Genomic DNA, 57671 nt, shown 5'->3' with positions numbered 1-57671 from the left:
CTTCGTATTTGCCGTCCCAGTTTTTAATTGGTGTACCGTCCGAATATTGATATGGTTCATCTTTTAATTGATGGTACGTCGACCATTTCAAATATTCAATGGCAGGACCATAGTCAACAATTGGTTTAATTGTCGAACCAGGCTGTTTTCGTGTATCCGTTGCATAGTTAAATCCGAACGTGACACCTTCTTCTTTTTTCCGACCGCCGCCAAGCGCGCGAATTTCTCCTGTTTTCGTATCTAAAACCGCAATGCCAGCTTGGAAATCGGCCTTGTTTGTGCGAATGACTTCGTCAGAATTGAGCAACTCCTCAACATACGACTGGGCGTTCGGATCTAACGTTGTATAAATGTGCAATCCAGCCGTAAACACATCAAGCCCTGTTTTTTCGGTTACTTCATCGATCACTTGGTCAATAAAAGAGTCATACGGAATATCGCTTTGTTGTTTATTTTCTGTTAATAGCGATTGTACAGGCACTTTTTTTGCTTCTTCTGCTTCTTCTTTCGAAATAAACCCATGTTTCGCCATTAGCGATAGCACCGTATTGCGACGTTTTTCTGCCGCTTCTGGATGCGTAAACGGGTTATAATTGTTCGGGCTTTGCGGAATGCCAGCGAGCAATGCCGCTTCTGGTAGCGTCAATTGCGATAAATCGCTTTTCCCAAAGTACGTTTCTGCCGCTTTTGCAACACCATATGAGCGGCTCGAGTAATAAATTTTGTTTAAATACATTTCTAAAATTTCTTGCTTCGAGTATTTTTTCTCTAATTGAATGGCAAGCCATAATTCTTGTACTTTTCGTTTTATCGTTTTTTCAGGTGTTAAAAAAGAAAGTTTTACGACTTGTTGTGTAATTGTACTTCCACCTTCAGCACCAAATCCTTCACGAATGTTCGCTAACACTGCACCGAAAAAGCGCACAACATCAAACCCGTGATGTTCATAAAAGCGGGCGTCTTCTGTTGCAAGCACCGCTTCCTCGAGCACTTTTGGAATATCGTTATACGATATATAAATGCGCTTTTGTTGACCAAGCTCTACTACTTTTTGCCCATTTCCATCGTAAATGATCGAAGCTAAAGGATCGCGCAACAACGTCTCATCGAGCGGTGGAGCGTCTTTAATCATCCAAGCAAACGCCGCCACACCGGAGAACATCCCGATCGTCATAATAAGCAACATGATAAGCACAATTTTTTTCATAATCGATCGCCCTCGTTTCCGCGGACGTTGTTTTTTTTGTTCTGCCTGTTTTCGTTCTGTTCGTGAACGATAATTCGCCATATCGTTCCTCCTGTTCTAAAAATATAGTTTGTCCACAATATGAATATAATCGATTCGTGGGTGATAGCCAAGCGGAATGAGATGGCCGCGCCGTTCGACTTCCGCTTTTGTAATCGATTTACGACCACCTTGTTGCTTTCGCTCCCAATATTCAAGGAGGTGATGTGCGTCCAATAAATATGTTTCGTCAAACGTCGTAAAACGCAAAATCACGAAGCAAATGGCTCCATGCGTTAACACTTGTTTTATATGTTCAATTTGGTGTTCGTGAAAGTTTTGAAGCGGAAATGATGTGCGATTCCGTGTTTCTTTCGCTTCAAAATCGATATATTTCCCACGATATATGCCGTTATAGTCTGTCGTGGACGGTTGTTTAAAGTACGCTTCTTTAATGACAGCAGCGCTCCGTTTCGGATAATCGACACGCACAATTTGCACAGGTGTCGGTTTTTTATGAATGACAGCAATACCTTGAGCTAAGTAATACGTGTTTGTTTCATTTAAGTCAGCCTCAAGTGTCATCCCGCGGTTCCCGTACGTATCAGGAGTACAAGCGCGCAACGTCTGTTCATTTTCTTTTTTTTCATACGTCCGCCCATTCGGATATTTAAACATATCATCCCCCCCTTGAATGTTCAACATTATACCATATGTTTCGTCCGTTCGTCATTTTCGTGAAAATTAGAAAAAGCGAGCATATTTGCTCGCTTCTTTTCCTTATGTAGAAGGACGATCCGGGCCTTCTAGCTTTTTGTCGCCGAAGCCTGTCGTTTCTTCTTGCTTCGGTTTTTGCTTTTTCTTTTGTTCTTTTTTCGCCATCGCCATGCCTCCTTTCGCTTTTTTATTTTGACCGCTCATGTCAAAAACATGCGCATCGATTTGTCGAATTTTGTACACACAACACTTTGTTTGCCGAATTTCTTCTAGTTTTGTCAAGTGAGAAGGGAAGAGGTAGTGGATGGAGAATGTGTATGGCAAAGGGCGAAAGGGGAGTTGGAGGATGGAACATATTCAAATGCAACTACAACAGTTGTTTGATGAAATTGAACAGTTAGAAAATAAATTAAAAGAGCGTACGGCAGAACAAATGGCTACACATTACGATATGCAACAAGATCGTTTACAACATATCGAACGCCAACTCGACAACATCGAACAGCAAATTGAAAAAAAAGAAACGTATACGTTCGCTCCGGCAATATAAAAAAGGTGGCCAATGGTGCCACCTTTATTCTTTCACGCGTTCAATTGTAACTGGACGATGCGTTTCGCTTCCTACCGTGTCAATGGCATAGTCGACGACTTCACGCTGTTTTGATGTTGCTGGTTGGCCATGTTTTGGCTTCTCGCTTTCATGTCCTTTTTTCTTATGGTGAAAATGAACACCACGACCCATATTTATCGGCCTCCTTTTCCATGCTATCGTCTCACGAACACTTGCGCAAGGAAGCCCCTGCCTTAAGGCACGGGGAGGAATTGCGCCTTACGCAATGTTCATTCCCTCCCTTCGATATGTGTATCCGTCGAATCGCTGAATGACTTGGACATATCTATAATTTATTCCTTGTGCGATACGCTTTCCGTCCTTACCTTTAATATCGAAACTTCCAGTCTTTCTACATGCGACTTCGCCAAACCAAACGCCTTGATATTTCCCTCTTGGGACAACAGCCTTAACCATGTCCCCTGTTTGAAAACCAAAGAAGAACTTTTGTCTTGCCAAAAATCCTCTTGGAAAGCCATACTTATCAAGATTTGTACGAGAGCGACTTCCGCGTCCTTTTGCCTTGATAAATAATGCTTCTTTTGTTTTGAAATGCAATTGGAGTGGCGTGCTTTCGCCTACACAACAAGCATCAAAATAGTGAATTTTCGGTAGTCCTAATCGTATTCGATTCATTTTCGTTCGTGCGCCTGTTCCACACTCTACTTCGCATCCGCTTTGTTTTAACACTTCATACACTTTCCATCGAGTGGCATTCACTACACTTGCGTCTTTTAGCGTTTTTTTGACCATTTCTTGAATATGTGGATACCCGAATTCTTCTGCTGTCTTACTTCCTTTGCGCTGATTACAGTCATGACAGGCAAGACATAGGTTATCCACTCGGTCTGTTCCACCTCTCGATTTTGGAATGATATGCTCCACTTCAAGTGGAACATTTTCTTTTCCGCAATAACAACACTTCCGCCCAAACTTTTCAAGCAAATACTCCCGTACTTCATATCCTTGTAGCGTACCTTGTTGATACTCTACACCATTGATTTCAGGATTTCGCATGAGTTGCGTGTCAAACTTTGCGTTCTCGTACGATATATGCTCAATCGGACATATCTTCCTTAAACGCTCCACCCATGTTTGAATATTTTGCACACGACTCTCTAACGATGGTGGCAACCACCCGTCTTTTCTCCTACGATTAAGAAAACGTGGTTTTCTGTATCGAGTTTTTCGCTTTCTTCTTGCACGACGAAACGCCCGTCTTTTGTCTAATCGCTCTTTGATGTCTGTGCGATGGTCAAGTTGTGCAAGCCACAACACTTCTTCTCCTCGCACAATCGCAAGTCCTGTGTGTTTACTTCCGTAATCGATTTTGAGCCGATACGGTGTTTTCGGTCGAAAATTATCGACAATTTCTTTTAAAATAATCGTAAATGGATAGCGTTTGTAGATCGCTGCTTTTCCTTGCTTTAATAACTTTCTTGCGACCGCCTCATGACAAGGGGCGAGTGGACGCTTATTTGTATCTAATACAAAAACCATAGGGTTCTCCCCTTTCCTCTGCATAAAGCAGGTCATATTCTCCTCGACCATGTTATAGATGCTTGTTATGTGCAAGACACTAGCGCTACCCACCACGCTTGTTTAACCTTGCACGACAGAGGAACGGGCTGGAGAAGCACCCGAACGTGTCATGACATCTATAACGTAGGCTCTGTTTCAAGCCTTGGTCTGGTCAACATGGGGCTTACAAGCCCATGACTTTAGTCATTGGGTTGTTGACTTAGCATGGCACAAGAGGGGATAAATCATTCAATGCTTCCCGAATATTGCACGACTCGTTCGTCATCGGGTTTGTATGCCCCAAGCGCCTCTAAATCGCGTACAAGATGACGATACATGCCAAGCGGCAATTCGTTGCGCAAATAAAGTTGGCGCGCAAAGTCAAGCAGTTCGTTTGCATCGATCGGTTCATATTGTTTCATTGCGATAAATTTGTTTTTTAATTCAACAATTGTCATAATTATGCCCTCCCCCTTTTACACTTATCATAACATAAAAAAAGACGACATGTTAAATTCAAAAAATTGAGAATTCCGACATCGATTGACATGATTAGTCACGAACCATTTTACTTCAAGCGAATACGATGTAATGAAAGGAGATGAAAACATATGTATCAATCGTGGCCTACGATGCAAATGCCACATATTCCACCAGTGAACTATTATCCATACTATTCTCAACCGGTGTTGTTTCCAGCTCAGCCAGTCGTTCCGCCTGTTGTACCATCGATGTCTCCATTCGCTCCGCCAGCGGCTTCTCCTTTTGTACCGCCGATGTCTCCATTCATTCCTGCCCCGAAACCGCCAAGCTTGCTTGAGCAGTTTAAAACAAAAGAGGGAACGTATGATATCACAAAAATGATGAATACGATGGGGCAGGCGGTGCAAGTGATGAACCAGATGAGCGGTCTTGTAAAAGGATTAACGCAAACGTTTAAATTGTAACGTTTGCGTTTTTTCGTGCATTTATTCGATTGGAATAAATGTTTTTCGTTGCGGAAGACGAATGATCAGTTTGCCGTCTTGAAATGATGCTTGAGTGTCTGATTCACTCACAGGATAAGGAAGAAAAATCGATTTTGTCGCCCGTTCATATACGTTTGTTCGTAATATATGCAGGAAAAAAGTAAATCGTGCGCGAAACTTTTTATAGGTGATGGGCGTAAATATGTAAAAGAGATGAGAAAGGAAGAGAGTGTATGCAAAGAAAACGAGGGAAAAATGAACGACCAAATGTGGAAAAAATCGTCAACAAATATAAAGAAAAAGGAATGAATATTAGCCTATGTAAACCACGTTCAGCCATCAAATGGCTTTTTGTGCAAAACAGTTGCCTTTTTCCGCACATATGATACAATGAAATTAAAGTTCATACATGTCAAGAGACGAAGAGAGACCATACATGCATAATAAGCGAAACTTATTGTGCTTGTCTTGGTCTCTTTTTGTTTTACAAGGGGGAATGATGATGTTTTCGGCAAAAAGACGACTGCAAATGATAGAAGAAATGAGCCAAACGACGTACGATGTGCTGATTATTGGCGGGGGAATTACCGGCTGTGGCATTGCGCTCGATGCAGCGACGCGCGGCATGAAAACAGCATTGATTGAGATGCAAGATTTCGCCGCTGGAACATCGAGCCGTTCAACGAAGCTCGTTCATGGAGGATTACGTTATTTAAAACAGTTTGAAGTGAAAATGGTTGCAGAAGTCGGGAAAGAGCGAGCCATCGTATATGAAAACGGTCCGCATGTGACGACGCCGGAATGGATGTTATTGCCGATTCATCGCGGCGGCACGTTCGGGAAATGGAGCACGTCGATTGGATTATGGGTGTACGATCATTTAGCACGCGTTAAAAAAGAAGAGCGGCGAACGATGTTATCGGCGCATGAAACGTTACAAAAAGAACCATTAATTAAACAAGATGGACTGCTCGGTGGTGGGTATTATGTTGAGTATCGCACAGATGATGCACGTTTGACGATTGAAGTTATTAAAAAAGCAGTAGAATGCGGGGCGCATGCTGTCAACTACGTGAAGGCGGAGTCGTTTTTGTACGATAAAAACGGGCGCATCCATGGCGTGATGTGTCGCGAGCAAACGACAGGAAAAACATTTACGATCTATGCGAAAAAAATAGTGAATGCAGCAGGTCCATGGGTCGATGTACTGCGTGAAAAAGACGGCTCAAATGTCGGAAAAAAATTGCGTTTAACAAAAGGCGTACACATCGTCATCGACCAAGCACATTTTCCGCTTAAGCAAGCGGTATATTTTGATACGCCTGACGGTCGGATGGTATTTGCGATTCCGCGTGAAGGAAAAACGTACGTGGGAACAACAGATACGTTTTACGAAGGAGACCGCGCTCATCCGAAAATGACGCGTGAAGATCGCGACTATTTATTACGTGCCATTCATTACATGTTTCCGTCCGTTCGTTTGACGGAACAACAAATTGAATCAAGCTGGGCTGGAATTCGTCCGCTCATTTATGAAGAAGGGAAAGATCCGTCTGAAATTTCCCGCAAAGACGAAGTTTGGCAATCCCCGTCTGGTCTCATTACGATTGCGGGAGGAAAGTTAACTGGCTATCGCAAAATGGCGGAAACGGTTGTTGACCTTATTGCTAAACAGTTAGATGGGGCGTATCCGCCTTGCCGAACGAAACATTTACCAATTTCTGGTGGAGACGTCGGTGGTGCGAGCCGGTGGCATACGTTTCTATCCGAAAAAGTAGCTGAAGGGCTTGCTTACGGGTTTACAGAAAAAGAAGCAAAACAGCTCGTGCAGCGATACGGTACGAATGTTGATCGTTTATTTGCATTAGCTCGTACGTATGATCCTAATAACGTATCGCTACCGCTGGATTGGTATGTGATGTGCATCTATGCGCTCGAACACGAAATGACCGTTACGCCGCTTGACTTTTTCATTCGTCGCACAGGGGCCCTCTTTTTTGACATCGCTGCGGTTCGCCAGCTAAAAGAAGCCGTCATTGCACTTATGCAGTCATATTTTCATTGGACAGAAGAAGAACGAAACCGATATGAACAACAAGTAAACATGGCGCTTCATGATGCCGTCATTCCTTGTGATGAAGCGTAACGTTAGGCGGGGGATCCCGCCTTTTCTATTTCTTCCAACCTTTCTATAATGCGTCGTTTACGATAAAACATTGCACCTGCTTCAGCAATGTCGTGAATCATCGTTTGATTTGTCCATGCTCCAAATAACATTCCTACAATCGGAACGGATTGAAACAACTTTTTCCAACCGTACTGGTCGCGAAACGCCCAAACGATTTCGCGCCATCCTTGTAATTGTGACATCGTTTGTCGTTCATTTTTTGCTGTCCATTCATTTAATATCGCTTGCTTGCCAACGACGTCAGCAAGCGCAAATTGTAAACATTTGACGATAAACAATCGTTCTTCTTTCTCATGTGGATCAAATCCGTATACGATCGCAATTTCTTGCAACGTTTTTAAAGCGGTGCCTAAAACGACAGCAATATCGAGAAGCAACGTAAACGCTCCACCCAATCCTGTCGTTGCCCCTTGATACATCGCAAACGTTTTACGTTTCGCAATTAATGTTTCACACGCTTCATTCATCCGTTGTAAAGGAATCGAACGAACAGCGTGTAGCGTTGGCACTCCATAAAACGTTGATAAAACGGCTTCTTTATTTACTAAATATTGTCCGCCTGTTTGAATATATTGGCCAAGCTCATCAAGCAATTGCGCCATTTTTTTATGTATCCACGCCGGGGTCAATCGATCAAGTAAAGCAAAAGGCAAACGGCTTATTTTTTCCCAAAACCAAATGCGCTTTTGTTCTTTTTCCCATTGTTCAATAAGATGAAGTTGCTCGATTAAAAACGATTTGTCATCCATTTCTTTCACCCCATGCATACATACGTGTGAACCGCATAAAAGTTTCAAAAAAACACCGGCGATCGTGCCGGTGTCAATGAAATTGTACGTCAATTCGTTTTTTCTCATCAGCCTGCGCTTTCGGGATACGAATTTCAAGTACACCATTTTTATATGATGCTTGAACATGTTCATGTGCGGCAGGGGAGGGAAGAGGAATGGTACGATGAAACCGCCCATAAAACCGCTCTTGCCGATGCATATGTTCATCGTGTACGTCGTGTTGTCTGCGCACGTGTCCGCTAATCGATAACGTTTGATGATCGATATGAATATCGACGTCTTCTTTTCGCTCTAGCCCCGGAATGTCGCACGTCACAATCATTTCTTTTTCATTTTCATGCACATCGACGCGAGGCATACGAAACACACCATCTACGTGCGAAAAAAGGGAAGGAAAGCTAGAAAACATACGTTCTACATCTCGTCGCATCACATCTAATGAACGAAACGGATCCATCGAAAAACCTCCTCGTATTATATTCGCTACATATTTTGTGCAAATGACGAGATGTTATACAAAAAAACTTGCCTTAGCGGGAAGGCAAGTTTTCAAGCTGTTGTACGTATAAACGGACGAGTTCGTATTGTTGTTTCGCATCGAGCGATGATGACGCAATGCGCTTGAGCGCCAATGAAAATTTTTCGTAAGGCGATTTTCTCAAACGAGGATGTGTCATTTCATCTAATAAATCGCGGCGAATCGCATCGTATAGGACAGTTTCTGCATTGTTTTCTGTGGCAGGCAACGAACGGTGTGACCATAATGATCGATATGCTTCTAATAGCTCCATGAAAACCCTCCTCAGTCAATACGTTTAATCGTTTCTGCCATTTGCAAAAACGGATCTAACCCATCAGCTTGCTGAACGAAAATGGTGAGTCGCATCGGCGTTCCGCTCTTTACAACAAATACATACACTTCTCCATCTGTAATGGCACTTTTATATACGTCCGCTCCGTTTAAAAGCGTTCCTTTTGTCCACGTTACTTTTTCGACTGTGCCGTCTTTACTGCTTGCCTTTACGTACTGTTCTGCTTGTTCCTCGATTAACGACCAGTCCGCACCATCATCAATAAGTTCTACTGTCATCGATGCTTTTTCTTCGTCGAGAAAAATCATATCTTTGCCCGGTTCGACCGCTTCGGCTTGATAACCGTTTAAAATGTTTGCTTGAAACGGCTGATTGCTACTTTTGTATGTGAAAAATGATTCGTTCGGTTGTTCACTCGTTTCCGTTTCGGTTCGTTGAATCGTTTTCGCCATCGTCATAAACGTATCAAGCCAATTATCTTCTTTTTTCGTAAACACCGTTAAAAACATCGGTGCATCTTCTGTTACGCCAATAATATATACGACACTATTATCGACAGATGCTTCGTATACAATAGCATCTTCAAACGGCAATGTCCCTTCAAACGGAGTAGCTTCCTCAGAGACAGCCATAGCCCGTTCTTTTGCGTACGTTTCCATTTGCTCTTTCGCCTCTTTTGGCAAAAGTTCAATGCGCATCCATTGCTCTTGCTCACTTTCATGCATGACGACATCTTTTCCTGGCTCTTCTGCCTCTAAACTAAACTTCGGTAATAATGAAATCGTAAACGGTTGATTTGTACTTTCAACAGGTGTCAATTCAAGCGGTGCCGGTGCTTGTTTTTTTTGCTCTTTATTTTCAATAGGCTGTTTTGCTGGCGCAGTTGTTTGTTCGTTGCAAGCGGAAAGCAATGTAACAGCCGCAACGATGCTAATAAGTAACTTCGACCGTTGTTTCATATTTGTCGCTCCTCGTATAGTATGTTTAGAAAGATTTTTAAATCGAATTTCCAGTTGGATATGCTCCTTGACAATCGCATATGTGTAAGTGATTTGCCCACGGGGGAGGGGCGCGCCCCTCCCCCGTGGATGGCACTACATCGGGGTTGGACTTTTCGCGATGTTCTTGGATAATGGTCTTAGGATCATCGGGGACACTCTTCTCTCTCCTGTAGCTTTGACTACTTAGAAAGTCTGTCTCCCCGGCTCCTGTTCGGACTTCTAACCCGCAGGCTGTTCCCGTTGGTTTCCCATGCTGGAAGGAGCAGCTTCCAGGCAGCCCATGGCCCAACGTGAGTTCTCATATGCGAGGGTGACTGGTCAACAGGCGCGGTCCGGGGGCATCCCGAAGAGTCCCAACCCCACGATCCTACTACGATTGGAGGTGATCTCATGAAACTCTACGTCGGGATTGACGTGAGCTCAACGGACTTATACACGTGTATCATGGATCAAGAAGGAAACACGTGCGCCCAATTCAAGGTGGACAATCATCTCCTTGGCGCGACCTTCCTTCGCGATCAAATCCTCCTGTGGGCCAACAAGCTCCAACCATCCGAAATTCTCATCGGGATGGAAGCCACTTCGGTCTACAGCTGGCATCCAGCGATGTTTTTCCACCAACAGGAGGAGCTGAAGTCTTGGAATGTCAAGGTGTTTACCATCAATCCAAAGCTCATTCGCAAATTTAAAGAAGCGTACACTGACTTGGATAAAACGGACGGCATCGATGCGTGGATCATCGCCGATCGGCTTCGCTTTGGCCGTTTGAAAGTGACAGCTGTCATGCAAGAACAGTTTATCGCCCTTCAACGGCTCACGCGCATGCGCTATCATCTCGTCCATCAGCTGACTCGGGAAAAGCAGTACTTCCTCCAACACTTGTTTTACAAGTGCAGTTCCTTTACCCAAGAGGTGGACAGCTCCGTGTTCGGACATGCCATCTTAGAGCTTCTTCTCGAGTCGTTTAGCTTAGACGAAATCAGTCAGATGGACGTGCAACAGCTCGCTGACTTCTTGCGCCAAAAAGGACGCAATCGCTTTGCCGATCCGGAATGCATCGCCAAGTCCATTCAAAAGGCGGCTCGTTCGTCGTATCGGCTTTCCAAATGTGTCGAGGATTCCATCGACTTGCTTTTAGGGCTATCGATTCAATCCATCCGTAGCCTTCAAGCGCAAATTAAAGAGCTAGATAAAGCGATTACTCGCCATTTGGAAGGCATCCCAAATACGTTACAAACGATTCCCGGCATTGGTCCGGTCTACGCCGCTGGCATCTTAGCCGAAATTGGACAAATCGAGCGCTTTGACAACCAAGCCGCCTTAGCAAAGTATGCAGGTTTGACTTGGTCTAAGCACCAGTCCGGTCGGTTCCAAGCCGAGGAGACTTCCCTCATTCGTTCCGGCAATCGCTATCTCCGTTACTACCTAGTGGAGGCTGCCAACTCGGTACAACGGCATGATGCGTCGTTTCGCACCTATTACCGGAAGAAGTATGAGGAAGTACCAAAGCACCAACACAAACGAGCCCTCGTCCTCACCGCTCGAAAACTCGTGCGTGTGATCGATGCGCTGCTACGCAACGGTCAAATCTACACGCCAAGAAAGGGGGAAGATCGATAGGGGTATCGATCTAACTGATTTTGCATTAAAACCCAGTTAATGACATAAGACAAGACTGGGCTTCTTAAGTATTGCCTTTTTTCGGGTCATCGGACAATCGAATTTCCAATTTCGATGATTTTTCACCTTGACATATTACCGCAGGACTTTAATTGTTTTTACTTTTATTGTCGTATAGTTTTACGTTTCATGCAAGTATTCCTTTTTATACACGACCGTTCGATTTCGTCCTTGTTGTTTCGCTTCATTTGTTGCAAGCTATGCGAACGAAAAAAATGTTGCGGACAAACGCCGCAACATTTTTAAATCGAAATGACCCATTCACCGTTTCGCATAATCGGTTCGCGCACACCGTCTTTTGTAACCCCATCGACGTTTAATTCATGCGAACCGATCATAAAATCTTCATGCACTAAACTATCGTTCGCGCCACGTGCAAGCAACTCCTCTGTGCGCATATTCGTTCCGCCTTCAATATTTGTTGGATATGCTTTGCCAAGCGCTAAATGCGAGGCAGCATTTTCATCAAATAACGTATTATAAAAAACAAGATTCGATTGAGAAATCGGGGAGCGATGCGGGACGAGCGCAATTTCTCCTAGTCGGCGTGCGCCTTCGTCTGTATCAAGCAAATGTTTCAATGTATCGTAACCGACTTCTGCTGTAAAATCAACGACTTTTCCATCTTTAAATGTAAGCGTAAAGCCATCAATAATATTTCCACCGTAGTTAAGCGGTTTTGTATTGCGCACAACGCCGTTCGTTCCATCTTTATGTGGCATTGTAAACACTTCTTCTGTCGGCATATTTGGGTTAAATACGATGCCGTCTGTACTTTTTGCAGCACCACCAGCCCAAATATGTCCATCTGGAAGCTCCACCGTTAAATTTGTTCCTGGCCCGTCATAAATGAGCTGTTTATATTGCTTATTGTTTAAATAATCGACAATGCGCGCTAATTTTTCGTTATGCGTTTTCCATGCCGCAATCGGATCGTCTTGATCTACGCGTGTCACTTGGAAAATAACGTCCCATAATTTTGCGATCGCTTCGTCTTCATTCATATTCGGAAATACTTTTTTCGCCCATGCTGGCGTCGGCACAGCAATTAACGACCAACAGTTATGATCGGCCATTAGGCGACTGCGATAATGTTGTAGCGCAAGGCTTGCTGCTTTCGTTGCTGCTGCGACACGCGCAGGGTCAATATCTTTTAATAAGTCTGGATTCGGTGCATAAATGCTTAAAAACGCCCCACCTTTTTCAGCGACTTCCTCACGCCCTTTCGCAAGCCAAGACGGGTATTCATGAAGCGCTTCTTCTGGTGCGTGTTTAAATTTTATGTACGTGATCTCTTCATCGCTCCACTCGACATGCACATGTTTTGCTCCCGCTTCGTACGCTTTTTTAGCAATTTCGCGCACAAGTGGGGCAGACGGTAGCGGTGCGTTAATAAACAACGTTTGTCCAGGTTGAATGTTAACCCCAACACGTACAGCTAATTGTGCGTATTTTTCCAATTGTTTTTCTAACATAACAAAACCTCCTTATCGTAAAGCATACTACCATTTTAACAAAACGGATGATGTTGTGAAAACATTTTCGTCTGTATTATGATGAAGGAAGAAACATAACTAGAAAGGGAATGACTTATGGAATGTGGTGACCAACAATTATTTTGTGTTGAAGGCATATTTATTCGTGCTTATGAACGAACAGTTGATGTGCAAGTGAAGGGAGAGACGCTTACGTTTACGACTACGACGAACGAGCCGATAATCGGCTTTTGTGCCGGTGACGATGTTGGGGTGGCGTTTTGCGAAATCGAAGGGGAAAAGAAACTGATTTCAATGGAACGAAAAGACGGTTCAGCACTTTCGTACGTCAACGGAGAATATTTTGCCGACATCATTTTTATTCAGTGGGTAAATGAAACGTCGTTTTTATTTGATATGTATCGCTCCCCTTATCGAGATTATGAAATAATGACGACGAATGAATCGTTTTCATGTGAACGTGGAACAACGATGACTGTTTTGTTCGTTCGCCAAGACGGAAAAAATATATTGAAAAAGGTTGTTGCGAAATGAAAGTTATCATTGCACCAGATTCATTTAATCAGGGGAGATCGGGGTAATTTCCTTCATGATTTTCGGTTAAATTCTGGAAAGTATTTTTTAGGGGAGTCAGTTGAAGCAGGAAATTCTCACTTTTAGTCTCGTGGGAGGTTGACAGAACATATTCGTTCCGTGTCAAAAGCGCGACTATGGAAAAAGATCGGGAAATTATCGGAAGAAGCAATGCGAAAAGTGGAGGAAGCCGTAATGGTTTCTTTAGGCGTGCTTTCTTCAAAAGATAATGTGTTTCAAAAGGGAGGGGAAGGGAGGGGACCTAAATGAACTGTTTGGGTTGTAATTTAGCAAATAAAGTAGAGGCTGTTAATGTGGTATTCGAAGACGATTATGTATGTTGCATCTTAGACCACAATCCATACAACGAAGGACACGTTCTGATATTGCCTAAAAAACATATTCGTTACTTTGATGAACTTGACGAAAATACTGCAAACTCAGTAATTAAGGCATCAAGAATTATCTCCAAAGCTATAAAAAAGTTGTTTAATCCAGATGGAATTACCGTGTGTCAAAACGGTGGGGCTTTCGATGAATTAACACATTTTCATATGCACATTGTTCCAAGATATGAAGGACAGAACTTTGCAGATTTCTTTACGGAAGATGGAGAAACCAACATTGAAGAAGAAAATAATTTAGAAGAGACAAAAAGAAAAATCATAAACACAATAAAGGTATTGGATTAAAATCCAATACCTTTCGTACTTGCCCAAAACTTAAAACTACGCGTCATCGTCGAAGGAGTAGAAACGCTGCAACAATTCAATATTTTACGCACATTACAATGCGATAAAATTCAAGGATACGTTCTCGGAAAACCTGTTTCTGCTTCTACATTTGCGACAACATACATCGAAAACCAGCTTCTAGAAGAATGAAGTTGGTTTTTTCATAAAAAAATAATTGACAATGATAATCAATTGATGTAATTTAAACAATGATAATCAATTGATGTAATTTAAAATATGTATTGATATTAATTCTCAATATCAATGTGTTTTCTTGGCGTTCGAGGGGGTAAACATATATGCCGCGATTGTATACAGAACAGCTTTCTGTTGGATATGGTGAGCGTGTCATTGTCAACCGACTAACTGTACATATTCCAGATGAAAAAATAACGACGATTATCGGACCAAACGGTTGCGGGAAATCGACGTTGTTAAAAGCGATGACACGCATTATTCGTCATCAAGAAGGAGCGGTCATTTTAGATGGAAAACAAATTTCGCAAGAGCATACGAAATTGTTAGCACAAAAAATGGCGATTTTGCCGCAAACGCCAGAAAGTCCGGGGGGATTGACGGTTGGTGAGCTCGTTTCTTACGGACGGTTCCCATACCAAAAAGGATTCGGTCGGCTAACGAAGCGCGACTATGAAGTCATCGATTGGGCGCTTGAAGTGACCGGAACGATCGCATTTAAACACCGTCCAGTTGATTCGCTATCAGGTGGTCAAAGACAACGCGTCTGGATTGCGATGGCGCTTGCGCAAGAGACCGATATCATTTTTTTAGATGAACCGACAACGTATTTAGATATGGCTCATCAATTAGAAGTGCTCGAATTACTCCAGCGTCTCAACCTAGAACAACAACGCACGATCGTCATGGTGCTACATGATTTAAATCAAGCGGCTCGGTTTGCTGATTATATGATTGCGATGAAAGACGGAAAAATTGTTCAAGCAGGAACGTGCGAACAAGTGATGACGCGAGATGTATTACGAAAAGTGTTTCATATTGACGCGGAAATCGGTCGTGACCCTCGAACAAACAAACCGATGTGTATCACATATCATTTAATAAAAGGAGATGCAGAACATGTTGAAGAAGCGAATGATGTCCATTCTTCTTTTGTTCGTGCTCATCTTGAGTGCGTGCGGTAACCAAGCAGCAGAAAAAGAACAAGAAAAGGAAGCAAAAGAAAAGAACGAACCAAAAACAATGACATATCAATCTGAAACAGGCCCAGTCGAAGTGCCTACGAATCCGAAGCGCGTTGTTGTTTTATCGTCATTTTTAGCAGGTAGTGTGATGGCGTTAGATGTGCCAATTGTTGGTGTTGATTCTTGGGCAAAAATGAACCCTCGTTATGAGCCATATTTAAAAGATGCAAAGGAAGTAACAGATGAAAGTTTGGAACAAATTATCGAACTTGAGCCAGATTTAATTATCGCTGCGTCAACAAATAAAAACTTAGATAAATTAAAAGAAATTGCTCCAACTGTCACATATACTTACGGAAAAGTAGACTATTTAACACAACATTTAGAAATTGGAAAGTTATTAAATAAAGAAGAAGAAGCGAAAAAATGGATCGATGACTTTAAAAAGCGGGCACAAGAAGCTGGCGAAAAAATTCGCGCAAAAATTGGTGAAAATGCAACCGTTTCGGTCATTGAAAACTTCGATAAACAACTGTATGTATTCGGAAACAACTGGGGCCGCGGCACAGAAATTTTATATCAAGAAATGAAATTAAAAATGCCAAAAGCAGTAGAAGAACATGCGTTAAAAGACGGATACTATGCGATTTCCCTTGAAGTTCTTCCGCAATTTGCCGGAGATTATCTCATTTTCAGCAAAAATGCAGATGGCGATCTTTCATTTACAGAAACAGAAACATACAAAAATATTCCAGCTGTAAAAAATAATCGTGTTTTTGAAGCAAACGCAAAAGAATTTTACTTTAACGATCCAATTACGCTAGAATATCAGCTTGAGTTTTTCAAAAAGCACTTTTTAGGTGAGTAATATAAAGAAAGAGGAGTTCGTCGTGAATTCCTCTTTCTTTATGTAAATAGAAAAGAGAGGATGCGTATGCTGAAAAAATTTGTACTTGCTTTCACTTTATTGATTACGACATTCGTTTGTGCCATTGTGATCGGAGCGGCGGATACGACAATCAAAGACGTCTGGCTAGCGATCACAGCACCAGAGACAAATAAAGTGGCAATGATGATTCGCGAAGTTCGCCTACCACGTGAATTCGCAGCTGTCGTCGTAGGTGCAGCCTTGGCTGTCGCTGGCGCCATTATGCAAGGCATGACGCGCAACCCACTCGCCGACCCAGGACTCATCGGGCTGACAGCAGGGGCAAATGCCGCTTTAGCAGCAACGTTTGCGTTTTTCCCGGCTGCAAACTATATTCAAACTGTATTTGCTTGCTTTGTTGGGGCAGCGTTCGGAGGTTTGCTCGTATTCGGCATTGGCGCCAAACAATTTTCACCGTTTCGGATTGTACTAGCCGGCGCTGCCATTTCTACTTTTTTATACGCCGTTTCAGAAGCATTAGGTCTCATATATAAAGTATCGAAAGATGTATCGATGTGGACAGCTGGCGGTATGATGGGAACGACATGGCACGAATTAAAAATCGTTACCCCTTTTATTTGTTTTGCTATGCTTATCGCTTTTTGGCAAAGTCGACAATTAACGATTTTAAGCATGAGTGAAGGAGTAGCTGTCGGACTTGGTCAACAACTGACGCGTGTGAAAATGATTCTTTTTTTCATCGTTATTGTACTAGCTGGTGCGTCCGTTGCGCTCGTTGGCAATTTAGCATTTGTCGGTTTAATGATTCCACATCTTGTCCGTTCGTTTGTTGGAACGGATTATCGATTTATTTTGCCAATGAGTGCGATCGGCGGTGCGACATTTATGTTATTTGCCGATACAGTCGCACGAATGATTCACGCACCATATGAAACACCCGTCGTCGCGGTTGTGGCTGTCATGGGGCTTCCATTTTTTCTTTTCATCGTGCGTAAGGGGGAAAAAGGATTATGATTGCACCGCTACGAAAAAAACAGCGTATAATTTTGCTCGTTCTTTTCATATTCATCTGCTTCATAACGATCATCAGCATGGGAACAGGCTATTCTTCTTTATCTTTCGACCGTCTCATTCCGGTGCTTTTAGGTGACGGGACGTTTAAAGAGCAATTCATTTTGTTTTCGATTCGTTTGCCACGCATCGTTATTACGTTGCTTGCAGGTGTGGCATTAGCGTTGTCTGGTGCCATTTTACAAGTTGTGATGCGCAATGACTTAGCCGATCCAGGTGTTATCGGTATAAATGCGGGCGCAGGTGTTGGTGTCGCCTTGTTCTTTTTATTTGTTCCGATTCAAGCACAATCATTTGCTTACCTTATTCCGCTCGTCGCTTTTTGCAGCGCGCTACTTACAGCGATTCTCATCTATACGTTGTCGTACAATAAACAAATAGGACTTCAACCGATTCGGCTCGTGTTAATTGGAATCGGTTTTGCTACGGCGTTTTCGGGATTGATGATCGTTCTTATTTCAGGAGCCGATCGTACGAGAGTCGATTTTATTGCAAAATGGTTAGCCGGAGGTATTTGGGGGCTCGATTGGGCGTTCGTTCTCGCATTGTTGCCGTGGCTCATCATTCTCGTTCCGTTCGTTTTATATAAAGCTCATCGCTTGAATGCTTTGCAATTGAATGATCCTGTGGCCATTGGCATCGGCGTATCGCTCGATCGTGAACGACTCGTTTTACTATTGACGGCGGTGGCGCTTGCCGCATCGGCCGTTTCCGTCACCGGCGGTATCGCATTTGTCGGTTTAATGGCCCCACATATTGCTCGGGCGCTTGTTGGTCCTCGAAACGAGTTAAGTTTACCTGTGACGATGCTGATGGGTGGTGCGTTATTGTTGCTTGCTGATACGATTGGGCGCAATTTAATTGAACCAGATGGCCTCCCTGCTGGTGTCATCGTGTCGATCATCGGTGCTCCTTATTTTGTTTATTTATTATGGAAAAAGAAATAAACGTATGATACGATAAATGTAAACTTTTATTTTTTTATAGGTTTACAAAAAGGGGAGAGGTATGTTGTGGGAGGAATTGCAAATACATATCGAACAACTTGCGGAAAAAGCGCAAAAACGAACGTTGATTCAGGCAGAAAGCGACGGATGTTTTATACATATCGATGGCCGTCACTTATTTAATTTTTCATCGAATAACTATTTAGGTTTTGCACATGACGAACGGCTTATTCACGCTAGCATGGAAGCCACAAGACGATACGGTGTAGGAGCAACGGCTTCACGCCTTGTTGTTGGCAACCATCCGCTATATGAACAAGCAGAAGATGCGCTCGTTCGTTGGAAAGGGTGTGAAGCTGCACTCATCGTCAATAGCGGATACACAGCAAACGTCGGCATTCTTTCTTCCCTAGCAGGACGGGATGCGGTCATTTTTAGCGATAAATGGAACCATGCCAGCATTGTAGATGGTGCGATTTTAAGCCGAGCGGAAGTGAAACGCTATCGCCATGCGGACGTGGATCATTTAGAAACGCTATTAAAAAAAGCCGAAAGACATAAACGAAAAATTATTGTGACGGACACGATTTTCAGCATGGACGGGGACGTTGCCCCGCTACGCGAACTCGTCGCGTTAAAAGAAACATACGGTGCGATGCTTGTCGTTGATGAAGCACATGCGAGCGGTATATATGGAGAAAAAGGGCAAGGAATGGCTCACGAACACGAGATTGCTGAACAGATTGACGTACATATGGGAACGTTCAGTAAAGCGCTCGGTGCATACGGGGCATATGTGGCGGGAAAGCGAGTCGTTATTGATTATTTCATTAATACGATGCGTCCATTTATTTTCACAACCGCATTACCTCCAAGCGTGCTCGGCACCATTTGTACAGCTATTGAGATCGTACAACAAGAACGATCATTGCGCCATCATTTACATGCGTTAAGTGATTATTTTCGCACGCATCTGCAACAGGCGGGATTCGATATTGGTCAAAGCACGACGCATATTGTGCCAATTATCGTTGGCGATAACGAACGAGCGCTTGCTTTTAGCGTCCGCTTGCGTGAACGTGGCATTGTTGCGGTTGCGATTCGTCCACCAACGGTACCAGACGGCACGGCGCGCCTTCGTTTCTCACTTATGGCGACGATGACAAAAGAGCAACTCGATTGGGCGCTTGCTGAAATTACCGCAGTCGGAAAAGAAATGGGGCTGATCGTATGAACATATTGTTATTGCCGGGATGGGGAATGAAAGGAGAAGTGTTTACCCCGCTTATTCAAGCTCTTCAGCCAAGCCATGTTACCGTCGTCGCATGGGAGCATATGCATGATGTTAATCATTTTTTAGCGAAAGCAAAAGACGCTTTAACCGTCCCGTCGATTGTGATCGGTTGGTCGCTTGGCTCGCTCGTTGCTTTACAGCTCGCTATGCATGAACATGTGCAAGCGCTCGTATGCATCGGAGGGACGAGCCGGTTTACGATGACAGACGATTATCCGATCGGCTGGCATGCACGCGTTGTGGAACGAATGAAGACACAATTAATGCGCCAACCGGAAAAAACAATACAATCATTTATTGATATGTTATGGGGCGAGGAAGAAGCGCAACCGTTCCGTTATATGCATCATCATATCCCAGACTTGTTGCTAGGATTAGATTACTTATTAACGACAGACGTACGGGATCAGTTACAACAAATCGATGTACCACTCCTACTCATTCATGGAGAGCGTGATCGCATTTGTCCACCGCAAGCCGCTCAATATGTATATGAACGAACCAATCATTGTACGTTCATGCTTATGCCAAATGTCGGGCACGCCCCGCACGTCACACAGCCAAGCATGTGTGCCCATTACATTCAAACGTGGTTAGGCGGTGAAAAAAATGATTGATAAACAATTGATGCAAAAACGATTTAGCGAACGAGCAACGACATACGATCAGTTTGCGAACGTCCAAAAAAAGATGGCCCATGAATTAATAAAACGCATCGATCATCCACCTAAAACGATTTTAGAAATTGGCTGTGGTACGGGATATTTAACGAAACTGTTACATGACGCTTATCCGCAGGCAAAACTTACAGCAGTTGATATCGCTCCAGGCATGATTGAAAAAGCGAAACAAAGGCTAAATGATGCACCAATTACATGGCTATGCGCAGACATTGAAGAAGCTGAGTTACATGAAACGTACGATCTCATTATTTCTAACGCGACGTTTCAATGGCTTATGACTCCAAAACAAACGATCGCCAAACTCGCCAAACAACGAAACGAAAGAGGACAACTTCTTTTTTCAACATTTGGCGACCGAACGTTTCACGAGTTGCACACCTCATTTGCGTATGCGCTCGCCATTCAACAAATTGACGAGCCGCTTCGCATCGGCCCATCGTTTCCGACGTTTTCCGAGTGGCTCGCTATGCATATTCGAGCGCGTGGACACGAACAGTTTGAAGTTGAATATTTTCCATCTGTACGTGACTTCTTCTTATCACTTCGTCACATCGGTGCAACAAATAGCACGTCGGGTCGCTATTGCCAACGACCATCTGTATTCAAAACAATGATGCATGAATATGAACAACGTTTTTCGGAACAAGGCCTGATTCGCGCAACATATCATTGCATTTTTATTGACATCACTTAGGTGGTGTCATATTTTTTCCGTAAAAAATTTCATCCATTTCGATGCGCAATTTATGTGTAATCGTATCTACTTCTTCTTTTGTCAGTTCATCTTTTGACAGCTCAAACAAATAGCTATCTAAATCAAACTCACGCAATTTGCACTTCGTATGGAAAATATGTTCTTGATACACGTTCACGTCAATCATATCGTATTGTTTGCAAATGTCGTTAGGAATGTAGTTTTGAATCGATGTAATATCGTGATCAATAAATAACTTTTTCCCAGAAATATCGCGTGTAAATCCGCGCACACGATAGTCGATAATCATAATATCGGTTTCAAATGAACGAATTAAATAATCAAGCGCCTTTAACGGCGAAATTTCTCCACACGTGGCAACATCAATATCAGCCCGAAACGTGCTAATTCCATCGTTCGGATGATATTCGGGATATGTATGCACGGTAATATGACTTTTATCGAGCGCACAAACGACCGCTTGTGGCACAGGCGGTTGTTCTTTTGGCACTTCAATCGGTCCTTCTGATATAAGCATTGTGACGCTAGCCCCTTGAGGAACATAATCTTGCTTGGCGATATTCAAAATGTGCGCTCCAATCATATCCGCCACGTTTTTTAAAATATTCGTCAACCGTTCCGCATTATACACTTCGTCAATGTATGCAATATACGCTTCCCGTTCGCTTGCGCTTGTCGTGTAACAAATATCGTACATATTAAAGCTAAGCGATTTCGTTAAGTTGTTAAATCCGTGCAGTTTCATCATATATCTTCCTCGTATAGTATGTTTAGAAAGATTTTTAAATCGAATTTCCAGTTGGATATGCTCCTTGACAATCGCATATGTGTAAGTGATTTGCCCACGGGGGAGGGGCGCGCCCCTCCCCCGTGGATGGCACTACATCGGGGTTGGACTTTTCGCGATGTTCTTGGATAATGGTCTTAGGATCATCGGGGACACTCTTCTCTCTCCTGTAGCTTTGACTACTTAGAAAGTCTGTCTCCCCGGCTCCTGTTCGGACTTCTAACCCGCAGGCTGTTCCCGTTGGTTTCCCATGCTGGAAGGAGCAGCTTCCAGGCAGCCCATGGCCCAACGTGAGTTCTCATATGCGAGGGTGACTGGTCAACAGGCGCGGTCCGGGGGCATCCCGAAGAGTCCCAACCCCACGATCCTACTACGATTGGAGGTGATCTCATGAAACTCTACGTCGGGATTGACGTGAGCTCAACGGACTTATACACGTGTATCATGGATCAAGAAGGAAACACGTGCGCCCAATTCAAGGTGGACAATCATCTCCTTGGCGCGACCTTCCTTCGCGATCAAATCCTCCTGTGGGCCAACAAGCTCCAACCATCCGAAATTCTCATCGGGATGGAAGCCACTTCGGTCTACAGCTGGCATCCAGCGATGTTTTTCCACCAACAGGAGGAGCTGAAGTCTTGGAATGTCAAGGTGTTTACCATCAATCCAAAGCTCATTCGCAAATTTAAAGAAGCGTACACTGACTTGGATAAAACGGACGGCATCGATGCGTGGATCATCGCCGATCGGCTTCGCTTTGGCCGTTTGAAAGTGACAGCTGTCATGCAAGAACAGTTTATCGCCCTTCAACGGCTCACGCGCATGCGCTATCATCTCGTCCATCAGCTGACTCGGGAAAAGCAGTACTTCCTCCAACACTTGTTTTACAAGTGCAGTTCCTTTACCCAAGAGGTGGACAGCTCCGTGTTCGGACATGCCATCTTAGAGCTTCTTCTCGAGTCGTTTAGCTTAGACGAAATCAGTCAGATGGACGTGCAACAGCTCGCTGACTTCTTGCGCCAAAAAGGACGCAATCGCTTTGCCGATCCGGAATGCATCGCCAAGTCCATTCAAAAGGCGGCTCGTTCGTCGTATCGGCTTTCCAAATGTGTCGAGGATTCCATCGACTTGCTTTTAGGGCTATCGATTCAATCCATCCGTAGCCTTCAAGCGCAAATTAAAGAGCTAGATAAAGCGATTACTCGCCATTTGGAAGGCATCCCAAATACGTTACAAACGATTCCCGGCATTGGTCCGGTCTACGCCGCTGGCATCTTAGCCGAAATTGGACAAATCGAGCGCTTTGACAACCAAGCCGCCTTAGCAAAGTATGCAGGTTTGACTTGGTCTAAGCACCAGTCCGGTCGGTTCCAAGCCGAGGAGACTTCCCTCATTCGTTCCGGCAATCGCTATCTCCGTTACTACCTAGTGGAGGCTGCCAACTCGGTACAACGGCATGATGCGTCGTTTCGCACCTATTACCGGAAGAAGTATGAGGAAGTACCAAAGCACCAACACAAACGAGCCCTCGTCCTCACCGCTCGAAAACTCGTGCGTGTGATCGATGCGCTGCTACGCAACGGTCAAATCTACACGCCAAGAAAGGGGGAAGATCGATAGGGGTATCGATCTAACTGATTTTGCATTAAAACCCAGTTAATGACATAAGACAAGACTGGGCTTCTTAAGTATTGCCTTTTTTCGGGTCATCGGACAATCGAATTTCCAATTTCGATGATTTTTCACCTTGACATATTACCGCAGGACTTTCTTTTTTCTTATGTTGCCCCGTTTATGCGAAAAAATTGTAACTTTGCTCACAAACTTATATAATGGGTGAAAAGATTGGAAGGGGGAATGAAGGATGCATGCATCGCTTTCATCATTAGTTATCGTTATTGTTGCCGCTTTCCTTACGCCACTTTTATTGCACCGTTTTCGCCTGCATATGATTCCTGGCGTTGTAGCGGAAATTATTGTAGGAGTGGTCATCGGGAAAACAGGATTCAATATAGTTGAACAAGATATGTGGTTAGAGACGTTATCGACATTAGGATTTTTGTTTTTAATGTTTTTAAGTGGGTTAGAAATCGATTTTTCTGCCTTTGCGAACAAAAAGAAGGGGAAGGAAGAAAAAGAGCCAAATGCGTTTTTCGTCGCTTCCATCGTATTTGTCGGCATTTTTCTTGTGTCGCTCGGTCTTTCTTACATATTTGTTTGGCTCGGTTATATCGATAACGCCTTTTTAATGACGCTCATTATTTCAACGATCTCGCTTGGTGTTGTCGTTCCAACTCTCAAAGATGCCCAACTCATGAAAACAACGATTGGACAAACGATTTTATTAATTGCGGTTATTGCGGACTTAGCAACAATGGTTCTTTTAGCTGTATTTGTATCGATGCATGATCCGAGTCACGGAAATGTATGGTTGTTGCTTGGATTGTTTCTTGTTGGTGTTATTTTTTACTTTGCAGGTAAATATTTTAAAAAGCGTTCGTTTATCGAAACGATGGCAAAAGGGACGATTCAAATTGGCACGCGCGCTGTATTTGCGTTGATTATCGTTCTCGTCGCGCTATCGGAAACGCTTGGTGCGGAAAATATTTTAGGGGCGTTTCTTGCCGGTGTTCTCGTTTCTTTATTGGCACCGAATCAAGATTTTGTTCATAAACTCGATTCGTTCGGTTACGGCTTTTTTATCCCAATTTTCTTTGTAATGGTCGGTGTCAATTTAGATCTTCGCCCATTGTTTACGCAATTCGATATTTTATTGCTTATTCCACTTTTATTTGTCGCACTTGTCGTTTCGAAAGTCGTTCCGGTATACATGTTGCGCATTTGGTATGATCGCAATACAACGCTTGCGGCAGGGTTTCTACTCGTTTCTACTTTGTCGCTTGTTATCGCAGCGGCAACGATCGCAGAGCGAATGGGGATGATTGACGAAAATATGAAAGGCGCCTTGATTTTAGTCGCTGTGCTCACGAGCGTCGTTTCACCGATTATGTTTAAAAAGCTGTATCGCGTGGAAAAAGAAGAACGAAAAAAGATGGTCAAATTGATTGGTACAAATCAATTTACGCTTGCAGCTGTTCGTGATTTGTCTCCGGATGAATATGAAACAACGCTATACCATATCCGCCAAGACAAAATTGAACAAACGGAACACATTTTCCCAATTGTCGATATCGATGATTATTCATTCGAAACGTTACAAGCACATGAGGCACTAACAGCTGACGTTGTCGTCGTTTTAACAGGTAACGAACAGACGAACGCCCAAATCGCGACGTGGGCAAAAGAGCAAGGAACCCCGCGCGTCATCGCCTTCGCAGAGTCACCATCGGTTGTTCAACAACTAAAAAGCATAGACGTTGAAACAATTTCCCTCGCCCTCTCAGCAGGTGCGATGTTAAAGGCACTTATCGAGTCACCAAACGTCGTCCATATGTTAACACAACGAGATATCGCACTTCACGAAATCGAAATGAACAACTTGGCTTATCACGGTGTGCTTCTCCGCCAATTCCCATTTCTCGGCGATTGTATCATCGTCCGCATTTTCCGCGGTCACGAATCGATCGTCCCACACGGCGACACCGAAATGCGCATGGGCGACCGCATGATCGTCACCGGTTCAGAGGAATATGTGAAAGAATTGCGGGAGTTGTTGGAGGGGAAATATTGAAAACCGAGGGAGAAATCCTCGGTTTTTCCTTTTCTGTGATGATTCTTTTATATATGAAAAAATTCTAGTAAAATATGTAACAGATGAAGAAAAAGTAGAGGAGAGGATACGATGCCTGTTTATAATAAACTCGTTCGGGATTTGATTCCAAAAATTATTGAGGAAGCAGGGAAGTCATTTACAACGCGAACATTAAGTGATGAGGAATATCGCCAAGAACTGCGAAAAAAAGCGTTTGAGGAACTAGAAGAATATATGAATGCCTCAGATGATGTTACAGCGGTGGAAGAGCTAGCCGATTTATTGGAAATTATTCATGCGCTTGCTGAATGTCACGGGGCAACGATCGAACAAGTCGAAGCGGTTCGTGCATCGAAAGCGGAAAAGCGAGGAGGTTTTAAAGAGAAAATTTTCTTAATTGAGGTACACGATGAGTAAAGTCGAGTTTATTAAACGTCATTTGATCGAAAAGCTAAACGAGTATATCGAAACATCTTCAACAATTTATATTTTAACGTCGTTTGTGATGAAGTCGGGCGTGGAGGTCATAAAAGAACCGCTCCAACGTGCAGCGGAGCGGGGAGCCGATATTAAAATTTGTGCGGGCGATTATTTATATGTCACACAACCAGAAGCTTTACGTCAACTTATAGCGATCCATCCGAATATTGAAGTTCGGTTATGGAAAAGTAACGGTATTTCCTTTCACCCGAAAGCGTATTTATTTGAAAATCAAAATAATGGATATTTTATTATCGGTTCATCGAATTTATCCCGTTCAGCGTTGACGAGCGGTGTAGAATGGAATATTGGCGTGCCTAAATGCGTGGAAGAAAACGTCTTTGCCGAAGTAATGAATGAATTTTTAACGCTTTTTTACGCCGAACAAACGGTACAAGTAAACGCCGAAACGTTAAAGCAATATGAACAACAATATGACGATTATCATCAACGTCATACAAATCTCGTACGACAATGGACGAAGCTAGAGGAAGTAGAGTTGATGCTTCCAACGACAAAGAAAGAAGAAACGGAAATGATTTATGATGAAAGGGCTTCATATGGGACCATTCAGCCACGCTTTGCGCAAGTAGAAGCGCTTGCTCAGCTAGAGGCTACATACGAAGAAGGTTATGATCGTGCGATGGTCGTCATGGCAACAGGATTAGGGAAAACGTACTTGGCTGCTTTTTTTGCCCGAAAGTTTCAAAGAGTGTTATTTGTAGCGCACCGCGAAGAAATTTTACATCAGGCGAAGCGTTCGTTTGCGCAAGTGCTTTCGGATAAGACGTTCGGTATTTATGATGGCAAAGTGAAAGAAGGACAAGCCGACGTCGTGTTTGCGTCTATTTTTACGCTAAGCATGAAAAAACATTTAACTACGTTTGCAAAAGACGCATTTGACCTTATTGTGATTGACGAATTTCACCATGCCGCCGCGAAGTCATACGAGCGTGTGCTTTCTTATTTCCAACCGAAATTTTTACTTGGCATTACCGCGACGCCTGATCGCAACGACTATAAAGACGTATACGCGCTTTGCGACGGAAATGTGGCGTACCGCATTGATTTTATCGAAGCGGTACAGCGTGGGTGGCTTGCGCCATTTCACTATTATGGCGTATATGACGATACAGATTATACGAAAATCGCTTGGCGCGGCAACCGCTACGATGAAGAACAATTGTTACAGGCGCAGTTGCGCACAGAAATGGCAGAAAATATTTTGCGAGCTTGGGAGAAATATAAGCAAACGAAAACGCTCGTGTTTTGTTCTTCCATTCGCCAAGCGGATTTTTTGGCCAATTATTTTAACGAACATGGCTACCGTACGGTGAGCTTACATTCGAAACAAGTACATATTACGCGCACGAAAGCGATTGAACTACTCGAAAAAGGCGAATTAGACGCGATTTTCACCGTCGATTTATTTAACGAAGGCGTCGATATTCCAGCGGTTGATACGCTATTATTCGTCCGTCCGACCGAGTCATTAACGATTTTCACCCAACAAGTCGGGCGTGGCTTGCGTCTCCATCCAGCCAAACAGTATTGTGTCATTATCGATTTAATCGGAAACTATCGCAACGCCGATGTGAAACTCGCCTTATTTGATACGCAAAAAGAAGAGAGAAAAAAACAAAAGTCTGTGATTCCCGTTACCCCTGACGGATGTGTTGTCGATTTTGATGTTCGCGTCGTTCACTTATTAGAAGAAATGCGCAGAAAACGCCAACCACGCAAAGAAAAGTTATTAGTAGACTACTACGACGTAAAACAACAGCTCGGCCACCGTCCGACGTACTTGGAACTTCATTTGCATGGACGAAGTGAAGCAAAAGAATACAGGGACGAATTCAAATCGTACGTCGGCTTTCTTTACTGGGCGGACGAATTGTCCGAGCGGGAAAAAGAAGTGTTTTTGAAATACGAAGCTTGGCTTACGGAAGTTGAGCGAACAGTGATGACAAAAAGCTACAAAATGGTCGTCTTGCAGGCGATGTTAAACCGCGGACCATCACGCTGGCATTCACCGATCACGCCAGCCGAAGCCGCACCGTTTTTCCATCAATACTTGACGGAAAAAGAATACCGAAAGCGCATCGATTTCTCTGACGGAGAAACGAAGCGCTTATGGCAATACGATGAGCAAAAAGTCGCCAAACTCATCGCCAAAATGCCGATGACGAAATGGAGCGGCAGTTCCAACGGACTTCTTTCGTTTGAAAATAACGTCTTCTCGCTCACCTTCTCCATCGCACCGGAAGACGAACACATGCTATACGATTGGACGCAACAGATTTGCGAATATCGGTTGCATGTGTACTTTGAGAGGAGGGGTGAGGGGAAGTAGGGGGACGGTGCTGCTAGCGCTGTCCCATTATTATTTATAATGAGTAATTTGATTACTAAAAAAGTGTTGACTACTTATTCTTTGTTGATGTATATTTTGTATAGAGTTTATTTTAACAGCGGTTATCTACAAAAGATAATAGCATTACTAACTAAAAATAATTATGAGGTGTCTACTTTATGAACTACGAACAGGAATTATTTTCATTGTTTGAGATGCTACGGGAAGAGGCGACTGTCAGTGATTCACTCCAAATAATTACATCCGTAGCAAGCGTCAAATTTTTAGAATTACATAAAGAACAGTACAATCTGCCCACTACCCTTACGTTAGAGTTTCTTTTAAAAGAAGGTGCGTTTTTAGCGGAAAAATTAAAAGCGATGTTAAATGAATTAGAGGGACGAATTCCTTTTTTAAAAGGGGTTTACGAACCACTTTATTCGTCCATTCCGTTCAGCGACAGCACATTGTATCGTCTGTTCTCCCGGATTCATTCGCTCGCCCTATCGAAAGAGCAATGGACGGAATTTGTGGAGGTGTTGTTCGCACGTGTCAGTCATATGGATACATATGCAACAGGCGTCGTTTCCACACCTAGCAGCGTCAATGAACTTGGCATCCGAATGTTGCAGATGCAAAGCGGAAGTTTTTATGACGGGACGTTTGGATTGGCTGGAACATTATGTGCAGCCCACCACTACGCTTTGCAAAACGATCTAGACATTTCGCTATATGGCCAAGAAATGCATCCGCAAGCGTGGGCGCTTGGGAAATTACGCTTACTATTTCACGGCCGCACAGACGCTCAGTTAGCGCAAGGGGATACATTGACACAACCAGCGTTTGTCGAAGGGAATATGCTGAAAAAATTTGATTATGTGATGATGGACTTCCCATTTGGGATGAAAATGACGAACTATGAAGCGATTATCCATGATCCGTTCCATCGCTTTGTATACGGGAAGTTGCCGCGAACAAGTGCCGACATGGCGTTTGTATTACACGCCTTATCTTCGTTAAATGAAACGGGAAAAGCTGTTCTTGTTGTCCCGAATGGAACGCTGTTTAGAGGCGGCCCTGAAGCGGTGATACGAGAACATTTATTAGCTGCGGACGTCATTGAAGCAGTCATTGCCTTGCCAGTACCGCTGGGCAACCCGGCTGTTCAAACGAATTTACTTGTGTTAAATAAAAACAAAGCCGCCGAAAGAAAAGGCAAGGTGTTGTTTATTAACGCAGAAAACGAGTACGCAGAAGGAGGGAGAAGAAGAAAGTATCTCGGGGAAGAGCACGTTCGTAAAATTGCGGAAATCTACCACAACGGGCTAGAAATCGAGGAAATAAGCCGATTTGTTATGGTGCAAGACATTCAAGAAACGAATTTACTAAGTAGCCGATATTTGCAACACAGCGAATTGGAAATCGAGCCGTATGGAAAAGTCAAATTCCATCTTGAACGAATCAAACAATCGACGCAAGTACAGCCGTTAAAGCAGCTTGGCACGTTTTATCGCGGCATCAACATTTCCGCGAAAGATGCGGAAACGGAAAATGGGGAATATAAAGTCATTAAATTATCAGATGTCCAAAACGGCGAACTATTAATCGAGCAACTCGCCTCCTACGAAATTAAGAACAATGCAAAAATCGAATCATATCTTGTTCAAGAAGGCGATGTCATTATTTCCAGTCGCGGCATGGGAATAAAAGTAGCGGTCATCCCACCGCACGAAGGAAAAGTGTTGATTTCTCATAACTTTATCGGCATTCGCTTAAACAAAACGATCGATCCGCTTTATTTAAAAACGTTTTTAGAAAGTCCGGTTGGGCAATATTTGTTGCTAAGCAAGCAAGTAGGAACGAACGTAACGATTTTAAGCATAAAAGACTTAGAAGACATTCCGGTTCCAATGTTACCTTTAAGCGAGCAACAGGAGATGATGAAATCCTATCTCCAAGAGCAAGAGCGGCTTGACCAACAAATCAAACAACTACAGCAACAACAACACGAAACCAAACTAAAACTGTACGAAAAAATGGGCATTCGTTCGGTGTTTGAGGTGGTTGGAGGGTAATGTTACCTTCTCTTCAATGATGCATGTGCTTAGAAGAGGGGATGAGGAAAAAGGGTATGCATAAACTTTTGATGAAATTTAATTTTAATATATCATTTTGCAAAATGTGACAAATTTCGCAATCCCGTTTTAGTAAAATAGCAATACTTACAAAATAATAATCAAATTCTTTTATTAGAATGGATAAAATTTTGTATAATGGAAGGTGCGATGCTATGACCCTCCAAAAAATTGTAGCTGAAATCGAGACTTTGGAATCACGTTGGAACAAGCTTCTTTTTATTGTTGGGCTTGCAACAGCTGAAGATAAAAAACTTGCGAATGCTCTTACCATTCCGTATGTGAATGTTAGTTTGTTAGTAAGTGAAAAATTGCAGGAACTTCCTAAAGCGAACTACCCTTTGAAAGTAGGGGAAGTACTTAACGATCACCTTAGTAGCTATAGTGCACCCATACTTTGGTTAGGAAATATCGAAATTTTATTTGACAAACAGTTAAAGCAACATCCAGTCCGATTGCTCGAGCAACTTAGTAAGCGGTTTAACCTTATCGTATCCTGGCCTGGTGAGTACAAAGAAAATACATTAATATATGCAACCCCTGAGCATCCGGAGTATTTTAAGTGCAGGGAATTGGAAGGAAAAATTATAGAAGTATAAGGAAGGGGAATGGAGATGTTACGTTATAGTGATTTAATTCAATTTGAACCAATTGAATCAGTCGTACAATTACGCGATGCCGACAATAAAGAACGCGCAGTACATTTATTAAACACGTATGTTATTTCAGAACGTATGGCGGAACAGCTAAGTGATATTATCATCGAGCAACTTCAATTCGACCGTATCGTTGATAACAAAGGATTGCTGATTGTTGGTAACTATGGAACAGGTAAATCGCATTTAATGAGTGTTATTTCGACGATTGCTGAGCAGCCAGGGGCAAGTGAGCATATTAAAAATGAACGTGTTGCAAAAAAAGCAAAAGAAATTGAAGGAAAGTTTAAAGTGATTCGTACAGAAATAGGCGCTGTTGCGATGTCTTTACGTGACATTATTTGCCAAGCGTTACAACAAGGTCTAGCGAATCTAGGAATTGATTATACTTTTCCAAGAGCTGATGAAGTAACAAATAATAAAGACATGCTTTATGAAATGATGGAATTATTCCACGAACAATATCCTGATCAAGGGCTCATGCTTGTTGTAGACGAATTATTAGACTATTTGCGCAGCCGTAAAGAGCAGGAACTCACTTTAGACTTAGGATTTTTACGCGAATTTGGGGAAGTCTGTAGTAAAACTCGTTTACGCTTCATCGCTGGAATCCAAGAAATGTTATTTGATAACCCAAAATTCCAATTCGTTGCCGACTCATTACGTCGGGTAAAAGAACGTTTCCAAGAAGTAAGAATTGTTCGTGAAGACATTGCTTACGTTGTGTCAGAACGTCTATTGAAAAAGGATGAAAAACAAAAAGCGTTAATTCGCGAGCATTTAAGCAAATTTACATCATTATACCATCGTCTTGGGGAAGATATGGAGACGTATGTGAATCTTTTCCCGATACATCCGGCTTATTTAGAAACATTTGAAAAGGTAAATATTGCGGAAAAACGTGTTGTATTGCAAACAATTAGTAGAGAAATCCGTAAGTTATTGACCGAAGAGGTTCCTGAAAATGAAACAGGGATTATTTCGTTTGACCGTTATTGGCAATATATCGAAGAAGATTCATCACTAAGAAGTAATCCGAATGTAAAAGAAGTGATGAGCAAAGTACAGACATTGAAAGACCGTGTGCAAAACGGTTTAAAGCCTGCCTATAAACCAGCGGCATTACGAATTGTCAATGCCCTTGCTGTTTACCGTTTAGCGATAGATGATATTAATGCACCAGTCGGTTTAACATCTGAAGAACTGAGAGACAAATTGTTCTTAAATATTGGAATGTTGCTAGACATGGATGATGACGCTGCGGATTTCTTAAAAACCACAATTGAAGCAGTACTAAAAGAAATTATGAAAGTGGTTAGCTTCCAGTATATTTCTACAAACCAAGAGAATGGGCAGTATTACTTGGATGTTAAAAAAGATATTGCGGTAGACGAGTTAATTGAAAAACGTGGGGAAGATTTAACAGACAATCAGTTAGACCGCTACTATTTTGAAGTACTAAAACGAGCAACCGGGGTGGCCGATAATACATATGTAACCGGCTATAAAATTTGGCTCCATGAAATTCCTTGGGAAGATCGCCGTGTCAAACGTCAAGGATATTTATTCTTTGGCGCGCCAAATGAACGTTCAACAGCTCAACCTGAGCGAGACTTCTACATTTATATGTTACAGCCATTTGAACCTCCAAAATTTAAAGACGAAGAAAAAGCCGATGAAGTGTTCTTCCGTATGACTAAAAAGGATGATCGATTTGTCCGTTTATTACGTTTGTATGGCGGAGCACGGGAAATGAGCAACGATGCGGCTGCTACCACAAAACGTTTATACACTGATAAATCCGAAGGTTATTTAAAAAACCTCGTGGCTTGGTTAAAAGAACATTTTGTAGAGGCATTTGAAATTCAGTATCGCGGCAAGAAAGGATCTGTATTAGAATTCGGCATGTTTCTTCCAGGAAACGCCACCTTAATTGATTTGATTAATACGGTGGCGGAAGGGTTATTGAGTCAATGGTTTGAAGAAAAGTATAAAGATTACCCTTCTTTCCGGAAATTAGACAAAGCATATTTAACAAAAGACAATATGGCAACCTACGTTAGCGATGCGCTTTCATATATGAATGGAAGAAAAACGAGCCAAGGGGAAGCAATTCTAAACGGATTAGTGTTATTAGATCAAAAAGGGGAATTAAACGTTCGTGGTTCTGGATATGCACGTTGGGTTATTGAAAAACTAGAAGAAAAAGGACATGGACAAGTATTGAATCAAAACGAACTTATTGAAACAATCTATACTGTTCAAGGTACAGAAGATGTCAGATTGACAAAAGAATTTCGCATGGAACCGGAGTTACTAGTTGTTGTGTTAGGTGCTCTTATCCAACAAGGTGAAATTGTTGTCACGGTGGACAATAAAACATACGAAGCGATGAACTTTGGCGAGTTTATCAAACTTCCTTTAAGTAAGTTAACGCATTTTAGCCATATTAAAAAACCAAGCGGGTTGCCAATTCCAGCAATTAACGCATTAATTGATATGTTTGATATTGGTAAAGGAAATGTGACGGATGAAAGTTGGCTAGAATTCGCCATTAAGCAAATCATTAGCCAATCACGCCAAGCGGTTGAAAAAACGGTTAAGATGATAAACGATGTGCGCAATAAATTCCACATTTGGGACGGTCCGTTATTCTCAAGTGACGAACGTGCGGAATACATTGCGAAACTTGAAAGCTTAAAAACGTTCTTAGAAGGCCTTCAAGTTTATAACACGCGAGCAAAAATGACAAACTTAAAATATAGCGTGTCCGATATTGAACAACAAAACGAAAACTTAAAGATTGTTACTAAGCTTGAACAATTACAACAAAAAATTCACGAATACACCAAAGTAGCCGATTACTTATCGAAAGCGAAATTAGTCATGTCGACAAATCGAGAGTGGCTCGAAAGTGTTGACGTAGCGTTACACAACTTAGCGATTGCATTAAAAGAAAATAGCGATTGTTCAAGTGAGATTCGTGAATTGGAGAAATTAAAAGAAGAATATATTCAACATTATTTACAGTTACACCATCAAGCGCGTTTAAATGCGACCGAAGAAAACAAGAAAAAAGCATTATTGAATGACAAACGTTACCTTGCTTTAAAAGAGTTGGTATCAAGAATTGATTTATTACCTCGTCAAGCATTAGATGAGTGGAATAAAAATATTCAGTCGCTAAAATCTTGCTATCAATTGACACGTGAGCAATTACAACATGATCCAATTTGTCCATATTGTAAGTTCAATCCTCGTGACGAAGCTATGGTACAACGAATTTCATTAGAGCAATTAGAAGAACGGCTTGATGATTTGTTAAATACGTGGACAGGGACGTTATTAACTAACTTTAACGATCCAATTGTTCAAGAAGGAATCTCGTTGTTAAGTGCTGAGCAACAACAACTCGTAAAAGACTTTATTGAAAAGAAACAGTTTGATTTACCAATTGACATTCGCCTTCTTGAAATTATTAATGATTTACTAAAAGGGATCCATAAAGAAGAGATTCATATTGACCAACTTGTGAAAATGATGGGCGATGGCAACCCATTAACAGTCGACGAAGTGAGAAGAAACTTTGAAATGTTGATGAGGGCAATTGTTGGCAACAACCAACCACATCGTGTACGCATCATGGTAAAGAAGTAAAGGGAGGAACCAACATTGGACGAAAAACAATTGTCTTTACTAGATGATCATAAACAAGCAGACAACGGTCCCGTTGTCTGCTTAGGCATGACATTTAAAAATGATGAGGAACGAAGAGAGTATTTCCGAAACGAATTACGCAAAAAACTGCCAGAGCTAAAGAAAATCGAAGGCTTCCCAATTGGGGATGATGAAGATATCATCGCCTTATCAGACCCACCGTACTACACAGCATGCCCGAATCCGTGGATTAACGATTTTATTGAAGAATGGGAACGCGAGAAAAAAGAGAAGTATGGTAGAGATGAGAATGAGGAGTATCATCGCGAACCGTTCGCGGCGGATGTGAGCGAAGGTAAATCAGATCCTGTGTATATGGCACACGCTTACCATACAAAAGTACCACATAAAGCAATAATGAGGTATATACTCCACTACACTAAACCAGGAGATATAATTTTTGATGGTTTTTGTGGTACGGGTATGACTGGAATTGCAGCATCATTATGTGGTAATAGAGAAGCTATTAAGGAATTAGGCTATTCTTTTGATAATGAAGATTGCATTCTCGATGAAAATGGAGAAATAATTTCATCGTTTGGGAAAAGATATGCTATCTTAAATGACCTTTCACCAATTGCAACTCATATCAGTTATAATTACTGTTCCAGTGAAAATTTTTCTGGTTTTGAAAGATTTTTTCTAAATGTCCTTGATAAACTAGAGCAGAAATATAAATGGATGTTTGAAACAAATCATACAAATAATGGTAACCACTCAAATAAACAGGTTAAAGGAATAATAAATTTTGTCGTTTGGAGTGAAGTTTTTATTTGTCCAAACTGTAGTAACGAATTTACTTATTGGGATGTTGCAGTGGATTTAGATAATGGATCAGTAAAAGAGGAATTTCATTGTACTTCTTGCGGTGTACTCTTAAAAAAGAGAGAGGTAGAAAGAGCAATTGAAACAAGATATAGTAAAAAGTTAAATCAATCATATACTCAGGTAAAATTTATTCCTGTTCTAATTAACTACAGTATAGGTGCAACTAGGTACGAAAAAAAACCAGATCAGTTGGATATCAAAATTATCAACGAAATTGCACAAGGTGATTTTTATTCCGATTATCCATTGAATAATTTGATTTATGGTGACGAAATAGGGAGACTGGATAATTTAGGTTTTAAATATGTTTTCCAACTAATGTCGCATAGAAATAATATATTATTAGGGGAACTATATCGAGAAGTAATGGCGTCAAATTATAAGAATTTGGGATTATTTGTTCTGACTGCAGCAATTCCTAATCTCACTTGGTTGTACAGGTGGCGTATTAATAAAAAGGGAGGATCTACATCAGGGACGTATTATATTTGTTCCACTCCTCAAGAAAATAACCCTTTTAATCAAATAAGACGTAAATTTCAGGATATTAAAAAGATTGCGCGCCTAACTAACACTAGCATTATAAGTACACAATCTTCTCTAACCCTAAATATAAATGATAATAGCATTGATTATATATTTACTGACCCACCATTCGGTTCAAACCTTATGTATTCCGAATTAAACTATATCTGGGAATCGTGGCTTCGTATTTTTAGTAATCAAAAAACAGAAGCTATTGTAAGTAATTATCAAGAAAAAGATGTAAATGTATACAAAAAATTGATGTACCATTGTTTTAGAGAATATTACAGGATACTTAAACCTGGAAAGTGGATGACAGTAGAATTTAGTAATTCAAAATCGTCCATTTGGAATGCTATCCAGGAAGCTATTCAAAAAGCCGGATTTGTCATTGCTAATGTATCAGTTTTAGATAAGAAACAAGGCAGTTTCAAAGCAGTAACAACAACTACAGCCGTAAAGCAAGACCTAGTTATTTCTGCCTACAAACCTAAGCAAGAAAATATCGAGAAGATGAAACGAGAACAAAATACTGAAGAATCCGCTTGGACGTTTGTTCGTCAGCACCTTGAACAGTTACCAGTGTTTATTGGTCATAAAGGCGAAGCGCAAATTATTGCGGAGCGTACACCGCGCATCTTATTTGACCGAATGGTTGCGTACCATGTGCAAAATGGTTTGCCTGTACCGATTTCATCTGCGGAGTTTCAGGCAGGGGTTGCGCAACGTTTCCCAATGCGTGATGGAATGGCGTTTTTAGAGAGCCAAGTCGCGGAGTACGATAAGAAGCGTACGTTAGTGAAAGAATTTGCGCAAATGAGCTTATTTGTATCAGATGAAACAAGTGCCATCGAATGGCTACGTCAACAGTTATTGAAGAAACCGCAAACGCGGCAAGATATTCATCCAAACTTTATGAAAGAAATCCAGCATATTGCAAAACACGAGAAGTTGCCTGAGTTAGACGATTTATTGCATCAAAACTTCTTGAAGTATGAAGGTGACGGTCCTGTACCAGACCAAATTGCAAGTTATCTCCGCCGAAACTATAAAGATTTACGCGGTTTAGAAAACGATGATCCGCAACTTAAGGAAAAAGCGATGAACCGTTGGTATGTACCAGATCCGAACAAACAAGCCGATTTAGAGAAGCTTCGGGAAAAAGCGTTGTTACGTGAATTTGAAGGTTACTTAGAAGAACTAGAAAAGAGCAAGAAAAAGCTCAAACAATTCCGCACAGAAGCCATTCGTGCTGGATTTAAGAAAGCATGGAGCGATAAAGATTATGAAAAGATTGTAAAAGTCGGCGAACGTCTACCTGAGAGTGTCATTCAAGAGGACGACAAGCTGCTAATGTATTACGACAACGCACAAATACGCTTAGGATTATAATCTATTGAAAGCCTGATTTTTTACCAAAAAAATCAGGCTTTCAATCTTTAACATTGTTATAATGTAATCATAATGGTATATGCGGTGAAAAAATCTTTTTAAGGTGAGACCATGAAAACTTGGCGTGATGAAATTGTCCAAAAGTTTGTCAATCAACCTTATTCGTTACTGTTAGTCAATGATCCGGATTTTTTATTGAATGATGAAGAAATTCTTCAACGATTAAGAGAGAATGGATATGAAGTCATTCATTTTAACGATAGCATCTTTATTCGTTACATGTATGAGTCTCAGTTTAGAGAGAAAGTCAAGCAAAATCAATTAAAATTGCTTTTCTTTAGTAATGATGAAAATTACATTTATTTTCCATATGATTTTTTACAACATGGATACCATATTGAATTAAAGATTAGCGAGTTATTTCCAAAGTTTTCACCAGGAATTGTTAAACAGCTAGATAAAGAAGATTTCGATGTCTTGTATACTGCACATAAACAGTATCAGGGTTCTTCTTCTGATAAGGAAACGTTGGAATACATCGTTAAACATGCTTATAAAATTGTCCATGAGCTAATTGATAGCGAAGTTGAGTTATATAAATTACTTCTTTCGATTCATTATGCTAAGAAACAATTACCGTCGATTGTACAGCAGTTTTTAATCGAAAAGTTATCAGGCAAAAACGTATTTGAAGGAATACCTATAAAACGTTTACTTACATCCTCTACTTATTTCTTTCAATATATAGAGAAGCAATGGGTTACATTTGTTCATCAACTCATGGAATGGGAAGAAGGAAGTGTATTAGAAGAAAGTCCTTTGTATTTGGCACATCCATTTTCCAATCCTGATGTTAGAAGGTTGATGAACGATTTATTTGCAGAAGGATATATTAGAAAAGTAAAAACGAACGTATCATATTCTTTTCCAACTTGGATGAAATATGGTGTAGAAGTGGATGAAGATGGTTCATTGCAGGAAAAAATTCGCCATCTTCATGAAAAAATCATGGAGCAAATCACTTCTGCATCCCGCTATAAAGATTGGATTAATATAATGGAACTGATGGCTGAATACAAGTGTACAGTTTTAGATACAAACAAACAAGAATATGAGAGCGAAGTAAATGTTCTTTTCTGTAAAGTAAACGAAATGTTTGAAAAATGGATGATGGAAGGCTACCGTTCATTAACAAGCCTGCCGCCAGTTCCTAAACCGAAAATGGTTCATCATATTGCACAATTTCTTGCATCGAAGCGTGGACAAAATGAAAAAATCGCTTTGCTAGTATTGGATGGGATGAGCTATGTGCAATGGAAAAAAATCAAGTATTATTTAACCAATAAAGGTTTTTCTTTTGAGGAAAATGGTGTATTTGCTTGGGTTCCGACATTAACATCGGTTTCTCGTCAAGCCATTTTCGCTGGTAATTTTCCATCTTTATTTTCACAAAGTATTGGCACAACCGCAAAAGAAGAGAGCTATTGGAAAATATTTTGGGAAAACAGCGGACTATTAAAACAATATGTTTCATATCAAAAAGGATTAGGAAAAGAAGCCTATAAAAAGGAAGGAATTGCAGCGTTTAAACGTCCGAACATTAAAGTATATGGCGCTGTCATTGACATCATCGACCAATTTATCCATGGAGCCGTACAAGGTGAAAAAAGTTTAATGTCTGAGCTGCAATTATGGTTAAATACAGACTATTTAGCGCAATTATTAACTGATTTGCATCGCGAAAAATTCACCATTTACATTACATCTGATCATGGAAATACGGAAAGTGTAGGTATTGGTAGAATTTCTGAAGGCGTATTAGTAGAACAAAAAGGAGAACGGGTTCGAGTTTATACAGATACCATTTTGTTTGAAGATGCAGTGAAAAAAATAGGTGGTATTCCTTGGACCGGTGTAGGGTTGCCGGGAGACTATCATGCTTTATTAGCTCACTATGGACAAGCATTTGTCAATAAAAGTGAGCGAATTGTTAGCCACGGTAGTATTAGTATGGAGGAAGTCATTGTTCCTTTTGTGAAAGTGATTCCGTCTTTAGGAGGATAACAAATGGTTAAACCAGTAGGATTTGATCAGAAAATAATGTTACATCATTTAGATTTTACTGCGAATGAAGCGAGGAAATTATCAAGAAAGGAAATGTATGAAGCTTTAGATTATTTTTTACGAAGTGATATTCAAGGGGCGAAGTCTAGAAAAAACGCCATCACGATGTTAATGAAAATTTGGTATTTAGTAGACGAAGAAACTATTCCATTACGAGACAAAGCACTTGAAATGTCTCCTCATTTGACAAAAGAAGAGCGATTACTTGTTCATTGGGGAATGACGATTCTTGCTTATCCATTTTTTAAAGACTTGGTACAGGAACTAGGAAAGCTGTTTCGTTTGCAAGATGAAGTTCCAAGCGCAGTAATCGGAAGAAAAATGAAGGAGTTGTACGGGGATCGTAGACGCGTAGAAGTAGCAACAAGTGCGGTATTAACAAGTATAAAAACGTGGGGAATAGTCGATTTGTTAAAAAGCCGTTCATATAAGTTGCGCCCAAAAATGTCAATAACATCAACGGATCTTAATCCATTTATTACAGAAGTGATTTTACGAGCAACGAATGTTACAGCCATGCCTATTGACCTGCTTCATAATCATTCTTTATTCTTTCCGTTTTCATTTGAGATAAGTGCGGCAGAGTTACGAAATAATCATCAGTTTCGTATAAATAGACAAGGAGTCGATATGGTGACAGTCGAACTGTCTTTGTGATCATGATTAGGTTCCTATTGTTTTCCGTGGAGGGTGTATGATGTTTAACATTGGTGAAATTGTACATGGACCGCATTTTCCAGAAAGTGTTGAAATTAAGCGCTGTGAATTATTTGGAGAATTCTACATTATTGAAGCCATCGGGCGAGAAACAAATCAATTTTATGAGCTTATGCTGGAGAAAGAGAAATTAACAGATTTAAAAAGTTTAAAGGAAAATAAAAGCGAAAGCAGTGTTCAAGCGATTGATATTCAGCGGTATTTACAATATTTAATGCTACACAATGAGGTTAAGTACTCGCGAACAAGAGCATTAGGGAACAAAAAATTATTACCATTACCGCACCAAATTGAAGCAGTTTACGGCAGAATGCTTCAAGTTCCACAAATTCGTTTTTTACTTGCTGATGATCCGGGTGCTGGTAAAACGATTATGTCTGGGATGCTAATCAAAGAATTAAAAGCTAGATATAGTGTGGAACGTATTCTAATTTTAGTTCCTCCTTTAGTAGTGAGACAATGGCGAGAAGAATTGTTAGAAAAGTTTAACGAACATTTTCATATTATTAATCGAAATGTGTTAAAGGAATACGGCGGAAAAAATCCGTTTGTAGCCAACGATTTATGCTTAGCTTCTATGTATTGGGCTGCGCGGGAAGATATTAAACTATTAATTCAAGAAGCGGAGTTTGATTTAATTATCGTTGACGAAGCGCATAAAATGGCAGCGTATACACACGGAACGATAAAAAAACGCACTTCAAGAACAAAACTTTATCAATTAGGTGAGTCGATATTACGTAAGGCACCGCATTGTTTGTTGCTGACTGCTACTCCGCATAAAGGTGATATGGAGAATTTCCGCCATTTAATGAAATTAATCGATGAAGATATTTTCTCGAATATAAGCGGGAATGAAAGTTTACGTGAAAAAACGAACCCATTCATGATCCGCCGTTTGAAAGAAAGTATGAAAAATTTTGACGGAACACCGCTATTTCCAAAACGAACGACGAAAACAATTAAATATACTTTGACAGACGAAGAGCTAGCCTTATATGATGCGGTAACGCAATATGTAAGAGAGCATTTTAATCGAGCGATAAGCAATGGAAGTAATAGTACTGCATTTGCGATGATGCTCCTGCAACGTCGTCTAAGTTCGTCTTTGGAAGCGATTCATTTATCCCTTAAAAGAAGATATAAACGTTTAGTCCAGTTATACAAACAAACAGAGCAAGAAAGACAAAAGTATATTAAAAAGCTAGGACATATTGAATTGGAGAATTATTTAGAAGAGGCGAGCGAGCAACAGGAATTGATTGAGAAACAGTTGGAACAAGCTGTAGATTCCATTGATACGACCGAATTAAAAAAGGAAATTATGGTTTTAAAGAAGTTAATCGAACAAGCGGAAAATCTTAAGTTATACGCGGTAGAGAAAAAGTATCAAGAATTAGAGAAAACGCTGTTTGGGACAAATGGACTGCTTCAACAAAATGAGAAGATCCTCATTTTTACGGAATCTACAGATACATTGAATTATTTAGAAAGAAAGCTTCTTGAGCATGTACCAAAAATCGCGAAAATTGTTGGTAGTTTTTCAATGGATGAGCGCAGAAGACAAGTTGAACTTTTCCGAAACGAGTGTCAAATTATGCTCGCGACTGATGCAGGTGGAGAATCGATAAATCTCCAGTTTTGTAATCAAATGATTAACTATGATATCCCTTGGAATCCAAATAAATTAGAACAGCGAATGGGACGTATTCATCGTATCGGGCAGAAGAACGAAGTGTTTGTATTTAACTTAGTAGCGCAAAATACTCGTGAAGGTAGTGTCATGACTCGTCTGCTTGAAAAAATGGAGCAGATGAAAGAAGACTTAGGATCTGATTTAGTTTATGATTTTATTGGCGAAGTTTTAGAAGATAAGTTTGATAGTTTAGCCGACTTAATGCAGGAAGCAATTTTAAGCCGAGAACGTCTGGATGATGTTATTGCCAATATGGAAAAAACATTGTCGGAAGAGCACCAAAAGCTATTGAAGCTCATGCAAGAAGAAAGAATGGTTGAGGATCCGCTTGATTTATCGATTTTAAAACGTGAGCAAAATGATTTGACAGTAAAACGCATTCCAATTCGGGCATATACAGATTTAGCAACGTACATTTTAGAAAAGAAAAAAGTCCGAGTCTATGATACAAACGATGGGAAAGTAAAGCGCATCGAACGGTTGCCGAAATTTATTCGCGATAGCTTACCCGAGTTATCTAAATATCAAGGAGAAAGCTACCGTTTCACTGGTGTACGTGAATACGAATCGGAGGAAGTCGCTTTATTATATAGCGATCATCCGATTTTTAGACTAAGCATGGGGTTAATGAAAAAAGAAAATGAAAAACGTTCATGGGGAGAGTATTTAGCAACATATGATGTTCCAGAGCCGTTAAGAGTGGAGATATACAATATTAGTGTTGTTGATGGAACAGGAAAAGAATTAGAAAATCATTATATTCACCTAGCGAAACGAGAAAGTGGTGAAATCATTTCACTTGACCCATACTGGCTATTTGTCGGAAACTTTTACGAAAGTGTTGTTGAGTTAAGTGATGATAAAGTAAATGAGTGCCTTGGACACGTGCTGAAACATGCCTCTTTTATTAGGGACGAAATTCAAGCAAAGCGCCAAAAACAATTAGACAAGCTGCAGGAATTTTTAGAGAAATCATTTCATGAGCAATACCGTGACACTTTAGAGAAGTTGGAGAAATACCAGCAAGAAAATATTGATAATCGTAATAGCGCCCTCATTAACCAAATGAATGCGCACTTAATTGATCTGGATATGAAAAAAGAAGAACGTCTAAACATTATTCTTCGTCAAAAGAATATTAGTATGAAACCGCCAAAAAGGATTCTCTCGTTGCAAGTAGCGCCTACAGGACGCAGTAAAAGAGTGATGGCTATTGATTATAAAGAAGCTGTAGAGAAGTACGAAAAAGCTAATGGCCGAATCAATATCAAGATGTTTGACTGCCTCGCTCTAGTTGATTTCTATAGTGAACGCTTCAACGGCGAAGAACGTTACATTCTGTTAACGCATGATCCGAATTATATGCCATCGGAAGAACACTTGGAAGACTTAGCTGATATCTTGAGCAAGCTCTATATTTATGTAGTGCAAGACGGCCAAATCGTTCAGGAAAGGGCAATGGCTGAGGAAATTTTTGTTTTTTGAGGAAAGGAGATGAAGTGCCAACCATTTCGAAAGAAGTATGTAAACAGTGTCAGAAGCTGTCTGCAACGATCACCGAAAGATTCCCCAAGATGATGAAATTGTTGAAAATATGAGTGAGTATTTACATGTCTTACTAATATAAGTAAAGGATGAGTCATATTGAAGGGAACAATTTACTTAATCAGAATTAAGGACAAGAAGATAGTGCCTGCTCTTTGTTTGGATGTGTTTTCAGATGGCTTTTTATTTGCACAACTGAGAAAAGCCAATGAAGAAGATATATTTAATACGCTAGATAGGGAAACAATGGAACGAATCAATAGAGGAAGACCCGAAAAAGATCATATAAAAATTAGGGAAAAGTATGAAATCAATACGGTATTTATCGATCAACCGCCAGGATTAGATTCCAAGTCTGTTGTAATGGTTAAGAAACGATATAAAGTTCAATCACATGAGATTATCAAGGAAATAGCAAAAGTCCCTGAAGAAATTGTAATTAAGTGTCACCAATTAATCGAGCAAATAAATAAGATAGACAAGCTGCAGCGCGAATTACATTATCTTAAGAAAAAGGTTCAATTGGCACAATTCAATAATGAGCGTTATTCACATTATGAAGCAAGAATTGATGAGATATTAGAAGAAATTGGGTATCCGACAAGGAGAAGAGGTAGTAGAAGAGCATATCTTAATTATAGAGAGGTTCCAACTAAAGGATATATAAAAATTTATCGTGGGGGCCGGACATAAGCTTTTTCCTGGCCAGCTTGTGTCCTGTTTAAAGTTATTTGTGTCACCTTAGTAAAACTTCACACAGGAAGGTGAGGAATAGGACACCGATATCACAGGCTTTTCAGTGATCCATGTATGGATTTCATGTAACTTATTGTTCTCCGCTACTATCGAAAGATCGAAAATCACATACTCAACACATCACAAGGATGTCCGCGCGACGTCCTTTTTTGATGGAGTATACAGTAATAAATGGAAGAAACTTATTGCGCTTGGTTTATCACAATTTATGGTAAGATGAAAGAGAAGTTACTGTGAAATGAAGAGAGTGTGGAATAGCCATTTGTCGACAGGCGGATAAAACTGGCGACTGAAAGAGTTTTTTGAAAGAAGTATGTTGGATAGCGAAAGGAGATTATTTATGAAACCAGGGGCAAAGAAATTGCTTGAATACTTAAAAAGTCAAAAAGAGCTCAAGTTATCAGAGATTAAAACAGTAGGGGATTTCTGGACAGAAAAGACGATTAAACGGTTTGTGGAAGAGTATAGTGATGTTTTTATTATAGAAAATGAGAAAGTGAAACTTAAAGATATACAAACCTCACAGCCTCAAATGGATATGAGCGAATACGTTAAGATGCGTTCGATCATCCATTCAGAATTAGAAAAATTTCTTGTCGGTCCATTTGAAGAAAACGAAACGTTAGGTCGAAAAAAGACACCGATGGCTCTTTATTTAACAGGGAAACTTGTTCCATTTGGTTCAACATCGGATGTTTTAAATGAGGAAGAAAATCATATTGAAACTAAACAATTGCTAGAAGATGAGGCAATGGATGAAGTACTAATTCATCGGCACGTGTTTCGCCCATCATCCATGGGGTTCAGTTTTAAAATGAAATCCCTTACGGATATAAAAGTGCAAATCAGTTGGGGGATGTATGATGATCAAGAACATACACGAACGCAATTGCAAGAAGAATGGAAGTTTGTCCCGGAAAACCGGACATATGAGGCAAAAAATGAACCGGCTCGCGTACGTTGCAAGGTAAAATATCATGACGGTTTATATCACGTTAGCTTGTTTTTAATGAACAGCTATGAACGGGACTCATATCCCAAACAAAGCGAAATTATGTTTCAAACAAAAATGGTTGTAGAGGTTCCAAAAGAAAATATCGCCGTATTTTCTTCGAAAGCAGACGCGAATCATTATGAAGATGAGCTATTATATGGCCGTCATTCTCATGAGTATGCCGTCGGTCACGGGGTCGGTGTTGATTGGAGAGAAAGCGATCGTTACGTCATCATTGAGAGCAAATGGCTGCCATTTTATGAGCTGCCTGCAGTGGAACATCGATCTTTTTCGAATGTTCGCTTTTTCATGAAAGAATTGAGCGAAATGGATGAAAAAAGGCTACACGAAACATTGTCTTTCATTCCTAACCAATACGAAAAATGGCTGAATGAACAAAAAAAGCATATTTCATCATTACCGAGCCATCTAAAAGAAGTAGCGAAAAGAAATGTTCGAGAGATTGAGAAAATAATTAAGCGGATTCGAGAGGGAATTAGTCTAATTGTAAATAACGCACGCGTAAGGGAAGCTTTTCGGTTTGCGAATAAAGTTATGGTGACTCAACAAGCTCATTCGAAGGTAGCTTTGCATTATCGTAGTTTCCAAGAAAGAATACAGCCGAAATATACAGGAGAATGGCGTCTGTTCCAGATTGCGTTTCTATTAATGAACATTGCTGGAATGGTTGATCCTAACCACGAAGATCGGGAAGTGGTCGATTTAATTTGGTTCCCGACAGGGGGAGGAAAGACAGAAGCATATCTAGGGCTAGCGGCATTCACCATGGGATATCGTCGCTTGATGGGGAAATCAGATTGTCCAGAAACGTATGCGGGAGTTACTATATTTATGCGTTATACGTTACGTTTGTTGACGACACAACAATTTCAGAGGGCCGCAGTTATGATTTGTGCAGCGGAGCTCATTCGGCAAAAAGAGCCTGAAAAATATGGGGTGGAACCGTTTCGTATTGGGCTTTGGATCGGACAGTCCTCATCACCTAATACATATGAGGATGCCATCGAGAAAATGAAACAAATAAAAGAAGGAAACGAAATATTGGAAGGAAATCCGATGCAACTGACGCACTGCCCGTGGTGCGGAACAGAGTTGACAGCGGAAGACTATTGTGTTGATAACCATAAGCAAGTGATTCGCTGTCATTATCATAAATGTCCTTTTTCAGAGGATAGTGGAATTCCAGCTCTAACGATTGATGAGGCTATTTATCAATACGTCCCTACCATTCTAATTGGAACTGTTGATAAAATTGCACAAATTGCTTGGAAAAAAGATATGTATGAGCTGTTTGGATATAAAAACTATTATAGTTTTGAAAACGGTTTTATTTTTTCTGAAACTAATAAACGTGGATATAGAAAGATCCACCGTTTGAAGCCACCAGAACTCATTATTCAGGACGAGCTTCATTTAATTTCTGGTCCATTAGGATCTTTAACAGGTTTATACGAATTAGCGATTGACTATTTGTGCCAGCACGAAGGAAAAGGGCCGAAGATTGTTGCCTCTACAGCTACTATTCGTGGGGCGAATGAACAAATTCAGCGTCTTTACGGCCGAAAGGCGAGTCAGTTTCCTTTACCTGTGCTAAAGGCTAGCGATAATTTTGTATCATATGAAGTCCCTACGCAGCAAAAACCTGGTCGATTATATGTTGGTATTTGTGCGCCGGGAGTTAGTGGGAAAATTCATACAGTTCATGTTTATGCAGCATTAATGGCGATTAGCGAAAAGTTCAAAGGAGATGCGATTGACCCATATTGGACGATTCTAGGTTATTTTAATACGGTAAAAGAATTAGCCGGCACAACGATGCTATTTAAAGATGAGATCCCGGTTCGATTAAAACTGTTGAATGAAGAACTTGCGCAAAGAGATCTCTATGTGGAAGAAATGACGAGCCGAAGAAAGGCACGAGAAATACCAAGTCTATTGTCTTTAATGGAAAAAACGTATAAAGAAAAAGGGGCACTTAACGCTGTGCTTGCAACGAATATGATTTCTGTAGGTGTTGATGTTAATCGTCTCGGAGTAATGGTTGTACATGGGCAGCCAAAAACAACATCGGAATATATTCAAGCAACAAGCCGCGTTGGGCGCATGTATCCCGGTCTCGTATTAACATTGTTCAATTCCTTGCGTTCGCGTGATTTATCGCATTATGAAAGATTTCGAGCGTATCATAGTTCGATTTATCGCTTTGTAGAGCCTACGAGTGTTACGCCATTTGCGTACGGTAGCCTTCAGAGAGGATTAACTGGTGTGTTAGTTGGCTCTATACGTCAAGGTATACCAGCCATTAGCAAAGAACAAAGCGCGAAGTGTTTTGAAAGAAATGAAGAGGTAGAAAAGATTAAGCAGTTCCTAATGAAACGAGCGATGCAGACAGGTGAGATTTCAGAAATAGAATTTGAAAGAAACATCGAGGATATTTTGCAATGGTGGATTGAAATGACCGATAAACATGAGAAACTTGCCTACCAAAAATCAAAGTATAATCGTATACCTTATTTATTGAAAGCATTTGGGAACGAAAATGCACTGCAAGATGCCAGACCTGCTATGCATTCGCTTCGAAGCGTAGAGACAGAAATCAAAGTAGTTAAATGGAAGGAAAAAAAGTAACCAAAATTTAATTTATTGAGGGATATTGAGGTGTGAAACGGTGAGTAAACAAATGGGACAGTTAAGACCAAGTCAGTTATTATTTTACCATGGACCCGGAGCCATCGTAGATATGCTAAAAGGAAGTGTTATGATTATGGCTGCGGATTTGTGGGATTTTAAAAGAAAAAATGAAATAGAAGATGAACGAATAAGGAACGCATTGGGCGTTTCTCGATTGCGGTTACTGAATGAGGGACAAGATAAAATGAATATAACGGCAAGACCGTTCCCAAAATGGAAAATATGTCCGAAATGTGGAATGATGACGGAGTGGGAAAAAACTGAGTGTTATCATTGCGAAAAAAAAGGCTTAAAAGTTGAATTGTTCCCAAGCCGCTTTGTTTTAGCGTGTAAAAATGGTCATATTGATGATTTTCCGTGGATTGATTGGATTCACGAAGAAAAGGGATGTAAGCAACCGGTATTAAAGATGACTTATCAAGGGGTAGCGGGATCCCTCTCTGATATGTACGTTCAATGCGTAAAATGTAAGAAAAAGAAATCATTAGCTCATATTATGAGTTTTACAAAAGCGTGTAATGGAGAACGCCCTTGGATAGGAGACCAAGAACAGTGTAGCGAACAAATGGAAACAGTTTTACGTGGGGCATCTAAACTGTACACACCGCTTATCTTTAGTACATTGGGCGTCCCTTTAAGTGATGGGAAGGACGATATTTTAGTTGAACGAGTGAAGAGGCACAAAGAGGCTCTAAATATTGCCAAGAAAACAGGATTTTTTAAGCAGATGGCAACGGAGTTACTACAAATTGAAGAAAGTCAGTTGTCGCTGGTTGAACAAATTTTAAATGAAGATCACGAACAAACTGTATCATACGAAACTATTCGTAAACAAGAGTGGAATACGATAGTAAAGAAAAATGTCGATGATCTAGAGGATACGGGGTTTAAATGTGTCGGGGTAGATATTCATGAACGAATGAGCCCATATTTTTCATCTATTGTGAAAATAGAATCGTTGCCTGAAATTCAGGTATTAAGGGGATTCACACGCCTTCATTATTTAGACCCGTTTGATACAACAGAAATTCCTGTTTGTTCGGTTATGAAAGACGTAAAATCGTCTGGTTGGTTGCCTGCTGTGAAAAATTTAGGAGAAGGTATATTTTTTCAATTTGATATTCAGAAACTGATAGAATGGGAAAATAGAGAGTGTGTAAAAAAGGAACTATATACCATTTTTGATCGTTACAATAAACGGCGGCAACAAATGGGGAATACATCTATTCATTTAAAAGCTCGTCATATATTAATTCATACGTTCAGTCATGCGATGATTCAAGAATTTGCGAGGTTTTCTGGATACGCCACTACGTCGTTGCGGGAAAGGCTGTATTGTAACGAGGAAATGCATGGTGTACTAATCTACACGGCTTCTACGGACTCAGAAGGTGGATTAGGCGGATTAATTGAATTGTCTAAGCCTGATAACCTATATGAGATCTTCGTGCGTGCATTAGAGAAAATGGAACATTGTTCATCGGATCCCCATTGTTCGGATGCACGATTTGAATTACAGTCTACGATTAACGGTGCAGCTTGTCACGCTTGTGGGTTTGTTTCCGAAACGTCGTGCGAATGGGGAAATCAACTTCTTGACCGACGTACATTAATTCCTTTAAGTAACGGTGAGGATCTCGCGTTTTTCGAATTGTAATCTATTTTATGTGAGAAAAGGGTATTGTGTCGGATCGTTCATTCTTAACGGATGTAGCGATGGCATTGACCATCGCTACTCCTTTTCACATTCACAAAAGTCAGCTTGCTATTCATTTGCAGTAATAAGCACACAAAATGCACTGCATGACGCGTTACTTACCCAAAATATCCATTGAATACATCCTTTTCTGATAAGGAAACCATTTTTTTAACTTCTCTAATGCTTTATTCTCAATTTGGCGCACTCTTTCACGGGAAATGCCGTATACATTTGCAACTTCTTGCAACGTCATTTCCTCTCCTGTCAAAAAACCGTAGCGATATAAAATTACGTTGTATTCTTTGTCGTTTTTTGCATTTTGTTTTAAGTAGCGGAGAGCTGCGGTTACTAGCAGACAATCACATATTTTTTCCTCATAGCTATTTTCGTCTTGGAGCCATTGGCATTCCTCAGGTTCCTCGATCCGCAAGTAGTCAATATTTACGTTTCTTTTTATACTATCATCCTCGTACATAGGGTTTTGGAAGAAGCAATACAGGCGTGCGCGTATTTCATCATTTGCTTCTTCATCATCGTACTGCGAATAAAGTTCCTCAAAGCTTATATAATTTGTCTTGTATAACATATAATCATAATCCGGTGATACGGTCTGTTCATTTGCTGATAGTTGGGATTCAATTGTTTGGTCTTCTTTCATAAGCTGCATGATTCGGTGAATCGGGATTCTAATAAGACTACAATGATTTAATTTGTAACGCTGAAGATGTGCAAATAAATGCCGCCGAAAATAATGATAAAAACTTCCGCCCATATCTGGATTATAGCGGTTATATGCTTTATTCAAAGCAAAATAGGCTTCTTGATAAAGATCCTCTAAAGGAATAAGCGAAGAAGAAAAATTTTTTGCATATTGATAAATTGTAAAAGAGTAGTATTCCCACGCCAGTGAAAGAAACGTTTCTTTCGGTAATACTTTATACTGGCGATTAGTTAAACGGCGCTTTGTTCTGTTTGAAGCAAGTGCCCGATGTTTAAATATTTGACGTAATGAAGGAAAGTACTCCTTTTTGGAGTATTCCTTTTTTTCTTTTGGAATTTCCATGTATTTTTTTCTCCATTGACGAGGATTAAACCTCCAATATCCTACTTTCCCTTCAATATTTTCAAAAAAAGGATAGGAAGATAAGGTGTTACGAATGCTGCTCTCAGCGTAACTACTCTCCTCCTGTATATCGCGAACTATTTCACGAATATGTAATCCTGATGGATGAAGCATGAGCAGTTCTGCTAACTGTTGCATTAGCGACTTAGTGCCGTGCTGTTTCATTTGAGAAAGCTTTGCGATATCTTCATATTTCATTTGTTCAGTATGTGCCTTCTCGTCAAAAGCCCCTAGCCTCATATACAATTGTTCATTTTCAAGGAAGAACTCTAGTTTTTGGCCTGGCTCTAAATCGTAATCAATCATCAAATTGCTAAGGTGTTGCCCATATAAAATATTTTTATGTTCATCGTAACGAAAGATAAGAGGGATTGATTTTTCATTGTCTAAGAAGTGAACGATTAAACAACTATTTTGAATCCAGTCCGTAAAATAGTGTGCAGCTAACGTCTCTTGAATTCGATCGTAATAGCGTAAAGTATAGCTTAGCTTCTCCCTTTTTTTCGTTCGTGTTGTAGTATTGACAGTTCTTGTTTTTGTTAATATGGAATGTGAAGATTCTTTAGAGTTATCTAATTCTTCAATGCGCTCAGAGATCGAAGAAAGGTTAGTAACTCCGTATAGTCGTTGTTTTACTTCTATGACTGGATGTTCTTCAATTGTCGAATATGCTAACGAATCTTCATCTTCATTGATTAACATAAGTTCACTATCTAATAAAGGAACAATCCGTTTAATAGCTGCAAAATATGAAGAAAATAGCGCTTGATGGGGCTGTAATTGAAAAACATGTCGAATGACATCACGAATTTTTACAAAACCTTCCTTATGCATTACAAATTGTTTAATAGTAGGTATGCTAAGTGCGACTTTTTCTTTAATATAATCGGTTATTTGAATGGAAATAAATGAGTCAAGATCGTTTTTTTCAACAAGTGAGACCATTTGTTTCCGATCAACAAAAAAACGCGGATCAATTTTTGGAAAAAAATAAGCATAAGGGTCGTCAATTGAATATTTCAATAAAACACTCCGGTACACGTCAGAAACGGGGATTTTGTCAATATGGTTTTTGAGCATGTAGCGAAAGACTAAATCATTTAATAAATTCCATTTACTTAATACAATATAGATATTTCCATCTTCAGAGGAAATAGTATCAAATCTCGGATCTAAATAAATGTCACTCATGGTAATTTGAAGTGATCTGGAATAAAGTTGCGGATAAGGATTTATCTTCATTTGATGATATAATCTATCTAATTTCTTATTGTGAATTTCTTTGCGAGAAAAATGATCATCTTCCTCCGTTTTTTCATAATAAAACTGTGCTTCAAGGGGAAGCTTGACAAAATTTCTCGCTTCTTCAACAGGAAGACCTCTCCCATTTCCCCAATGTGTACGAACGAAATCGACAATAAGATCACGATGAAGCGGGGAACCAAGTGTACGGAATGCTCGATTAATCATTGAGATATTGCTATAAACAGGACCGTTTTTCACATTACTCTCTCCTCGTATAGTATGTTTAGAAAGATTTTTAAATCGAATTTCCAGTTGGATATGCTCCTTGACAATCGCATATGTGTAAGTGATTTGCCCACGGGGGAGGGGCGCGCCCCTCCCCCGTGGATGGCACTACATCGGGGTTGGACTTTTCGCGATGTTCTTGGATAATGGTCTTAGGATCATCGGGGACACTCTTCTCTCTCCTGTAGCTTTGACTACTTAGAAAGTCTGTCTCCCCGGCTCCTGTTCGGACTTCTAACCCGCAGGCTGTTCCCGTTGGTTTCCCATGCTGGAAGGAGCAGCTTCCAGGCAGCCCATGGCCCAACGTGAGTTCTCATATGCGAGGGTGACTGGTCAACAGGCGCGGTCCGGGGGCATCCCGAAGAGTCCCAACCCCACGATCCTACTACGATTGGAGGTGATCTCATGAAACTCTACGTCGGGATTGACGTGAGCTCAACGGACTTATACACGTGTATCATGGATCAAGAAGGAAACACGTGCGCCCAATTCAAGGTGGACAATCATCTCCTTGGCGCGACCTTCCTTCGCGATCAAATCCTCCTGTGGGCCAACAAGCTCCAACCATCCGAAATTCTCATCGGGATGGAAGCCACTTCGGTCTACAGCTGGCATCCAGCGATGTTTTTCCACCAACAGGAGGAGCTGAAGTCTTGGAATGTCAAGGTGTTTACCATCAATCCAAAGCTCATTCGCAAATTTAAAGAAGCGTACACTGACTTGGATAAAACGGACGGCATCGATGCGTGGATCATCGCCGATCGGCTTCGCTTTGGCCGTTTGAAAGTGACAGCTGTCATGCAAGAACAGTTTATCGCCCTTCAACGGCTCACGCGCATGCGCTATCATCTCGTCCATCAGCTGACTCGGGAAAAGCAGTACTTCCTCCAACACTTGTTTTACAAGTGCAGTTCCTTTACCCAAGAGGTGGACAGCTCCGTGTTCGGACATGCCATCTTAGAGCTTCTTCTCGAGTCGTTTAGCTTAGACGAAATCAGTCAGATGGACGTGCAACAGCTCGCTGACTTCTTGCGCCAAAAAGGACGCAATCGCTTTGCCGATCCGGAATGCATCGCCAAGTCCATTCAAAAGGCGGCTCGTTCGTCGTATCGGCTTTCCAAATGTGTCGAGGATTCCATCGACTTGCTTTTAGGGCTATCGATTCAATCCATCCGTAGCCTTCAAGCGCAAATTAAAGAGCTAGATAAAGCGATTACTCGCCATTTGGAAGGCATCCCAAATACGTTACAAACGATTCCCGGCATTGGTCCGGTCTACGCCGCTGGCATCTTAGCCGAAATTGGACAAATCGAGCGCTTTGACAACCAAGCCGCCTTAGCAAAGTATGCAGGTTTGACTTGGTCTAAGCACCAGTCCGGTCGGTTCCAAGCCGAGGAGACTTCCCTCATTCGTTCCGGCAATCGCTATCTCCGTTACTACCTAGTGGAGGCTGCCAACTCGGTACAACGGCATGATGCGTCGTTTCGCACCTATTACCGGAAGAAGTATGAGGAAGTACCAAAGCACCAACACAAACGAGCCCTCGTCCTCACCGCTCGAAAACTCGTGCGTGTGATCGATGCGCTGCTACGCAACGGTCAAATCTACACGCCAAGAAAGGGGGAAGATCGATAGGGGTATCGATCTAACTGATTTTGCATTAAAACCCAGTTAATGACATAAGACAAGACTGGGCTTCTTAAGTATTGCCTTTTTTCGGGTCATCGGACAATCGAATTTCCAATTTCGATGATTTTTCACCTTGACATATTACCGCAGGACTATAGTTCCAAAAATATATTTAGGCTTTCAAAAGTTGCATACGAAGGGGATTAAAATACATTCTATGTATATTTTACAGTAAATTTCATTAATTTTATATAAAAAATCGTCTTTTGTCGAAAGATAGAAATGGGGGAACAGTTTAAGCATAGATATAAATACTAGCAAACAGTACCTGTCACTGTTCGCTAACGGTGCAGCTTGTCACGCTTGTGGGTTTGTTTCCGAAACGTCGTGCGAATGGGGAAATCAACTTCTTGACCGACGTACATTAATTCCTTCAAGTAACGGTGAGGATCTCGCGTTTTTCGAATTGTAATCTATTTTGTGTGGGAAATGGATCTTGTATCGACTTATAGCGAACAGTGCCTTTCACTGTTCGCTGTTATAAATCTACCAATTTTATAGTATATTGGTAATTTTGGGGATAATTAAAAAAACGAGGAGGAAAGCAAGTATGAAGAAAAAAGTAACTATTCAGCCACATCATAAAGTGAGCTGAATATTTTCTTCTTTCCCTGTCTATGATGTGAATACTGATAGACAAGGAGGTGAATCGCATGTTGACGGTACAACAAGCTGTATTTACAGTTGAGAGCTTAATCGGCAAAGTTCAACAACAAAAACAGCTCATTCATCAACTCGTTCAAGAAAATGAACATTTGCGTCACGAAAACAAACAACTACGCAAAGAAAATGAACAACTGAAGTACCGTGTTCAAGAGCTGGAAGCACGCACGAAAAAAAACAGCTCCAATAGCCATTTGCCCCCATCTTCTGACCGTTTTGCCAACACACGTTCTTCTCGTCAACCATCTGGCAACAAGCCAGGCGGACAAGAAGGACATCAAGGAACGACGCTCCGTCAAGTGGAACATCCACATCATCGTGTCGTCCACCGTGTGCATACGTGTCAAGGATGTGGGGCTTCTTTGCGTGAAGTCAAATCGTTCAAAGTCGATATCCGTCAAGTGTTTGATGTCCCTCCTGTGCCGATCGAGGTGACACAACATGAACGTGAAGTGAAATCGTGTCCACATTGCCGATGTGTTCAACAAGCCGAATTCCCATCCCATGTCACGAATCATGTGCAATACGGTCCACGGCTCACGGCGCTCGTTGTTTATTTACATCATATCCAATTGATCCCGTACAAGCGTTTAAGTGATACAATCGAAGCGTTATATCAACACTCGATTAGTACGGGAACTCTTGCCAATATGGTGAAACGAGGACGCGAAGCGCTGGAATCAAATATGGACGTCATCGAAGACGCCTTACTTGAATCCAACATCCTGCATGTCGATGAAACGAGTTTGCGCATCAATGGGAAACTCGCATGGGTGCATGTCGCGTGTACATCGAAATATACGTACTTGGCTCCTCACGTTTCTCGTGGAAAGAAAGCGACTGATGATATTGGGATTCTTCCCCGATATCAAGGAACGATGATGCATGATGGGTTCGGTACGTATCCGAAATACACGCAAGCCACCCATGCCCTTTGTCACGCCCATCATTTGCGTGAGTTAAAAGGCTTCATCGAACAAGGGCATATGTGGGCATCGCGCATGACGACGTTTCTGTTAGCTGCCAAACAGGCTGTCGAAGCCCATCACGGTGCGCTTTCCGAAGAAGAAGCGAAACGATGGGAACGAGTGTATGATCGCATCCTAGAAAGAGCACAAAACCGATTGGAAACGACCACGCCTCTTCCGAAAAAAGCACTCGCTTTTGTTCGGCGCCTTCAAAAACGAAAGGAAGAAGTGTTGCGTTTCTTACGTGAAGTGCATGTTCCCTTTGACAACAACCAAGCCGAACGCGATCTTCGCATGGTTAAAGTCAAAGAGAACATTTCGGGTACGTTTCGCGAAGAAACATTCGCCCAGTCTTTTTGTATCACAAGAAGCATCGTTTCCACACTGACGAAACACGAAAAAAACGTGTGGGATTCGTTATGTCTTCTGTTGACAGGCGAAACGCTCGATCGTGTTCTTTCTACCACTTAGGGCATTTTCTATTACGGGGATGCCTTATTTGTGTTGCGCTCCTTTACATACTACTATCGGGATGAATAGTTACCTTTTCTTCGCGACGTTTTTTACGACAAATTGTTACGAAATACCAATCTTGCGTTTCTAAAAAGTGTAAATGTCAAAATAAGAATGCACAATTTTGATTGCATAGTGATGTACAAAAATGATTTTATGGATAATTATGTTATTAAGTGGTGGATAGTAATAACTTGACATGGAGCCTCTACGGGCATGACTTACGAGCCAAGAAGCCAGCAATATCAATAGCTGGCTCCGCCTAACAAAGCTATCATGCCCGCCTCTCCATGTAGAGTTGCCCTAAGGTAATGAGAGAAACTATATAGCTTTAAACAATCATTTTTGTACATAGTTAAATTAGCATTTCCAACTAAAAAGTATTAACTTCTATGAAAAGAATATGTAAAATAATGTTGTTAATAATCTACTAATTCCACTAGAAGAGCGAAGGTGATAAGCGTTGTATACTGTTTTTGAACATTTGTTTTCACTTATTGATAAAATAGGAAATAAAGGGTTTACGGATATTTTTCTTTATTTTCAGTTGTTCTTGTTTATTTCCATGATTATTTTTCAGTTTATGAGAATTAAAAAGGAAATGGATGTAATGAACTATTTGAAGCCGAAGCTCATGGAACTTACTCGTTCAAGTGGTGTCGCTCCTAGTGAAATCGATCAAGAGTTACATGCTCTTTTTGCAAATGTGAAAAAATCGAAATATAAAGAGTTATGGGAGCGCTATTATGAGCGAGTGTCACAAAAAAATGAGGATGAGCGTATCAAAGTGGATCCGTTTTTTGGATTCGATGTGATGCATTATCACATGGGATATCGTCATTTAATGGACATGGGAGCAGGTATTCACGTCAGCATTGGGGTGCTTGGTACGTTCATTGGTTTGTCCGTGGGGCTTTCTGAGTTGAATAATTCTGGAGGTACAGAAGCGTTGCGCTCTGGAATAGGCAGTCTGTTAGGTGGAATGAAAGTGGCCTTTTATACATCGGTATGGGGAGTTTCCTTATCGTTGTTATGGACAGTGTTTGACCGCTGGATCAGCGGGCGGCTTGATAAAGCTATTGATTGGCATTCAGAGAAGCTCGACTTTTTATTGAGTACAGACGATGAGGAACTGTTTTTAAACCGTCTAGAGAAAATCTCGAGAAATCAAGCGGATCATTTAAAAACATTGTTAACAGACGCATTGGAAAGAGCGATGCAGCCGGTGGTAGCGACGATTCAACATTCACAAGGAAATATACAATCGGCGTTTAGTCAGTTA

Annotated in this window: 46 protein-coding genes (2 of these 46 cut by a window edge); 33 read left to right on the top strand and 13 right to left on the bottom strand. The window is 41.0% G+C overall.

Going from position 1 to position 57671, the window contains the following annotated elements; all coding sequences use genetic code 11:
• The 3 genes from NST18_RS08285 to NST18_RS08275 all read right to left on the bottom strand — a co-directional run.
• Nucleotides 1-1288: the 5' end (the start) of a PBP1A family penicillin-binding protein gene (locus tag NST18_RS08285; RefSeq protein WP_340721352.1), read on the bottom strand. Its footprint begins 1403 nt before the window's first position; only the first 1288 of its 2691 coding nucleotides appear in the window; it begins with the start codon at nt 1286-1288; its stop codon lies off the left edge, out of view.
• Nucleotides 1289-1303: 15 nt separating this feature from the next.
• Nucleotides 1304-1903, bottom strand: coding sequence for a Holliday junction resolvase RecU (recU, locus tag NST18_RS08280; RefSeq protein ID WP_004889942.1), 600 nt, complete (start codon nt 1901-1903; stop codon nt 1304-1306).
• 102 nt (nt 1904-2005) lie between these two features.
• Nucleotides 2006-2146: a hypothetical protein gene (locus NST18_RS08275; protein WP_241743335.1), complete on the bottom strand. Its 141-nt coding sequence runs from the start codon at nt 2144-2146 to the stop codon at nt 2006-2008.
• A 142-nt stretch (nt 2147-2288) separates the two neighbouring features.
• Between NST18_RS08275 and NST18_RS08270 the strand changes: the two genes are divergently transcribed.
• A complete protein-coding gene (locus NST18_RS08270) occupies nt 2289-2492 on the top strand; it encodes a hypothetical protein (RefSeq protein WP_006319523.1) in 204 nt (67 codons plus the stop codon).
• 24 nt (nt 2493-2516) lie between these two features.
• Here the strand turns inward: NST18_RS08270 and NST18_RS08265 are convergent, their stop codons facing one another.
• The 3 genes from NST18_RS08265 to NST18_RS08255 form a co-directional block, all read right to left on the bottom strand.
• The gene (locus NST18_RS08265) at nt 2517-2684 is read right to left on the bottom strand and encodes a hypothetical protein (RefSeq protein ID WP_003394625.1); all 168 of its coding nucleotides are present in this window, start codon (nt 2682-2684) and stop codon (nt 2517-2519) included.
• Between the two features lie 87 nt (nt 2685-2771).
• Nucleotides 2772-4052, bottom strand: a complete 1281-nt coding sequence (gene iscB, locus NST18_RS08260) for an RNA-guided endonuclease IscB (protein ID WP_340721628.1) — start codon at nt 4050-4052, stop codon at nt 2772-2774.
• Nucleotides 4053-4318: 266 nt separating this feature from the next.
• The gene (locus NST18_RS08255; protein WP_004889946.1) at nt 4319-4531 is read right to left on the bottom strand and encodes a YppF family protein; all 213 of its coding nucleotides are present in this window, start codon (nt 4529-4531) and stop codon (nt 4319-4321) included.
• 153 nt (nt 4532-4684) lie between these two features.
• On the opposite strand from NST18_RS08255, the gene NST18_RS08250 reads away from it, so the two are divergent.
• The 3 genes from NST18_RS08250 to NST18_RS08240 all read left to right on the top strand — a co-directional run bounded on the left by NST18_RS08250 (nt 4685) and on the right by NST18_RS08240 (nt 7187).
• On the top strand, nt 4685-5020 hold the full coding sequence (locus NST18_RS08250; protein ID WP_004889947.1) for a YppG family protein: 336 nt from the start codon (nt 4685-4687) through the stop codon (nt 5018-5020).
• Nucleotides 5021-5274: 254 nt separating this feature from the next.
• The gene (locus NST18_RS08245) at nt 5275-5427 is read left to right on the top strand and encodes a hypothetical protein (RefSeq protein ID WP_340721351.1); all 153 of its coding nucleotides are present in this window, start codon (nt 5275-5277) and stop codon (nt 5425-5427) included.
• 113 nt (nt 5428-5540) lie between these two features.
• Nucleotides 5541-7187: a glycerol-3-phosphate dehydrogenase/oxidase gene (locus NST18_RS08240; RefSeq protein WP_004889952.1), complete on the top strand. Its 1647-nt coding sequence runs from the start codon at nt 5541-5543 to the stop codon at nt 7185-7187.
• Between the two features lie 2 nt (nt 7188-7189).
• Here NST18_RS08240 and NST18_RS08235 read toward each other — a convergent pair whose 3' ends face one another.
• From NST18_RS08235 to NST18_RS08220, 4 genes are all read right to left on the bottom strand, one after another.
• Nucleotides 7190-7978, bottom strand: a complete 789-nt coding sequence (locus NST18_RS08235) for an EcsC family protein (RefSeq protein WP_004889954.1) — start codon at nt 7976-7978, stop codon at nt 7190-7192.
• 73 nt (nt 7979-8051) lie between these two features.
• A complete protein-coding gene (locus NST18_RS08230) occupies nt 8052-8477 on the bottom strand; it encodes an Hsp20/alpha crystallin family protein (RefSeq protein ID WP_004889956.1) in 426 nt (141 codons plus the stop codon).
• Nucleotides 8478-8550: 73 nt separating this feature from the next.
• The gene (locus NST18_RS08225) at nt 8551-8811 is read right to left on the bottom strand and encodes a hypothetical protein (protein ID WP_004889959.1); all 261 of its coding nucleotides are present in this window, start codon (nt 8809-8811) and stop codon (nt 8551-8553) included.
• 11 nt (nt 8812-8822) lie between these two features.
• On the bottom strand, nt 8823-9791 hold the full coding sequence (locus NST18_RS08220; protein ID WP_004889962.1) for a hypothetical protein: 969 nt from the start codon (nt 9789-9791) through the stop codon (nt 8823-8825).
• A gap of 432 nt (nt 9792-10223) precedes the next feature.
• Between NST18_RS08220 and NST18_RS08215 the strand changes: the two genes are divergently transcribed.
• Nucleotides 10224-11453 carry an IS110 family transposase gene (locus NST18_RS08215; protein WP_064214420.1) on the top strand — a complete coding sequence of 410 codons (1230 nt, stop codon included), beginning with the start codon at nt 10224-10226 and terminating at the stop codon, nt 11451-11453.
• Nucleotides 11454-11755: 302 nt separating this feature from the next.
• On the opposite strand, the gene NST18_RS08210 is transcribed toward NST18_RS08215, so the two are convergent.
• The gene (locus NST18_RS08210) at nt 11756-12988 is read right to left on the bottom strand and encodes an aminopeptidase (protein WP_340721350.1); all 1233 of its coding nucleotides are present in this window, start codon (nt 12986-12988) and stop codon (nt 11756-11758) included.
• Between the two features lie 117 nt (nt 12989-13105).
• On the opposite strand from NST18_RS08210, the gene NST18_RS08205 reads away from it, so the two are divergent.
• The 11 genes from NST18_RS08205 (at nt 13106) to bioC (ending at nt 21054) form a co-directional block, all read left to right on the top strand.
• Entirely contained in the window at nt 13106-13543 is a 438-nt protein-coding gene (locus tag NST18_RS08205; protein ID WP_004889966.1) for a hypothetical protein, read from the top strand.
• 138 nt (nt 13544-13681) lie between these two features.
• Entirely contained in the window at nt 13682-13852 is a 171-nt protein-coding gene (locus NST18_RS15195; protein ID WP_081254048.1) for a type II toxin-antitoxin system PemK/MazF family toxin, read from the top strand.
• The gene (locus NST18_RS08200) at nt 13849-14274 is read left to right on the top strand and encodes an HIT family protein (protein WP_035018600.1); all 426 of its coding nucleotides are present in this window, start codon (nt 13849-13851) and stop codon (nt 14272-14274) included. Before NST18_RS15195 ends, NST18_RS08200 begins: the two co-directional genes overlap by 4 nt.
• Nucleotides 14275-14280: 6 nt before the next feature.
• Nucleotides 14281-14466 carry an EAL domain-containing protein gene (locus NST18_RS08195; RefSeq protein WP_088223721.1) on the top strand — a complete coding sequence of 62 codons (186 nt, stop codon included), beginning with the start codon at nt 14281-14283 and terminating at the stop codon, nt 14464-14466.
• A gap of 149 nt (nt 14467-14615) precedes the next feature.
• A complete protein-coding gene (locus NST18_RS08190; protein ID WP_340721349.1) occupies nt 14616-15476 on the top strand; it encodes an ABC transporter ATP-binding protein in 861 nt (286 codons plus the stop codon).
• Nucleotides 15412-16344 (top strand): iron-hydroxamate ABC transporter substrate-binding protein, encoded by a 933-nt coding sequence (locus NST18_RS08185; protein ID WP_414429488.1) that lies wholly within the window; start codon nt 15412-15414, stop codon nt 16342-16344. The genes NST18_RS08190 and NST18_RS08185 overlap by 65 nt, the downstream gene beginning before the upstream one ends.
• A gap of 60 nt (nt 16345-16404) precedes the next feature.
• The gene (locus NST18_RS08180; RefSeq protein WP_340721348.1) at nt 16405-17379 is read left to right on the top strand and encodes a FecCD family ABC transporter permease; all 975 of its coding nucleotides are present in this window, start codon (nt 16405-16407) and stop codon (nt 17377-17379) included.
• Complete coding sequence (locus NST18_RS08175) at nt 17376-18383, top strand: FecCD family ABC transporter permease (RefSeq protein ID WP_004889976.1); 1008 nt, start codon at nt 17376-17378, stop codon at nt 18381-18383. The genes NST18_RS08180 and NST18_RS08175 overlap by 4 nt, the downstream gene beginning before the upstream one ends.
• Before the next feature lie 61 nt (nt 18384-18444).
• Nucleotides 18445-19617, top strand: a complete 1173-nt coding sequence (gene bioF / locus NST18_RS08170) for an 8-amino-7-oxononanoate synthase (protein ID WP_064214298.1) — start codon at nt 18445-18447, stop codon at nt 19615-19617.
• The gene (locus NST18_RS08165; RefSeq protein ID WP_064220561.1) at nt 19614-20294 is read left to right on the top strand and encodes an alpha/beta fold hydrolase; all 681 of its coding nucleotides are present in this window, start codon (nt 19614-19616) and stop codon (nt 20292-20294) included. The genes bioF and NST18_RS08165 overlap by 4 nt, the downstream gene beginning before the upstream one ends.
• Nucleotides 20287-21054 (top strand): malonyl-ACP O-methyltransferase BioC, encoded by a 768-nt coding sequence (gene bioC, locus NST18_RS08160; RefSeq protein ID WP_004889989.1) that lies wholly within the window; start codon nt 20287-20289, stop codon nt 21052-21054. Before NST18_RS08165 ends, bioC begins: the two co-directional genes overlap by 8 nt.
• On the opposite strand, the gene speD is transcribed toward bioC, so the two are convergent.
• Nucleotides 21047-21820, bottom strand: a complete 774-nt coding sequence (speD, locus tag NST18_RS08155) for an adenosylmethionine decarboxylase (protein WP_064214384.1) — start codon at nt 21818-21820, stop codon at nt 21047-21049. The genes bioC and speD overlap by 8 nt on opposite strands.
• Before the next feature lie 432 nt (nt 21821-22252).
• Between speD and NST18_RS08150 the strand changes: the two genes are divergently transcribed.
• From NST18_RS08150 to NST18_RS08085, 14 genes are all read left to right on the top strand, one after another.
• Nucleotides 22253-23482, top strand: coding sequence for an IS110 family transposase (locus tag NST18_RS08150; RefSeq protein ID WP_064214420.1), 1230 nt, complete (start codon nt 22253-22255; stop codon nt 23480-23482).
• A 244-nt stretch (nt 23483-23726) separates the two neighbouring features.
• Nucleotides 23727-25553: a monovalent cation:proton antiporter family protein gene (locus NST18_RS08145; protein WP_064220560.1), complete on the top strand. Its 1827-nt coding sequence runs from the start codon at nt 23727-23729 to the stop codon at nt 25551-25553.
• A gap of 111 nt (nt 25554-25664) precedes the next feature.
• Nucleotides 25665-25991 (top strand): nucleoside triphosphate pyrophosphohydrolase, encoded by a 327-nt coding sequence (locus NST18_RS08140; RefSeq protein WP_064220559.1) that lies wholly within the window; start codon nt 25665-25667, stop codon nt 25989-25991.
• Nucleotides 25984-28407, top strand: coding sequence for a DEAD/DEAH box helicase family protein (locus tag NST18_RS08135; protein WP_340721346.1), 2424 nt, complete (start codon nt 25984-25986; stop codon nt 28405-28407). Before NST18_RS08140 ends, NST18_RS08135 begins: the two co-directional genes overlap by 8 nt.
• 179 nt (nt 28408-28586) lie before the next feature.
• Complete coding sequence (locus tag NST18_RS08130; protein WP_340721345.1) at nt 28587-30482, top strand: N-6 DNA methylase; 1896 nt, start codon at nt 28587-28589, stop codon at nt 30480-30482.
• 179 nt (nt 30483-30661) lie between these two features.
• Nucleotides 30662-31141: a BREX-3 system P-loop-containing protein BrxF gene (gene brxF, locus NST18_RS08125; RefSeq protein WP_340721344.1), complete on the top strand. Its 480-nt coding sequence runs from the start codon at nt 30662-30664 to the stop codon at nt 31139-31141.
• A 15-nt stretch (nt 31142-31156) separates the two neighbouring features.
• Complete coding sequence (locus tag NST18_RS08120) at nt 31157-34855, top strand: DUF6079 family protein (protein WP_340721342.1); 3699 nt, start codon at nt 31157-31159, stop codon at nt 34853-34855.
• A 15-nt stretch (nt 34856-34870) separates the two neighbouring features.
• Entirely contained in the window at nt 34871-37660 is a 2790-nt protein-coding gene (locus tag NST18_RS08115; RefSeq protein WP_340721341.1) for a DNA methyltransferase, read from the top strand.
• Between the two features lie 111 nt (nt 37661-37771).
• Complete coding sequence (gene pglZ / locus NST18_RS08110; protein ID WP_340721340.1) at nt 37772-39724, top strand: BREX-3 system phosphatase PglZ; 1953 nt, start codon at nt 37772-37774, stop codon at nt 39722-39724.
• Nucleotides 39725-39727: 3 nt separating this feature from the next.
• On the top strand, nt 39728-40441 hold the full coding sequence (locus NST18_RS08105; protein ID WP_340721339.1) for a hypothetical protein: 714 nt from the start codon (nt 39728-39730) through the stop codon (nt 40439-40441).
• A 40-nt stretch (nt 40442-40481) separates the two neighbouring features.
• Nucleotides 40482-43682 (top strand): DEAD/DEAH box helicase, encoded by a 3201-nt coding sequence (locus tag NST18_RS08100; protein WP_340721338.1) that lies wholly within the window; start codon nt 40482-40484, stop codon nt 43680-43682.
• A gap of 159 nt (nt 43683-43841) precedes the next feature.
• On the top strand, nt 43842-44435 hold the full coding sequence (locus NST18_RS08095) for a hypothetical protein (protein WP_192954343.1): 594 nt from the start codon (nt 43842-43844) through the stop codon (nt 44433-44435).
• 403 nt (nt 44436-44838) lie between these two features.
• Nucleotides 44839-48141, top strand: coding sequence for a DISARM system helicase DrmA (drmA, locus tag NST18_RS08090; protein WP_340721337.1), 3303 nt, complete (start codon nt 44839-44841; stop codon nt 48139-48141).
• Nucleotides 48142-48181: 40 nt separating this feature from the next.
• Nucleotides 48182-49861: a DUF1998 domain-containing protein gene (locus NST18_RS08085; protein WP_340721336.1), complete on the top strand. Its 1680-nt coding sequence runs from the start codon at nt 48182-48184 to the stop codon at nt 49859-49861.
• A gap of 154 nt (nt 49862-50015) precedes the next feature.
• Here NST18_RS08085 and NST18_RS08080 read toward each other — a convergent pair whose 3' ends face one another.
• A complete protein-coding gene (locus NST18_RS08080; protein WP_088223263.1) occupies nt 50016-52529 on the bottom strand; it encodes a sigma-70 family RNA polymerase sigma factor in 2514 nt (837 codons plus the stop codon).
• Between the two features lie 432 nt (nt 52530-52961).
• On the opposite strand from NST18_RS08080, the gene NST18_RS08075 reads away from it, so the two are divergent.
• The 3 genes from NST18_RS08075 to NST18_RS08065 form a co-directional block, all read left to right on the top strand.
• Nucleotides 52962-54191: an IS110 family transposase gene (locus NST18_RS08075; protein ID WP_064214420.1), complete on the top strand. Its 1230-nt coding sequence runs from the start codon at nt 52962-52964 to the stop codon at nt 54189-54191.
• A gap of 707 nt (nt 54192-54898) precedes the next feature.
• On the top strand, nt 54899-56347 hold the full coding sequence (gene tnpC / locus NST18_RS08070; protein ID WP_340721335.1) for an IS66 family transposase: 1449 nt from the start codon (nt 54899-54901) through the stop codon (nt 56345-56347).
• 625 nt (nt 56348-56972) lie between these two features.
• Nucleotides 56973-57671 carry the 5' end (the start) of a MotA/TolQ/ExbB proton channel family protein gene (locus NST18_RS08065; RefSeq protein WP_340721334.1) on the top strand. The gene runs 1131 nt beyond the window's last position, so only the first 699 of its 1830 coding nucleotides appear in the window; the start codon lies at nt 56973-56975; its stop codon lies off the right edge, out of view.

Origin of the sequence: Anoxybacillus sp. FSL W8-0104 (assembly GCF_038004465.1) — a bacterium.
Lineage (GTDB): Bacteria > Bacillota > Bacilli > Bacillales > Anoxybacillaceae > Anoxybacillus > Anoxybacillus flavithermus_G.
The sequence above is the reverse complement of the archived record's forward strand: the minus strand, read 5'-3'. Positions and strand labels throughout refer to the sequence as shown.

What these genes read in the sequence shown, in the direction of transcription:
- NST18_RS08225 (WP_004889959.1), bottom strand. Translation starts at nt 8,811, where the DNA reads ATGGAGCTATTAGAAGCATATCGATCATTATGGTCACACCGTTCGTTG.
- NST18_RS08075 (WP_064214420.1), top strand. Translation starts at nt 52,962, where the DNA reads ATGAAACTCTACGTCGGGATTGACGTGAGCTCAACGGACTTATACACG.
- NST18_RS08250 (WP_004889947.1), top strand. Translation starts at nt 4,685, where the DNA reads ATGTATCAATCGTGGCCTACGATGCAAATGCCACATATTCCACCAGTG.
- NST18_RS08150 (WP_064214420.1), top strand. Translation starts at nt 22,253, where the DNA reads ATGAAACTCTACGTCGGGATTGACGTGAGCTCAACGGACTTATACACG.
- NST18_RS08180 (WP_340721348.1), top strand. Translation starts at nt 16,405, where the DNA reads ATGCGTATGCTGAAAAAATTTGTACTTGCTTTCACTTTATTGATTACG.
- NST18_RS08210 (WP_340721350.1), bottom strand. Translation starts at nt 12,988, where the DNA reads ATGTTAGAAAAACAATTGGAAAAATACGCACAATTAGCTGTACGTGTT.
- NST18_RS08165 (WP_064220561.1), top strand. Translation starts at nt 19,614, where the DNA reads ATGAACATATTGTTATTGCCGGGATGGGGAATGAAAGGAGAAGTGTTT.
- NST18_RS08220 (WP_004889962.1), bottom strand. Translation starts at nt 9,791, where the DNA reads ATGAAACAACGGTCGAAGTTACTTATTAGCATCGTTGCGGCTGTTACA.
- iscB (WP_340721628.1), bottom strand. Translation starts at nt 4,052, where the DNA reads ATGGTTTTTGTATTAGATACAAATAAGCGTCCACTCGCCCCTTGTCAT.
- NST18_RS08130 (WP_340721345.1), top strand. Translation starts at nt 28,587, where the DNA reads ATGAACTACGAACAGGAATTATTTTCATTGTTTGAGATGCTACGGGAA.
- NST18_RS08255 (WP_004889946.1), bottom strand. Translation starts at nt 4,531, where the DNA reads ATGACAATTGTTGAATTAAAAAACAAATTTATCGCAATGAAACAATAT.
- NST18_RS08235 (WP_004889954.1), bottom strand. Translation starts at nt 7,978, where the DNA reads ATGGATGACAAATCGTTTTTAATCGAGCAACTTCATCTTATTGAACAA.
- tnpC (WP_340721335.1), top strand. Translation starts at nt 54,899, where the DNA reads ATGTTGACGGTACAACAAGCTGTATTTACAGTTGAGAGCTTAATCGGC.
- NST18_RS08145 (WP_064220560.1), top strand. Translation starts at nt 23,727, where the DNA reads ATGCATGCATCGCTTTCATCATTAGTTATCGTTATTGTTGCCGCTTTC.
- speD (WP_064214384.1), bottom strand. Translation starts at nt 21,820, where the DNA reads ATGAAACTGCACGGATTTAACAACTTAACGAAATCGCTTAGCTTTAAT.
- recU (WP_004889942.1), bottom strand. Translation starts at nt 1,903, where the DNA reads ATGTTTAAATATCCGAATGGGCGGACGTATGAAAAAAAAGAAAATGAA.
- bioC (WP_004889989.1), top strand. Translation starts at nt 20,287, where the DNA reads ATGATTGATAAACAATTGATGCAAAAACGATTTAGCGAACGAGCAACG.
- brxF (WP_340721344.1), top strand. Translation starts at nt 30,662, where the DNA reads ATGGATAAAATTTTGTATAATGGAAGGTGCGATGCTATGACCCTCCAA.
- NST18_RS08240 (WP_004889952.1), top strand. Translation starts at nt 5,541, where the DNA reads ATGATGTTTTCGGCAAAAAGACGACTGCAAATGATAGAAGAAATGAGC.
- NST18_RS08135 (WP_340721346.1), top strand. Translation starts at nt 25,984, where the DNA reads ATGAGTAAAGTCGAGTTTATTAAACGTCATTTGATCGAAAAGCTAAAC.
- NST18_RS08270 (WP_006319523.1), top strand. Translation starts at nt 2,289, where the DNA reads ATGGAACATATTCAAATGCAACTACAACAGTTGTTTGATGAAATTGAA.
- NST18_RS08140 (WP_064220559.1), top strand. Translation starts at nt 25,665, where the DNA reads ATGCCTGTTTATAATAAACTCGTTCGGGATTTGATTCCAAAAATTATT.
- NST18_RS08275 (WP_241743335.1), bottom strand. Translation starts at nt 2,146, where the DNA reads ATGAGCGGTCAAAATAAAAAAGCGAAAGGAGGCATGGCGATGGCGAAA.
- NST18_RS08190 (WP_340721349.1), top strand. Translation starts at nt 14,616, where the DNA reads ATGCCGCGATTGTATACAGAACAGCTTTCTGTTGGATATGGTGAGCGT.
- NST18_RS08200 (WP_035018600.1), top strand. Translation starts at nt 13,849, where the DNA reads ATGAACTGTTTGGGTTGTAATTTAGCAAATAAAGTAGAGGCTGTTAAT.
- NST18_RS08105 (WP_340721339.1), top strand. Translation starts at nt 39,728, where the DNA reads ATGGTTAAACCAGTAGGATTTGATCAGAAAATAATGTTACATCATTTA.
- NST18_RS08230 (WP_004889956.1), bottom strand. Translation starts at nt 8,477, where the DNA reads ATGGATCCGTTTCGTTCATTAGATGTGATGCGACGAGATGTAGAACGT.
- NST18_RS08265 (WP_003394625.1), bottom strand. Translation starts at nt 2,684, where the DNA reads ATGGGTCGTGGTGTTCATTTTCACCATAAGAAAAAAGGACATGAAAGC.
- bioF (WP_064214298.1), top strand. Translation starts at nt 18,445, where the DNA reads ATGTTGTGGGAGGAATTGCAAATACATATCGAACAACTTGCGGAAAAA.
- NST18_RS08120 (WP_340721342.1), top strand. Translation starts at nt 31,157, where the DNA reads ATGTTACGTTATAGTGATTTAATTCAATTTGAACCAATTGAATCAGTC.
- NST18_RS08185 (WP_414429488.1), top strand. Translation starts at nt 15,412, where the DNA reads ATGTTGAAGAAGCGAATGATGTCCATTCTTCTTTTGTTCGTGCTCATC.
- NST18_RS08175 (WP_004889976.1), top strand. Translation starts at nt 17,376, where the DNA reads ATGATTGCACCGCTACGAAAAAAACAGCGTATAATTTTGCTCGTTCTT.
- NST18_RS08100 (WP_340721338.1), top strand. Translation starts at nt 40,482, where the DNA reads ATGTTTAACATTGGTGAAATTGTACATGGACCGCATTTTCCAGAAAGT.
- NST18_RS08245 (WP_340721351.1), top strand. Translation starts at nt 5,275, where the DNA reads ATGCAAAGAAAACGAGGGAAAAATGAACGACCAAATGTGGAAAAAATC.
- NST18_RS08215 (WP_064214420.1), top strand. Translation starts at nt 10,224, where the DNA reads ATGAAACTCTACGTCGGGATTGACGTGAGCTCAACGGACTTATACACG.
- pglZ (WP_340721340.1), top strand. Translation starts at nt 37,772, where the DNA reads ATGAAAACTTGGCGTGATGAAATTGTCCAAAAGTTTGTCAATCAACCT.
- drmA (WP_340721337.1), top strand. Translation starts at nt 44,839, where the DNA reads ATGAAACCAGGGGCAAAGAAATTGCTTGAATACTTAAAAAGTCAAAAA.
- NST18_RS08205 (WP_004889966.1), top strand. Translation starts at nt 13,106, where the DNA reads ATGGAATGTGGTGACCAACAATTATTTTGTGTTGAAGGCATATTTATT.